The sequence below is a fragment of the Nocardioides imazamoxiresistens genome (assembly GCF_032378595.1).
Taxonomy (GTDB): Bacteria; Actinomycetota; Actinomycetes; order Propionibacteriales; family Nocardioidaceae; genus Nocardioides; species Nocardioides imazamoxiresistens.
The window spans coordinates 113395-169726 of record NZ_JAVYII010000002.1; the positions used below are offsets into that span (position 1 = coordinate 113395).

Annotated in this window: 56 protein-coding genes (2 of these 56 running past the window's edge); 32 read left to right on the forward strand and 24 right to left on the reverse strand. The window is 74.2% G+C overall.

Annotated elements, in window-relative coordinates:
• The 4 genes from RDV89_RS04595 to RDV89_RS04610 form a co-directional block, all read left to right on the forward strand.
• Positions 1–105, forward strand: the end of a protein-coding gene (locus RDV89_RS04595) for an Lrp/AsnC family transcriptional regulator (RefSeq protein WP_315731750.1). It extends 333 nt beyond the left edge of the window; 105 of the gene's 438 nt are visible here — the last part of the coding sequence; the start codon falls outside the window, past its left edge; it ends in the stop codon at positions 103–105.
• A gap of 409 nt (positions 106–514) precedes the next feature.
• A complete protein-coding gene (gene lnt / locus RDV89_RS04600) occupies positions 515–2137 on the forward strand; it encodes an apolipoprotein N-acyltransferase (protein ID WP_315731751.1) in 1623 nt (540 codons plus the stop codon).
• Complete coding sequence (locus RDV89_RS04605; protein ID WP_315731753.1) at positions 2134–2907, forward strand: polyprenol monophosphomannose synthase; 774 nt, start codon at positions 2134–2136, stop codon at positions 2905–2907. The genes lnt and RDV89_RS04605 overlap by 4 nt, the downstream gene beginning before the upstream one ends.
• Positions 2904–3440, forward strand: coding sequence for an FxsA family protein (locus RDV89_RS04610; protein WP_315731755.1), 537 nt, complete (start codon positions 2904–2906; stop codon positions 3438–3440). The genes RDV89_RS04605 and RDV89_RS04610 overlap by 4 nt, the downstream gene beginning before the upstream one ends.
• A gap of 19 nt (positions 3441–3459) precedes the next feature.
• Here RDV89_RS04610 and RDV89_RS04615 read toward each other — a convergent pair whose 3' ends face one another.
• From RDV89_RS04615 to RDV89_RS04645, 7 genes are all read right to left on the reverse strand, one after another.
• Positions 3460–3834, reverse strand: coding sequence for an RNA polymerase-binding protein RbpA (locus RDV89_RS04615; protein WP_315731756.1), 375 nt, complete (start codon positions 3832–3834; stop codon positions 3460–3462).
• A 62-nt stretch (positions 3835–3896) separates the two neighbouring features.
• Positions 3897–5291: an MFS transporter gene (locus RDV89_RS04620; protein WP_315732217.1), complete on the reverse strand. Its 1395-nt coding sequence runs from the start codon at positions 5289–5291 to the stop codon at positions 3897–3899.
• Positions 5292–5299: 8 nt separating this feature from the next.
• Positions 5300–6127 (reverse strand): glycerophosphodiester phosphodiesterase family protein, encoded by an 828-nt coding sequence (locus RDV89_RS04625; RefSeq protein ID WP_315731758.1) that lies wholly within the window; start codon positions 6125–6127, stop codon positions 5300–5302.
• Between the two features lie 26 nt (positions 6128–6153).
• Positions 6154–7710 (reverse strand): helix-turn-helix domain-containing protein, encoded by a 1557-nt coding sequence (locus RDV89_RS04630; protein WP_315731760.1) that lies wholly within the window; start codon positions 7708–7710, stop codon positions 6154–6156.
• Positions 7711–7822: 112 nt separating this feature from the next.
• Positions 7823–8488 carry a methionine ABC transporter permease gene (locus tag RDV89_RS04635; protein ID WP_315731762.1) on the reverse strand — a complete coding sequence of 222 codons (666 nt, stop codon included), beginning with the start codon at positions 8486–8488 and terminating at the stop codon, positions 7823–7825.
• Positions 8488–9516: a methionine ABC transporter ATP-binding protein gene (locus tag RDV89_RS04640; RefSeq protein WP_315731764.1), complete on the reverse strand. Its 1029-nt coding sequence runs from the start codon at positions 9514–9516 to the stop codon at positions 8488–8490. Before RDV89_RS04640 ends, RDV89_RS04635 begins: the two co-directional genes overlap by 1 nt.
• A 103-nt stretch (positions 9517–9619) precedes the next feature.
• On the reverse strand, positions 9620–10555 hold the full coding sequence (locus tag RDV89_RS04645; RefSeq protein WP_315731766.1) for a MetQ/NlpA family ABC transporter substrate-binding protein: 936 nt from the start codon (positions 10553–10555) through the stop codon (positions 9620–9622).
• Between the two features lie 190 nt (positions 10556–10745).
• On the opposite strand from RDV89_RS04645, the gene RDV89_RS04650 reads away from it, so the two are divergent.
• On the forward strand, positions 10746–11246 hold the full coding sequence (locus RDV89_RS04650) for a phosphoribosyltransferase (RefSeq protein ID WP_438823255.1): 501 nt from the start codon (positions 10746–10748) through the stop codon (positions 11244–11246).
• A 31-nt stretch (positions 11247–11277) separates the two neighbouring features.
• Here RDV89_RS04650 and RDV89_RS04655 read toward each other — a convergent pair whose 3' ends face one another.
• Complete coding sequence (locus RDV89_RS04655; RefSeq protein WP_315731771.1) at positions 11278–12294, reverse strand: hemolysin family protein; 1017 nt, start codon at positions 12292–12294, stop codon at positions 11278–11280.
• A complete protein-coding gene (locus RDV89_RS04660) occupies positions 12294–13724 on the reverse strand; it encodes a hemolysin family protein (RefSeq protein ID WP_315731773.1) in 1431 nt (476 codons plus the stop codon). The genes RDV89_RS04655 and RDV89_RS04660 overlap by 1 nt, the downstream gene beginning before the upstream one ends.
• A 235-nt stretch (positions 13725–13959) precedes the next feature.
• Between RDV89_RS04660 and RDV89_RS04665 the strand changes: the two genes are divergently transcribed.
• Entirely contained in the window at positions 13960–14535 is a 576-nt protein-coding gene (locus tag RDV89_RS04665) for a DinB family protein (RefSeq protein ID WP_315731775.1), read from the forward strand.
• Between the two features lie 4 nt (positions 14536–14539).
• Here RDV89_RS04665 and RDV89_RS04670 read toward each other — a convergent pair whose 3' ends face one another.
• On the reverse strand, positions 14540–14692 hold the full coding sequence (locus RDV89_RS04670) for a hypothetical protein (protein ID WP_315731777.1): 153 nt from the start codon (positions 14690–14692) through the stop codon (positions 14540–14542).
• A 156-nt stretch (positions 14693–14848) separates the two neighbouring features.
• On the opposite strand from RDV89_RS04670, the gene RDV89_RS04675 reads away from it, so the two are divergent.
• Positions 14849–15493, forward strand: a complete 645-nt coding sequence (locus tag RDV89_RS04675; RefSeq protein ID WP_315731779.1) for a hypothetical protein — start codon at positions 14849–14851, stop codon at positions 15491–15493.
• Positions 15494–15530: 37 nt separating this feature from the next.
• Here RDV89_RS04675 and yidC read toward each other — a convergent pair whose 3' ends face one another.
• Positions 15531–16331, reverse strand: a complete 801-nt coding sequence (gene yidC / locus RDV89_RS04680) for a membrane protein insertase YidC (protein ID WP_315731780.1) — start codon at positions 16329–16331, stop codon at positions 15531–15533.
• Positions 16332–16403: 72 nt separating this feature from the next.
• Positions 16404–16682, reverse strand: a complete 279-nt coding sequence (locus RDV89_RS04685; RefSeq protein WP_315731781.1) for a hypothetical protein — start codon at positions 16680–16682, stop codon at positions 16404–16406.
• 128 nt (positions 16683–16810) lie between these two features.
• Here RDV89_RS04685 and RDV89_RS04690 point away from each other — a divergent pair, with 128 nt between their 5' ends.
• The 3 genes from RDV89_RS04690 to RDV89_RS04700 all read left to right on the forward strand — a co-directional run bounded on the left by RDV89_RS04690 (position 16811) and on the right by RDV89_RS04700 (position 21490).
• Complete coding sequence (locus RDV89_RS04690; RefSeq protein WP_315731782.1) at positions 16811–19171, forward strand: ATP-binding cassette domain-containing protein; 2361 nt, start codon at positions 16811–16813, stop codon at positions 19169–19171.
• 122 nt (positions 19172–19293) lie between these two features.
• Positions 19294–20727, forward strand: a complete 1434-nt coding sequence (locus tag RDV89_RS04695; RefSeq protein ID WP_315731783.1) for an HNH endonuclease signature motif containing protein — start codon at positions 19294–19296, stop codon at positions 20725–20727.
• Positions 20720–21490 carry a 2-phosphosulfolactate phosphatase gene (locus tag RDV89_RS04700; RefSeq protein WP_315731784.1) on the forward strand — a complete coding sequence of 257 codons (771 nt, stop codon included), beginning with the start codon at positions 20720–20722 and terminating at the stop codon, positions 21488–21490. Before RDV89_RS04695 ends, RDV89_RS04700 begins: the two co-directional genes overlap by 8 nt.
• A gap of 65 nt (positions 21491–21555) precedes the next feature.
• On the opposite strand, the gene RDV89_RS04705 is transcribed toward RDV89_RS04700, so the two are convergent.
• The 5 genes from RDV89_RS04705 to kdpA are packed head-to-tail and all read right to left on the reverse strand — an operon-like array spanning position 21556 to position 28895.
• Positions 21556–21876: a hypothetical protein gene (locus RDV89_RS04705; protein ID WP_315731785.1), complete on the reverse strand. Its 321-nt coding sequence runs from the start codon at positions 21874–21876 to the stop codon at positions 21556–21558.
• The gene (locus tag RDV89_RS04710; protein ID WP_315731786.1) at positions 21873–24437 is read right to left on the reverse strand and encodes a sensor histidine kinase; all 2565 of its coding nucleotides are present in this window, start codon (positions 24435–24437) and stop codon (positions 21873–21875) included. The genes RDV89_RS04705 and RDV89_RS04710 overlap by 4 nt, the downstream gene beginning before the upstream one ends.
• 46 nt (positions 24438–24483) lie before the next feature.
• Positions 24484–25098 carry a K(+)-transporting ATPase subunit C gene (gene kdpC / locus RDV89_RS04715; protein WP_315731787.1) on the reverse strand — a complete coding sequence of 205 codons (615 nt, stop codon included), beginning with the start codon at positions 25096–25098 and terminating at the stop codon, positions 24484–24486.
• A gap of 30 nt (positions 25099–25128) precedes the next feature.
• Positions 25129–27186, reverse strand: a complete 2058-nt coding sequence (gene kdpB, locus RDV89_RS04720) for a potassium-transporting ATPase subunit KdpB (protein WP_315732218.1) — start codon at positions 27184–27186, stop codon at positions 25129–25131.
• A gap of 44 nt (positions 27187–27230) precedes the next feature.
• Entirely contained in the window at positions 27231–28895 is a 1665-nt protein-coding gene (gene kdpA / locus RDV89_RS04725; protein WP_315731788.1) for a potassium-transporting ATPase subunit KdpA, read from the reverse strand.
• 259 nt (positions 28896–29154) lie between these two features.
• Here kdpA and RDV89_RS04730 point away from each other — a divergent pair, with 259 nt between their 5' ends.
• Positions 29155–29757 carry a DUF6928 family protein gene (locus RDV89_RS04730; RefSeq protein WP_315731789.1) on the forward strand — a complete coding sequence of 201 codons (603 nt, stop codon included), beginning with the start codon at positions 29155–29157 and terminating at the stop codon, positions 29755–29757.
• Positions 29758–29785: 28 nt separating this feature from the next.
• Here the strand turns inward: RDV89_RS04730 and RDV89_RS04735 are convergent, their stop codons facing one another.
• On the reverse strand, positions 29786–30106 hold the full coding sequence (locus RDV89_RS04735; RefSeq protein ID WP_315731790.1) for a hypothetical protein: 321 nt from the start codon (positions 30104–30106) through the stop codon (positions 29786–29788).
• A gap of 495 nt (positions 30107–30601) precedes the next feature.
• Between RDV89_RS04735 and RDV89_RS04740 the strand changes: the two genes are divergently transcribed.
• Genes RDV89_RS04740 through RDV89_RS04750 form a run of 3 tightly spaced genes read left to right on the forward strand, consistent with a single transcriptional unit; the run spans position 30602 to position 32537 of the window.
• Positions 30602–31357 carry a sulfite exporter TauE/SafE family protein gene (locus tag RDV89_RS04740; protein WP_315731791.1) on the forward strand — a complete coding sequence of 252 codons (756 nt, stop codon included), beginning with the start codon at positions 30602–30604 and terminating at the stop codon, positions 31355–31357.
• Positions 31354–31986 carry a GyrI-like domain-containing protein gene (locus RDV89_RS04745; protein WP_315731792.1) on the forward strand — a complete coding sequence of 211 codons (633 nt, stop codon included), beginning with the start codon at positions 31354–31356 and terminating at the stop codon, positions 31984–31986. Before RDV89_RS04740 ends, RDV89_RS04745 begins: the two co-directional genes overlap by 4 nt.
• Positions 31983–32537 (forward strand): GNAT family N-acetyltransferase, encoded by a 555-nt coding sequence (locus RDV89_RS04750; protein WP_315731793.1) that lies wholly within the window; start codon positions 31983–31985, stop codon positions 32535–32537. Before RDV89_RS04745 ends, RDV89_RS04750 begins: the two co-directional genes overlap by 4 nt.
• Here the strand turns inward: RDV89_RS04750 and RDV89_RS04755 are convergent.
• Both RDV89_RS04755 and RDV89_RS04760 read right to left on the reverse strand, forming a co-directional pair.
• A complete protein-coding gene (locus tag RDV89_RS04755; protein ID WP_315731794.1) occupies positions 32513–33058 on the reverse strand; it encodes a tetratricopeptide repeat protein in 546 nt (181 codons plus the stop codon). The two genes, RDV89_RS04750 and RDV89_RS04755, sit on opposite strands and share 25 nt — an antisense overlap.
• 1 nt (position 33059) lies before the next feature.
• Positions 33060–33674 (reverse strand): class I SAM-dependent methyltransferase, encoded by a 615-nt coding sequence (locus RDV89_RS04760; RefSeq protein WP_315731795.1) that lies wholly within the window; start codon positions 33672–33674, stop codon positions 33060–33062.
• 44 nt (positions 33675–33718) lie between these two features.
• Here RDV89_RS04760 and RDV89_RS04765 point away from each other — a divergent pair, with 44 nt between their 5' ends.
• Positions 33719–35008: a competence/damage-inducible protein A gene (locus RDV89_RS04765; protein WP_315731796.1), complete on the forward strand. Its 1290-nt coding sequence runs from the start codon at positions 33719–33721 to the stop codon at positions 35006–35008.
• 9 nt (positions 35009–35017) lie between these two features.
• Here RDV89_RS04765 and RDV89_RS04770 read toward each other — a convergent pair whose 3' ends face one another.
• The 3 genes from RDV89_RS04770 to RDV89_RS04780 are packed head-to-tail and all read right to left on the reverse strand — an operon-like array spanning position 35018 to position 37379.
• On the reverse strand, positions 35018–35809 hold the full coding sequence (locus RDV89_RS04770; protein ID WP_315731797.1) for an ABC transporter permease: 792 nt from the start codon (positions 35807–35809) through the stop codon (positions 35018–35020).
• Entirely contained in the window at positions 35809–36780 is a 972-nt protein-coding gene (locus RDV89_RS04775; RefSeq protein WP_315731798.1) for an ABC transporter ATP-binding protein, read from the reverse strand. The genes RDV89_RS04770 and RDV89_RS04775 overlap by 1 nt, the downstream gene beginning before the upstream one ends.
• Before the next feature lie 8 nt (positions 36781–36788).
• Positions 36789–37379, reverse strand: a complete 591-nt coding sequence (locus RDV89_RS04780; RefSeq protein WP_315731799.1) for a TerD family protein — start codon at positions 37377–37379, stop codon at positions 36789–36791.
• A 232-nt stretch (positions 37380–37611) separates the two neighbouring features.
• On the opposite strand from RDV89_RS04780, the gene RDV89_RS04785 reads away from it, so the two are divergent.
• Positions 37612–38355, forward strand: a complete 744-nt coding sequence (locus RDV89_RS04785) for a VWA domain-containing protein (protein WP_315731800.1) — start codon at positions 37612–37614, stop codon at positions 38353–38355.
• Here the strand turns inward: RDV89_RS04785 and RDV89_RS04790 are convergent.
• Positions 38334–39554, reverse strand: a complete 1221-nt coding sequence (locus tag RDV89_RS04790; protein WP_315731801.1) for an MFS transporter — start codon at positions 39552–39554, stop codon at positions 38334–38336. The genes RDV89_RS04785 and RDV89_RS04790 overlap by 22 nt on opposite strands.
• Positions 39555–39585: 31 nt before the next feature.
• Here RDV89_RS04790 and RDV89_RS04795 point away from each other — a divergent pair, with 31 nt between their 5' ends.
• From RDV89_RS04795 to RDV89_RS04870, 16 genes are all read left to right on the forward strand, one after another.
• Positions 39586–40428 carry an aldo/keto reductase gene (locus RDV89_RS04795; protein ID WP_315731802.1) on the forward strand — a complete coding sequence of 281 codons (843 nt, stop codon included), beginning with the start codon at positions 39586–39588 and terminating at the stop codon, positions 40426–40428.
• Positions 40425–41300: a metallophosphoesterase gene (locus tag RDV89_RS04800; RefSeq protein ID WP_315731803.1), complete on the forward strand. Its 876-nt coding sequence runs from the start codon at positions 40425–40427 to the stop codon at positions 41298–41300. The genes RDV89_RS04795 and RDV89_RS04800 overlap by 4 nt, the downstream gene beginning before the upstream one ends.
• Before the next feature lie 10 nt (positions 41301–41310).
• Complete coding sequence (locus RDV89_RS04805; RefSeq protein WP_315731804.1) at positions 41311–42363, forward strand: alanine racemase; 1053 nt, start codon at positions 41311–41313, stop codon at positions 42361–42363.
• A 30-nt stretch (positions 42364–42393) separates the two neighbouring features.
• Positions 42394–43083 (forward strand): peptidylprolyl isomerase, encoded by a 690-nt coding sequence (locus RDV89_RS04810; RefSeq protein ID WP_315731805.1) that lies wholly within the window; start codon positions 42394–42396, stop codon positions 43081–43083.
• A gap of 93 nt (positions 43084–43176) precedes the next feature.
• On the forward strand, positions 43177–43464 hold the full coding sequence (locus tag RDV89_RS04815) for a Fe-S cluster assembly protein HesB (protein ID WP_315731806.1): 288 nt from the start codon (positions 43177–43179) through the stop codon (positions 43462–43464).
• Between the two features lie 85 nt (positions 43465–43549).
• A complete protein-coding gene (pepN, locus tag RDV89_RS04820) occupies positions 43550–45991 on the forward strand; it encodes an aminopeptidase N (protein WP_315731807.1) in 2442 nt (813 codons plus the stop codon).
• Between the two features lie 161 nt (positions 45992–46152).
• Positions 46153–46836, forward strand: coding sequence for a hypothetical protein (locus RDV89_RS04825; protein WP_315731808.1), 684 nt, complete (start codon positions 46153–46155; stop codon positions 46834–46836).
• A 90-nt stretch (positions 46837–46926) separates the two neighbouring features.
• Entirely contained in the window at positions 46927–48117 is a 1191-nt protein-coding gene (locus RDV89_RS04830; protein WP_315731809.1) for an exonuclease SbcCD subunit D, read from the forward strand.
• Complete coding sequence (locus tag RDV89_RS04835) at positions 48114–51158, forward strand: AAA family ATPase (RefSeq protein ID WP_315731810.1); 3045 nt, start codon at positions 48114–48116, stop codon at positions 51156–51158. The genes RDV89_RS04830 and RDV89_RS04835 overlap by 4 nt, the downstream gene beginning before the upstream one ends.
• A 24-nt stretch (positions 51159–51182) precedes the next feature.
• On the forward strand, positions 51183–52709 hold the full coding sequence (locus RDV89_RS04840) for a TldD/PmbA family protein (protein ID WP_315731811.1): 1527 nt from the start codon (positions 51183–51185) through the stop codon (positions 52707–52709).
• Positions 52706–54097, forward strand: a complete 1392-nt coding sequence (locus tag RDV89_RS04845) for a metallopeptidase TldD-related protein (RefSeq protein ID WP_315731812.1) — start codon at positions 52706–52708, stop codon at positions 54095–54097. The genes RDV89_RS04840 and RDV89_RS04845 overlap by 4 nt, the downstream gene beginning before the upstream one ends.
• Positions 54098–54140: 43 nt before the next feature.
• A complete protein-coding gene (locus RDV89_RS04850; RefSeq protein WP_315731813.1) occupies positions 54141–54479 on the forward strand; it encodes a YtxH domain-containing protein in 339 nt (112 codons plus the stop codon).
• Between the two features lie 151 nt (positions 54480–54630).
• Positions 54631–54921, forward strand: coding sequence for a hypothetical protein (locus tag RDV89_RS04855; RefSeq protein ID WP_315731814.1), 291 nt, complete (start codon positions 54631–54633; stop codon positions 54919–54921).
• Positions 54914–55336 carry a phage holin family protein gene (locus RDV89_RS04860; protein ID WP_315731815.1) on the forward strand — a complete coding sequence of 141 codons (423 nt, stop codon included), beginning with the start codon at positions 54914–54916 and terminating at the stop codon, positions 55334–55336. Before RDV89_RS04855 ends, RDV89_RS04860 begins: the two co-directional genes overlap by 8 nt.
• Positions 55323–55718 (forward strand): DUF3618 domain-containing protein, encoded by a 396-nt coding sequence (locus RDV89_RS04865; RefSeq protein WP_315731816.1) that lies wholly within the window; start codon positions 55323–55325, stop codon positions 55716–55718. Before RDV89_RS04860 ends, RDV89_RS04865 begins: the two co-directional genes overlap by 14 nt.
• On the forward strand, positions 55718–56332 hold the 5' portion of the coding sequence (locus RDV89_RS04870) for a YihY/virulence factor BrkB family protein (RefSeq protein ID WP_315731817.1). 429 nt of this gene lie beyond the right edge of the window; the window shows 615 of its 1044 coding nt (coding positions 1–615); the start codon lies at positions 55718–55720; its stop codon lies beyond the right edge, outside the window. The genes RDV89_RS04865 and RDV89_RS04870 overlap by 1 nt, the downstream gene beginning before the upstream one ends.

Consider the following 56332-nt stretch of genomic DNA (forward strand, 5'->3'; position numbering starts at 1 on the left):
TCGCAGCTCGAGGGCCTGCTGGCCCGGATCCGCAGCTCGGCGAACGTCTCGACGCGCACGACGATCGTGCTCAACACGTTCTACGAGAACCGCCCGGTCACCTGATCCGGACCACTACGCGACACCACCGGCGTGTCGCCGCGCGACACGCCGGGCGCCGAGAAATAACCGAACGACTTCGTCGGCGGGCGCCCGCGCGCTGACCTGCGCAGACGCCCTGTCAGCGCAGGTCAGCGCGACGTTGACACCATTGCGCGGACACCGCGAGTCTGTCCTCAGTTCACCTGCGCAGCACGCGCGTCGTGGGCCGAGAGCACGAGCGGCGTCGCCGACGGGTCGCGCACCACTTCCCGACCGGCGAGAGCACCTCACTCGACCCCGCACCGTGGTGGTGGAAGCGGAGGGGGCGCGCGGTCCGTAGACAACTTCGCCTGCCCGGCACCCGGTCGGGCCGGCGTCGGTCCGAAGGCCGTGCCCGCCCCCTCCGCCCTGCTCCTCGGCTACCGTTCGGTACGTGACCTCGCGACTCCCCCTCCGGCTGCTCGTCGCCGTCGTCGCGGGCCTGGTCCTGACGGCGATGTTCGAGCCCGTCGGGCTCGTCGTCGCCGGCCCCCTGGGCGTGGCGGGGTACGCGCTGGCCCTGCGCGGCGCCCGCGTGCGCACCGCGCTCCTCGTCAGCCTCGTCTTCGGGGCCGTCTTCTCGTTCGTGCAGCTGTGGTGGATGCAGGCGGTCGGCACCGGCGCCTGGATCGCGCTGTCGCTGATCGAGACCGCCTACTTCCTGCTCCTCGGCCCCGTCGTCGCCGTGCTGCACCGGTTGCGGGCCTGGCCCGTGCTGGTGGCGCCGGCCTGGGTGGCCTACGAGGAGCTGCGCGCGGGGTGGCCGTTCGGCGGCTTCCCCTGGGCGCGGCTGTCCTTCGGCGTCGTCGACACCCCCTTCGCGGCCCTGCTGCCGTGGATCGGAATGCCCGGCGTCTCGCTGGTGCTGGCCCTGCTCGCCACGACGTCGCTGTGGGCGGCGCTGCGTCTGCGCGACTGCGTCGGTCCCCTCGACCGGGCCGGCCTGCTCCGTCGGGCGAGGCTCCTGGCCGCCCCGGTCGCGATCCTCGTGGTCGTGGGCGTGGCGGCCGCGCTGACGGCCTACGCCGGCCCCACCGACGGCGAGCGCGTCCGGGTGGCCGCGGTGCAGGGCGACGTGGGGGGTGACGGGGACGACGTCGTGGCCGTGCACCGTCAGGTCACGCGCGACCATGCGACGACCACCGAGGAGCTCGCCGCGGACGTCGCCGCGGGCGACGCGGACGCACCGGCCTTCGCCGTGTGGCCGGAGAACTCGACCGCGGTCGACCCGTTCACCGACGGCGAGGCGTACGGCGAGATCACCCGCGCGGTGGCGGCGCTCGGCGTGCCGGTGCTGGTCGGGGGCATGGTCGACGCCGTCTCCGACGAGCAGGTGCTCAACCAGGGCATCGTGTGGGACCCGGTCTCCGGACCCGGCGACCGCTACGCCAAGCACCACCCGGTGCCGTTCGGGGAGTACATCCCCTTCCGCAACGACACGCTCACCGACATCGTCGAGCAGTTCGACCTGATCCCGCGCGACATGCTCGCCGGGGTGCGCCGCAGCCCCCTGGACATCGAGGGCGTGGCGGTCGCGAACGCCATCTGCTTCGACGTCGCCTACGACGACCTCTTCCACGACCAGGTCGCCGCCGGCGCCCAGCTGGTCACCGTCCAGACCAGCAACGCCATGTTCATCCGCACGCACCAGATCGACCAGCAGTTCGAGATCACCCGCCTGCGCGCCATCGCGACGGGGAAGTACGTCGTCGTCGCGGCGATCAACGGCCGCAGCGGCATCATCGCGCCGGACGGGTCCGTCGTGGCCGACATCGGCACCCGCGAACGGGGCGTGGTCGCGGCCGACGTGGTGCTCAACGACGACGTGCCGCTGGGCCTGCGCGTCGGGCCCTGGCTGGCCCGCGGCGCCTTCGCCGCCACGCTCCTCGCCGTTCTGCTCGCGTTGGTCACCTCGTCACGCCGGATCCCTACGGTCGGCCGCTCCGCCGCCGACCGTCCCGCAGGGACGGTCGAGGCGGACGACCCGACCACCGCGAGAGAGGCAGCACAGCGATGATCCACCCGGACCTGGGACGGGCCGTCGTGGTCGTGCCGACCTACAACGAGGCGCTCAACATCGCCGCCGTCGTCGGACGGGTCCGGGCCGCGCAGCCGGACCTCGACGTGCTCGTGGTCGACGACTCCTCGCCCGACGGCACCGGCCGCATCGCCGACCGGCTGGCCGCCGAGGACCCCGGGGTCACCGTGCTGCACCGCACCGCGAAGGAGGGGCTGGGCGCCGCCTACCTGCACGGCTTCGCCGTGGCCCTCGCCCGCGGCTACGACGTGATCGGGGAGATGGACGCCGACGGCTCGCACCAGCCCGAGCAGGTCGGCCGGCTCCTCGACGCGCTCGTCGAGGCGGACCTCGTGATCGGTGCGCGCTGGATCCGCGGCGGGTCGGTGCAGAACTGGTCCGTGCGTCGCGAGGCGCTCTCGCGGGCGGGCAACGCCTACGTGCGTGTGCTGCTGGGGATGGGCGTCCATGACGCCACGGCCGGGTTCCGGATGTTCCGACGCACCACCCTGGAGAAGATCGACCTCTCCGCGGTGGAGTCCACCGGCTACGTCTTCCAGACCGACCTCACCTGGCGCACGGTCCAGGCCGGGCTGCGCGTGCGGGAGGTGCCCATCGACTTCGTCGACCGCGAGTACGGTGACTCCAAGATGACGACCGACGTGGCCGTCGAGTCCCTGCGCCGGATCACCCGGTGGGGTCTGCGGGAGCGTCGCCGTCAGGTCCGCCGCACCTTCCGCACCCACCGAGAGCGACGACGCACACCGTGACCGACCAGCAGCTGCCCGGAACCGACCCCCACCGACCTGCACCGGGGGCGGTGCGAGCCTCGCGGCTCCGGGCGCTGCGGGTGACGCTGCCCCTGCTGGTCGGCGTCGTCGTCGAGGTCGCCGCGTTCCTCGCGCTGGCCGAGCTGGCCGGGGTCTTCGTCGCCCTGGTGGTCGTGATCGGGGCCAGCGTGCTCGGCATGGTCCTGCTGGCCCGGGAGGGCCGCCGCTCCGTGCGGGCCGCGGTGGAGACCGCCCGCGCCGGCCGGGCCCCGGAGGGCGAGGTGGCCGGCGGCGTGCTGGCGGTCCTCGGCTGCGTCCTGCTGGTCGTGCCCGGCGTGGTCAACAGCGTCGTGGGCCTGCTGCTGCTCGTGGCGCGTCCGGTGCTCGCCCGCCCGGCCTGGTGGCTGCTCACGCGACGGACCCGCCGGCACGGGGTGCCGACGGGTCCGTGGGACGTGCGCCCGGGTGCTGCGGACGGTCGGGACGACGTGGTCCGGGGCGAGGTCGTCGACGAGGGCGACGACCGGCGCTGAGGACCCCTCCCGGTCCGCCTCAGCGCTTGGAGCGGGAGGGCTTGTGCAGGTGCGCCGGGCCGATCTCGCCGCCGCGCAGCAGCTCGAGCCGCTCCGTCAGGATCTCCTCGAGCTCGGTCTCCGAGCGGCGCTCCAGGAGCATGTCCCAGTGCGTGCGGGCCGGCTTCTCGACCTTCTCCTCGGGCTGGATGCCCGCGGTGCTGAGGGCCTCGGCGCCGCAGCGCGGGCACTCCCACACCGCCGGGATGTCGGCCTCGACCGACATCGTGATCTCGAACTCGTGGGCCTGCGGGCAGCGGTAGCCGACCTGCTGACGCGCCGCGAACTCGATCCCGCGCTCGTCCTCGAAGCTCTGGCCTCCGAGTCGTGCTCCTCGCAGCGTGCGCTCTGCCATCGCGACACCTCCACCTCGTCGTCGTGCGTCGGACCGCGTGCGCGGTCGACAAGTCCTCAACGTTACTGGGCGGCGCTCGATTCCTGAAACGCGCGCTGCTCGCCCGGACGCGGCGCACGCACCGGCAGCAGCAGGAGCAGACCGGCGAGGAGCACGACCAGGATGCCGATGATGCCGGCGTACTGGACGTCCTCGGTGGGGCTGCCCGTCACCCCGGAGGCGATCGTCAGCGCGAGCGCCCAGGCCGCGGGCGCCAGGAAGCTCGCGGCGCGCCCGGTCGTCGCGTACAGCCCGAAGACCTGGCCCTCCATGCCCGGTCGGATCAGGCGGCTGAGCAGGGAGCGCGACGCCGACTGGGCGGGGCCGACGAAGATGCACAGGATCAGCCCGAAGACCCAGAAGACGCCCGAGCCGCCGTCGTGCAGCACGAAGAGCACCGACCCGGCGACGCACATGGCCGCCAGCGAGCCGACGATGACCCGCTTCGGGCCGATCTTGTCGTCGAGCAGGCCGAACCCGATGGTGGCGATGCCCGCGACCACGTTCGCGGCGATGCCGAAGATGATCACCCCGCCGCTGGAGAAGCCGAAGGACCCGGCGGCCAGCACGGCGCCGAAGGTGAAGACGCCGGCCAGGCCGTCGCGGAACACGGCCGAGGCGCCGAGGAAGTACACGGTGTTGCGGTCCGTGCGCCACAGGCCGGCGACCGTGGCGAACAGGTGCCGGTACGCCGCCAGCACCCCCTGGCGCGGGCCGCGCGCGGCGGCCTCGGGGCGCGGGCGGTCCCGGATGCTGAGCAGGACCGGCAGGGAGAACAGGAGCGTCCACACCGCGCACACGAGCATCGTGACGCGCACGTCGAGGCCGTTGTCGCCGGTGACGCCGAAGAGCCCGACGTCGGGGGAGATGAAGCCGAAGTACACGATCAGCAGCAGGACGATGCCGCCGAGGTAGCCGAGCCCCCAGCCGAGGCCGGAGATCCGACCGACGGTCGCGGGCGTGGAGATGTCGCCGAGCATCGCGTTGTAGTTGACCGAGGCCAGCTCGAAGAACACGTTGCCGACCGCGAGCAGCAGCAGGCCCAGCCACAGCAGGCCCGGGTCGGGCTCGACGAAGAACATCAGGGCGGAGGCCAGCACGACCACGCCGGTGTGCGCCCCGAGCCAGAACGTCCGACGTCCCGAGCTGTCGGCCCGCTGCCCGGTCACCGGCGCCAGCACGGCGATGGTCAGGCCGGCGGCCGCCAGCGCCCAGCCCAGCTTCGTGTCGACGCCCGAGCCGAACAGCGGCCCGTCGTCGCCGTCGGCCGTCAGGTAGACGGTGAAGACGAAGGTGGTGATGACCGCGTTGAAGGCGGCCGAGCCCCAGTCCCACAGGCCCCAGGCCAGGACGGTGCGCCGCCGCGCCGTGGCGCGGGCCCCCTCGGGGGCGGGATCCAGGGACTCCAGGGGGCCCATCGCGTCCGTCACCGTTCCTCCTCGACCGGGCGCCAGGCGCCGCGGGCCTCGAGCACCGACCGCAGCAGGTCGGTGCGGTCGGTCATCAGCCCGTCGACGCCGAGGTCGAGCAGACGTTCCATCTCCGCCGGGTCGTCGACGGTCCACACGTGCACGTGCTTGCCGACCGCGTGCGCGCGACGTACCAGGCGGGGCGTCACGATCGTGACGCCCCGGTGCACCGGCACCTGCAGGGCCGCCACGCGGCCGCCGGTGACCCGGTCGGCGAGGCGGGCGGGCAGCAGGAGGAAGGCCACGATCTCGGCGCGGTGGGCCGCGGTCGGCACGCGGCCGCCGGTGAGGCGGCGGAACCGCCGCAGCCGGCCGGCCGAGAAGGAGCCGACGAGCACCCGGTCCCACAGCCCGCGCTCCGCGACGAAGCGCGCGAGGGCCGCGGGGGAGCGGTCGCACTTGAGGTCGATGTTGAACCGGGCACGCGGCAGCGCGTCGACCAGCTCGGCGAGCGTCGGGACCTGCCCACGGCGACCGACCAGCAGGCCCTTGACCTCGGCCAGGCTCAGGCCGCCGACCGATCCCTCGACCTCGGTGACCCGCAACGTGCGGGCGTCGTGGAACGCCACCAGGTGGCCGTCGCTGGTGACCTGGACGTCGGTCTCCAGGTGCACGTAGCCCAGCGCGGCGGCGTGCTCGAACGCCTCGAGCGTGTTCTCCGCCCCGACGAGGTCGGGGTGCTCGGCGCCGCCGCGGTGGGCGAAGGCGAGGGGGACCCCGCCGTGGGTCTCGTCGCCGTCCAGGTACGCGAACCCGGTCGACGGCGCTGTCGTGCGGGCGGTCACGGGCGCCACCCTATGGCCGCTCCGGCTCAGATGTCCCGGAAGGTCTCGATGTTGGCGCCGAGCTGGTTGAGCCGCTCGGCCAGGTCCTCGTAGCCGCGGTGGATGACGTACGTCGAGCGCAGCACCGAGGTGCCCTTCGAGGCCAGCATGGCCAGCAGGATCACGACCGCGGGACGCAGTGCGGGCGGGCAGACGAGCTCCGCGCCCGAGAAGTGCGTCGGGCCCTCGACGAGCACGCGGTGCGGGTCGAGCAGCTTCACGTTGCCGCCCAGCTTGGTGAGCTCGGTCAGGTAGATCGCGCGGTTCTCGTAGACCCAGTCGTGGAGCATCGTCTGGCCGTGCGCGACCGCGCCGATGACGGCGAAGAACGGCAGGTTGTCGATGTTGAGGCCCGGGAACGGCATGGGGTGGACCTTGTCGCGCGGTGCCTGCAGCTCCGAGCGGTGGGTGGTGAGGTCCACCAGGCGGGTGTGGCCGTTGAGCGCGACGTACTCCTCCGAGCGGTCGTAGCGCAGCCCCATGCCCTCGAGCGTCGCAAGCTCCACCTCGAGGAACTCGATCGGCACGCGGCGGATCGTGATCTCGGACTCCGTGACGATCGCGGCCGCGAGCAGCGACATGGCCTCGATCGGGTCCTCGCTGGGCGCGTAGTCGACGTCGACGTCGATCTTCTCGCGGCCGGTCACGGTGAGCGTCGTGGTGCCGATGCCCTCGACGTCCACGCCGAGCTTCTGCAGGTAGAAGCACAGGTCCTGGACCATGTAGTTCGACGAGGCGTTGCGGATCACGGTCGTGCCCGGGTGCAGGGCGGCGGCCATCAGCGCGTTCTCGGTCACGGTGTCGCCGCGCTCGGTCAGCACGATCGGCTTGGCCGGACCCACGCCGCGGTCGACGGCGGCGTGGTACGCGCCGTCGGTGGCCTTCACCTCGAGACCGAAGTGGTGCAGCGCCGTCATGTGCGGCTCGACCGTGCGCTCGCCGAGGTTGCAGCCGCCGGCGTAGGGCAGCTCGAACTCCTCCAGGCGGTGCAGCAGCGGGCCGAGGAACATGATGATCGAGCGGGTGCGGCGGGCGGCCGTGGCGTCGATGTCGGTGAGGTCGAGGTGCTCCGGCGGGACGATCTCGAGGTCGTTGTCGTCGTTGAGCCAGCGGGTGCGCACGCCCAGGCTCTCCAGGACCTCGAGCAGGCGGTTGACCTCCTCGATGCGGGCGACCTTGCGCAGCGTCGTGCGGCCGCGGTTCAGGAGGCTGGCGCAGAGCAGGGCGACGCCGGCGTTCTTCGAGGTCTTGACGTCGATGCTGCCCGACAGCGTGGTCGGGCCGGTGACGCGCAGGTGCGTGGGACCGGAGCCGATGGCGACGATCTCGGAGTCGAGGGCCGCGCCGATGCGGGCGACCATCTCGAGGGAGAGGTTCTGGTGGCCGCGCTCGATGCGGTTGATCGCGCTCTGCGAGGTGGCGAGCAGGTCGGCCAGCTGAGACTGGGTGAGGCCGCGGTGGATGCGGGCGTCCCGGATGAGCTTGCCGATGCGGCCCTTGTAGTCGGCCTGACCGGCGAGGTCGGTGGTCGGGGTGACAGTCATGCCGACCAAGGTATCTCAGATATGAGATAGAGCAATTCCACCGCTCGGGGTGTCGCGGTGCGGACCCGGCGACCCCGGACGGCGCGGGGCCGGTCCGGGGTCGCGCGTGGCCTCAGCGACGCATGATGCGCCGCGCCAGCACGTTGCCGAGCAGCTGGCCGAGCTGGACGAGGGCGATGAGGATCAGCACGGTCGCCCACGTCACGATCGGGTCGTACTGCCGGAACCCGTAGCGGAGCGCGAAGCTGCCCAGTCCGCCGCCGCCGACGACGCCGGCGATCGCCGAGGCGTCCACGATCGCGACGAAGGCGAACGTGTAGCCCAGGATCAGCGGGCCGAGGCCCTCGGGGATGAGCACCGTCGCCACCACGCGGATGCGGCTCGCGCCCATCGCCCGGGCCGCCTCGATGACGCCGGGGTCCACGGAGAACAGGTTCTGCTCGACCACGCGGCTGATGAAGAAGCCGGCCGCGAGCGCGAGCGCGAAGGTCGCCGCCCGGATGCCGAACCCCGTGCCCACCACGATCCGCGCGAGCGGCTGGACCGCGCCGATGAAGATGATGAAGGGGATCGGCCGGAAGAAGTTGACCAGGAAGTTCAGCACCACGAACACCGGGCGGTTGGCGAAGATGCCGCCCGCACGGGTCGTGTAGAGCACCAGACCCAGGAAGGTGCCGAGCAGCACGCCGAAGAACAGGGCGATCGCCACCGTGGTGAACGTCTGGAGCGACGCCTCCCAGATGTCGGGGCCGAGCTCGGGGAGCCGGGTGTCGTCCATCAGTCCACCTCCGTCAGGTCGACCTTGGTGCGGAGCGCGGCGACGGCCGCCTCCACCTGGGCGGGGTCGCCCTCGAGGGCGAGGGTCAGGTTGCCGAACGTGCGGCCCTGCACGTCCTCGATGCCGCCGTGCACGAGCTCGAAGCGCACCTCGCGGGCGACCAGCTCGGCGAACAGCTCCGACTGGGGGACCGAGCCCTCGCGCAGCGCGATGGTGACGAAGCGTCCCCGGTGCCGCTCGCGCAGGTGCTCGAGGGTGCGGGGGGCGGGGCCCTGCTCGACGAGGGTCGAGACGAAGCGACGCGTCGCGTCCGCCTGCGGGTCCGAGAAGAGGTCGAAGACCGGGCCCTGCTCGACGATCCGGCCGTTCTCCATGACCGCCACCTTGTGGGCGATCGTGCGGATGACGTCCATCTCGTGGGTGATCAGCATGATCGTGATGCCCAGCTCGGTGTTGACGCGCTGCAGCAGCGCGAGCACCTCCTGCGTGGTCTCCGGGTCGAGCGCGCTGGTCGACTCGTCGGCCAGGAGCAGGGCGGGGTTCGTCGCCAGCGCCCGGGCGATGCCGACGCGCTGCTTCTGCCCGCCGGAGAGCTGGTCGGGGTAGTGCTTGGCCTTGTCGAGCAGGCCGACGAACGACAGCAGCTCGGCGATCCGCCCGTGCCGCTCCGCCTTGGGCACGCCGGCGACCTGCAGCGGGTAGAGGATGTTGTGGTAGACGGTGCTCGAGCTGAACAGGTTGAACTGCTGGAAGATCATCCCGATGTCGAGCCGCACCTTGCGCAGCTCGCGCTCGCCCAGCCCGGTGATCTCGCGGCCGTTGACCACGATGGTGCCCTCGGTGGCGGTCTCCAAGGCGTTGACGAGCCGGACCAGCGTCGACTTGCCGGCGCCCGAGTAGCCGACGATCCCGAAGATCTCGCCCTTCTCCACGTCGAGGTCGACGCCGTCGATGGCGACGACGGGCTTCTCGCCGCGCTTCGTGGGCTCGAACACCTTCCGCACGCCGCGGAACTCCACGAGTGCCATGCGCTGCTCCTTCTCCTGCCGGACGTTCCTCGGGGGCGTCGAGACCACGCGAGGGTGGGGCCGCCCGGAGGCGGTCCCACCCTGCGCGGTCTCGACGGGGGCGTCAGCCCTGGTTGGCCTTGGTGTCCTCGACCGTGTCGGCGAGCGAGGTCTCCAGGTCGGCCGCCGGGATCTTGACGAACTCGGCGGTCCCGCCCGCCGCCTCCTGCACGCCGTCGAGGACCTCCTGGGTGTCCTGGTAGATCTCGACCAGCTTGAGGTAGTCCTCGTTGTCCTTGTCCTCACCGCGAGCGGCGAAGATGTTGACGTAGGGCAGGGCGTTCGGGTCGGACGGGTCGTCCTCGGCGATCGTGTCGTCCGGCGTGAGACCGGCGGCCTCGATGAAGTCGTTGTTGATCACCGCGGCGGCGACGTCGTCGAGCGACGTGGCCGTCAGGTCGGCGGCGGCCTCGGTGACCTCGACGCGCGACGCGGCCTCGTCGACCTCGGTCAGGTCGGAGAAGATCGAGCCGCCGCCCTCGAGCTCGATGAGCCCGGCCGACTGCAGGATGAGGAGCGCGCGGGCGCGGTTGCTCGGGTCGTCCGGCACGACGACGGTGGCGCCGTCCGGGATGTCCTCGACGCTGTCGTACTGGGTCGAGTAGAGGCCCAGCGGGTAGATCGCGGTGGAGCCGATCGGGACGAGGTCCGAGTCGGTGTTGGCGACGTACTCCGCGAGGAACACGATGTGCTGGAACTGGTTGAGGTCGATCTCGCCCTCGTCCAGCGCGGGGTTGGGCAGCGAGTACTCGTCGTAGTTGACGATCTCGATCGACAGGCCCTCCTCCTCGGCGGCGTCGACGAAGACGTCCCAGTAGGGGTCGCTGTCGTCCACGACGCCGATGCGGATGGTGTTCTCCTCGGCGGCGCCGACGGCTCCGCCGTTGTCCCGGATGAACAGGAAGTAGGCGGCCACCAGCGCGGCGACGACGACGACCGCGAGGACGACCGTGATCACGCCCCGGCGGGACTTGGGAGCCTCGAGCAGCTCGTTCGACATCGTGGTCCTTTCGAGTTCGACGCACGGGGCGGGATCTCCACGTGCGGGCGGGGTGGTCGCGGGATGGGTGCGTCCGCCGCCGGGACGAGAACCTAAAACCCTGTAACCGCACCGACGCAATCGTCTTACATGCCGGTTACGTCACAGGGCCGGCCCGGTCGTGTGCTGGGGGCCCGCGCACCGACGTACGATGCGGCGCGTGAGCGAGCGCGAGACCCTGACCTGGCAGACGTACGGCACCGCGGTCCGAGAGCTGGCGCAGCAGGTCGCCGACGCCGACTTCGTGCCCGACGTGGTGCTGGGCATCGCGCGCGGGGGACTGATCCCGGCGGGCTCGATCGCCTACGCCCTGGACTGCAAGAACCTGTTCACGATGAACGTGGAGTTCTACACGGGCGTGGGCACGACGCTCGAGGTGCCGACCATGCTGCCGCCGTACCTGAACGCCTCGGAGCTGGACGACGCGCGCGTGCTCATCGTCGACGACGTCGCCGACTCGGGGAAGACCCTCGAGATGGTCACGGACTTCTGCCGCGACCACGTGGCGCAGGCGCGGACCGCCGTGATCTACGAGAAGCCGCGCACGGCCATCCGCGCCGACTTCGTGTGGAAGCGCACGGACCTGTGGATCAACTTCCCGTGGTCGACGCAGCCGCCGGTCACGGACCGGTCCGGCGTGCGGGACGCCTGAGGCCTGCGGCCCCGGGCGTCCCGCACCCGGCTCAGGCGGCGGCCTGCTCCGGGAAGAGCCCGCGGAGCATGTCGGCGAACGACACGACCCCCACGAGGCCCTCGCGGTCGCGCACGACCGCGAGCTGCGCGCTCGCGGCACGCATCTCGGCGAGCGCGGCCAGCACCGTGGTGTCCGGCGCCAGCTCGTGCACGTCGCGCACCATGCCCTCGACGTCGCCCACGCGGGTGGCGCGGTCGACGGTGAGGGTGTCGCGCACGTGCACCAGGCCCGTCGGCGCCTCGGGGGCGCCGATCAGGATGCGCAGGTGGCTCGTGCGGCGGCTGACCTCCTGCACGTCGGCGACCGTGGCGTCGAGCGGCACGGCGACCGGTCGTTGCGGCCGGACCAGGTCGCGCACCTGGACGGTGCCGAGGTCCAGCGCCCCCTCGATCTGCGCCGAGTAGGCCGCGTCGAGCGCCCCGACGTTGACCGAGTGCTGCACCAGCTGGCGCAGCGACTGGGGGTCCTGGCCGGAGGCCAGCTCGTCGACCGGGGTCACGCCGACGCGGCGCAGGCACCAGTTCGCCGCGTTGTTCAGCAGGTGCAGCGCCGGGCGCGTCACCCACATGAACCCGCGCATCGGCAGGGCCAGCAGGGTGGCGGACCGCTCGGGGTGCGCGATGGCCCACGACTTCGGGGCCATCTCGCCCACCACGAGGTGGAGGAACGTGACGACCACGAGGGCCAGCACGAACCCGACGACGTCCGCCAGCCACAGGGCGATGCCCCACGACTCGAACAGCGGGGTCAGCCAGTGGTGGACCGCCGGCTTGGTGATGGCGCCGAGGGCCAGCACGCACAGCGTGATGCCCAGCTGGGACCCGGCCAGCAGCACGGACAGCTCCGAGGCGCTGCGCAGGGCGGCGCGGCCGGAGCGGCTGCGGGCCGCGGCGTCCTCGAGACGGTGCTTCTTCGCGGCGATGAGCGCGAACTCGATCGCGACGAAGAACGCGCTGGCGGCGATGATGACGACGGTCGCGACGATGACGACCACGGGGTTCTCCATCACGCCTCCTTCGCGGCGGTCGCGGAGTCCTCGGCCTGCTCGGCCTCGTCCTCCTCGTGGGTGGCGGGCGCACGGAGCGCGACGTGCAGGACGCTCGGCACGTAGGACCCGACCTCCAGGACCTCGACGTCCAGGTGCCAGGGCTCCGGCTCGTCGGCCTTGGCCAGGTCGGCCAGGTCCACCGGCAGGGCGACGGTGAGCTGGTCGCCGACCTCCGGGAACGCACCGTGCTCGGCGATCACGAGCCCGGCGAGGGTCTCGAAGTCGCCGGACGGCAGGTCGCGCTCGACGACCCGCTCGACCTCGTCGACGGGCACGTCGCCGCGGAACTCCCAGCCGCCCCGCTCGGTGTCGACGCGGAACTCGGGCTCGGCCGGCTCGTCGTGCTCGTCGCGGATCTCGCCGACGATCTCCTCGACGAGGTCCTCGACGGTGACGATGCCGGTCAGGCCGCCGTACTCGTCGACGACGCAGGCCATCTGCTCCTTGCGCTCAGCGATCGCGCGCAGGGCGTCGGGCATCGGCATCAGCTCGGGCAGCACGATCGCCGGGCGGATGGCCGCGGTGACGGGCTCCTCCCAGCGGTTGGCGCCGTTGGCCTCCAGGTCGAGCAGGTCGACCAGGTGGACGATGCCGAGGATGTCGTCGTCGTCGCCCAGCACGGGGTAGCGGGAGTGGCCCGACTGCATGAGTCGGCGCACCTCGCCCAGCGTCGTGTCGGAGTCGACGGTGTCGACGCGGCTGCGCGGGACCATGGCGTGCTCCACGTCGTGCTGCGGGAAGTCCAGCACCCGGTCGAGGAGCACGGAGAGCTCGTCCGTGAGCTCGCCCGAGGCGCGCGACTCGGCCACGATATGCTCGAGGTCGCGCGCGGTGGCGGAGCTCTCGACGTCGTGGACGGGCTCGATCTTCAGCCACTTCAGCAGGGTGTTCGACGACTGGTCGAAGAACCAGATCAGCCAGCCGGTGATCGCCAGGTAGCCCAGGGTCGAGCGCGACAGCCAGCGGGCGACGGGCTCGGGGCGGGCGATCGCCAGGTTCTTCGGGAACAGCTCGCCGAAGAGCATCTGCACGAAGGTGGCGAACAGCAGGGCCAGCAGCGTGCCGATGGTGACGCCGACGGTGGTCGAGACGCCGACCGTGCCGAGGATGTCGCCGAAGGCGCTGCCGATGAGGGGTTCGGCCACGTAACCGACCAGGAGGCCGGTGACGGTGATGCCGAGCTGGGCGCCCGAGAGCATGAACGAGGTGCGCTCGGTGACGCGGAGGGTGCGCTTCGAGGCAGCGTCACCCGCTTCGGCCCCTGCGCGGAGGCGGGACCGGTCGACCGCCATGTAGGCGAACTCCTGGGCCACGAAGTATCCCGTGGCCGCGGTGATCAGCAGGACCACCAGCACGCCGAGGAGCAGCGACAACAAGGTCGTCAGCACGGCGTCACCACCCAGGAGCCGGTGGTGGGGAGGGGGGCTCCGGCGCACGGCCGGAGCGATGGTCTAAGTGGGTCGCAGGCGGGCCCAGTCACGTCCTGTTCCTTCTTCGAGTTCCCCGGTCGGAGCCGGGCTCCAGCGAGGTCAACGTGCGAGAGGTTCCGTTGGTTCCCGTGATGCCGATCTCGCGACGATCAGCGGACGGTACCTGACCGGAAGTCCTCCTAGCGTGGATCCCATGACCGATCAGACCTCATCTGCCACCGCCACCGACCTGTCCGGCTACGACCTCACCGGGGAGCGCGCCGACCTGCTCGAGAGCCTGCGCCAGCACCGGGCACTGTTCCTGCGCACCGTCGAGGGGCTCACCGACGACCAGGCGAGAATGACGCCGACCGTCAGCAGCCTCAGCCTCGGCGGGCTGGTGAAGCACGTCGCCGCCACGGAGGACGAGTGGGCGCGCTTCGTCACCCAGGGTCCCGACGCGGGCCTCGAGATGGACTGGGGGTCGGTGGACTGGTCCGACCCGCCGGCCGAGGTGCTGGCGTACCAGGCCCAGTTCGTCCTCGGCCCCGACGAGACCCTCGCGGGCGTCCTCGAGGAGTACGCGCGCGTCGCGGCCGCCACGGACGCGCTCGTCGCGTCCGAGGACCTCGACCGCCGCTGGCCGCTGCCCGCGGCCCCGTGGTTCGCGCCCGGGTCCACCCGGTCGGTGCGCCGCACGTTCCTGCACGTGGTCGCCGAGACCGCGCAGCACGCCGGTCACGCCGACATCATCCGCGAGAGCATCGACGGCGCGAGGACGATGGGCTGAGCGCTCAGCGGTCCTCGCGGTGCGGGTGCTCGCTGTCGCCGCGGGTCTCGGCCGAGTCGTGGTCGTGCCCCGCGGTGCGCGAGGCGGCGTCGCCGCCGGACTCCTCGGACTTCTCGTCGCGCGTCTCGTCGTCGCGGGGGGAGCGGGCGTCGTTCATGGTGGCCTCCGGGGGATGGGGGATGTCGGACCTGCCCGTCGAGTCTGCCGCCCGGCCGGTTGCCGCGCTCACAGCGGACCCACAGCCGCCGTGGAGCCTCCGCACGGGTTGACGGGCCACGCTGGGTGGCGTCGGACCGTTCCCCGGAGGTGCACCATGACCGCTCAGCCCACCCTCACGTCCCTGCTGACCCGCCGCACCGCGCGCGCCGGGCGTACCGGGCGTACCGCCACCCGCACGAGGGCGGGGGCGGCCGCCGCGGGGGCCGCGGTCGCGGTGCTGCTCGCGGCTGCCCTCGCGGTCGGTGTCCTCGGGCCGGACCGGGCGGTGCAGGCGGCGGCGTTCCTCGCGCTGCTGGGCCTGGCCTGCGCCGCCGCGGCGGCCGCCGCGGCGCTCACGGTCCTGCGGCGTCGTCTCGGCGAGCTGCGGCACCTGCCCGACCTCGGTCGCCGTTTCGTCACCCACCACGACCGGGCCCACGTCACGGCCGTGCGGGAGGAGGGCGACCACCTCGTCGTCGACGTCGCCAGCGAGCAGGTGCAGACGGTGGTGCTCGACGAGGCCGGCGCTCCCGACCACGTGGGCGAGGAGCACGTCGCCACCTCGCAGTGGCGGATGCCGACCGGCCGGTTGAGCCAGGACGAGCGCGGCCGCGTGCGCAGGCTGCTGGCCGCCGACCCCGAGGTCAACGTGGTGGCCGAGGGCGTCGTGGGCCTCGCCGGTCCCGTCGAGCAGTCCTGGCAGCTGCGTACCGCGAACGGCCTCGTGCTGCGGGCCAAGGGCCGCGGCGCCGGCCGCTGAGCACCGCTGCCGGCCTGCGGTCCTCCCGTCCTGACGGTCAGCCGGTCCGGGACGCGCGGGCGAGCGCGGCGGGGGAGCCGGGCGTCGGGAAGCGGCGCACGACGACCGCGGCCTGCCCGGCGGTCCACGTCGCGTTGACCAGCCAGTAGACGAGCAGCGCCACCGGCACGACGCTCGCGGCGACGAGCATGCCGAGGGCCGTCAGCGCCGGCATCAGCGCCTGCGCCCGCGCCACCGCCTCGGGCACGCCGTCGAGCACCTGGTTCGGCGCGACGAGGAAGCGCTGGGTCACGAACGACAGCACGGCGACGGTGCCGGCGAGTGCGGCGACCACGGCCACGTGGGTGGCGCCGCCGACGTACCCGCGCGCCACCAGCGGCACGCCGAGGAGCGTCGCGGAGGCGACCGAGGCGACCAGGTCGCTCCCCATCGCGCCGACCTGCTGGCCGCCGGCCACGTCGGAGAGCAGGTGGTACAGGCCGATCCAGACCGGCACCTGGACCAGCAGCGGCAGGCAGCCCAGCCGCGAGACGCCGTTCTCGCGCGCCACCTCGGCGCGCGCGGCGCGGTAGGCGGCGACGGCTTCGGGGCTGCGGGCGCCGCGGTGGCGCCGGGCGAGGTCCTGCAGCGCGGGCCGGGCGCGGGCGGAGGCGTGCGCCTGGCGGACGCCGTGCACCGCCAGCGGCAGGACCAGGAGGCGTACGCCGACCACGAGGGTGGTGATCGCGGCGACCCACAGGACGCCCGACGGCAGCGGGTCGAGGAGGGGTTCGAGGGTGTGGTGCGCGGTGGCGAGGGCCGCCGCGAGGGCATGGGTGACGGGGTCGAGGACGGACACGGGTGCTCCTGGGGCTCACGGGGTCGAGGGACGCGACGGCGAGCCTCGACCCTGCCGAGGCAGGGCGGAGGCTCAGGCGAGCCCGGGAGCGCGGGGTCGGCGCGGGTGGCCCGGGACGTCCGTGACCCGGCCACGTCGTCGGGCGGTCCGCCCACGCGACGACCGCGCGGCGGGGTCGCAGCGGCGGAGCGAGCCCGACAGCTGCGGAGCCGGCACGAGCGCGGCGAGGGCGAGCAGCAGGACCGCCGCTGCCAGCGCGGCCGGCTCGGCGCCCGCGGGGCCGACCGCGACCCACGCGGTGAGCAGCGCGGCCAGGACCGTGAGCACGCGCGCGCTCAGGAGCCTGGTCATGCCGCAGAGCGTACGCCCGCGCCTCCCGACCGTGGGACGATCCGGGCCGATGAGTTCCGACCGGCCCGCCGGTCGGAGCGTCCGGGACGCGCGCACGGGCGCGCGCCGCACGCACGCGAGGAGCGCAGATGACTGCAGGGCACGCCGCCGACGGCCACGACCTGATCCGGGTGCACGGCGCCCGCGAGAACAACCTCAAGGACGTCAGCGTCGACCTGCGGAAGCGGCGGCTCACGGTGTTCACCGGCGTGTCCGGCTCGGGCAAGAGCTCCCTGGTCTTCGGCACCATCGCGGCCGAGTCGCAGCGGATGATCAACGAGACCTACAGCGCGTTCGTGCAGGGCTTCATGCCCTCGCTGGCACGGCCCGAGGTCGACGAGCTCGAGGGGCTCACGACGGCGATCGTCGTGGACCAGGAGCGGCTCGGGGCCAACGCCCGCTCAACGGTCGGGACGGTGACGGACGCCAACGCGATGCTGCGCAGCCTCTTCAGCCGGATTGCCGAGCCGTCCATCGGCCCGCCCACGGCGTACTCCTTCAACATCCCCACCCGCAGGGCCAGCGGGGTGATGTCGACGGAGCGCTCCGGCGGCAAGGTCGAGAAGAACGTGGTGCGGGACGTGGTCTACCTCGGTGGCATGTGCGCCGAGTGCGAGGGACGGGGCACCGTGTCCGACCTCGACCTCACCCAGATCGTCGACGAGTCGAAGTCGCTGGTCGACGGCGCGATCCTGGTGCCCGGCTACACCGCCGACGGGTGGATGGTGGCGCCGTACAAGGCCGTGGTCCCCGGCGACGTGCCGGTGCGCGACCTCACCGACGAGCAGCGCCAGGAGCTCCTGCACGCGGAGCCGCGCAAGGTGAAGGTCGAGAACATCAACGTGACCTTCGAGGGCCTCATCCCGAAGATCCGCAAGTCCATGTTCAGCAAGGACCCCGACTCGCTGCAGCCGCACCTGAAGGCGTTCGTGACCCGGGCGGCCGTCTTCGGCCCCTGCCCGGTCTGCGAGGGCACGCGGCTCAACGAGTCGGCCCGCTCCTCGCGGATCCGCGGCAGGAACATCGCCGACCTGTGCGCGATGCAGATCACCGACCTGGCCGACTGGGTGCGCGAGCTGGACGAGCCGTCCGTGGCGCCGCTGCGCAAGGGGCTGCTGCACCTCTTCGACGCGTTCGTCGAGATCGGTCTCGGCTACCTGTCGCTGGACCGGCCGTCGGGGACGCTGTCCGGGGGAGAGGCCCAGCGGACCAAGATGATCCGACACCTCGGCTCCGCGCTGACCGACGTCACCTACGTCTTCGACGAGCCGACCATCGGCCTGCACCCGCACGACATCGCCCGCATGAACAACCTGCTGCTCGAGCTGCGCGACAAGGGCAACACGGTGCTGGTGGTCGAGCACAAGCCGGAGACCATCGCGATCGCCGACCGCGTGGTCGACCTGGGGCCGGGCGCGGGGTCCGGCGGCGGATCGATCTGCTTCGAGGGCACCGTCGAGGAGCTGCGCTCCGCCGACACGCTGACGGGCCGCCACCTGTCCTACCGCGCCGCGCTGAAGGACGAGGTACGCACCGCGTCCGGCGCGCTGGAGATCCGCGGCGCCGCGCGGCACAACCTCCGTGACGTGGACGTCGACGTCCCCCTCGGGGTGCTGTGCGTCGTCACCGGCGTGGCGGGGTCGGGCAAGAGCTCGCTCATCCACGGGTCGTTGGCCGACCGCGACGACGTGGTCGTCGTCGACCAGGGCGCCATCAAGGGCTCGCGACGCAGCAACCCCGCGACGTACACCGGCCTCCTGGAGCCGATCCGCAAGGCGTTCGCGAAGGCCAACGGCGTCAAGCCCGCGCTGTTCAGCGCCAACTCCGAGGGCGCCTGCCCCTCGTGCAACGGCGCCGGGCTGATCTTCACCGAGCTGGGGTTCATGGACACCGTCTCGACGCCGTGCGACGAGTGCGGCGGACGTCGCTACCAGGCGTCGGTGCTCGAGCTGCGCTTCGGGGGGCTCAACATCGCCGAGGTCCTCGACCTGCCGGTGGCCGAGGCCCGGGCGTTCTTCGCGGAGGGGGAGGCGCGTACGCCGGCCGCCGCGACCGTCCTGCAGCGCCTCGAGGACGTCGGTCTCGGGTACCTCAAGCTCGGCCAGCCGCTCAACACGCTCTCCGGCGGCGAGCGCCAGCGGATCAAGCTGGCGATGCACATGGGGGACAAGGGCGGCGTCTACATCCTCGACGAGCCGACCACCGGCCTGCACCTGGCCGACGTCGACAACCTCCTGCGCCTGCTCGACCAGCTGGTCGACGCCGGCAAGTCCGTGATCGTGATCGAGCACCACCAGGCCGTGATGGCCCACGCCGACTGGATCATCGACGTCGGCCCGGGCGCCGGCCACGACGGCGGCAGCATCGTGTTCGAGGGCACGCCCGCCGACCTCGTCGCGCAGCGCTCGACGCTGACGGGGGAGCACCTCGCCGAGTACGTCGGGGGGTGAGGGGGCCGGGGCGCTGTGGACGGGTGGCGGGGTGGCCGCGCCTCCGACGATCTAGGATCTAAACCTCATCTGACCTGGGAAAACGGTTGTTCTTCGAACATCTGAGCGAGTAGGATCGGCCCATGACCGCCGCCCTCGACCTCGTCGACCGGGCGCCCCTGCCCGCCGACGTCCTGGGGGAGGTGCGGGCCGCCCGGACGGCCGCCGACGCCGCCGAGGTGCGGATCCTCGAGCTGGCGCTGGAGTGGGCGTACGCGCACCCGGCCGCGCCCGGAGCGGCTCACCCGGGCGCGGCGCACCCGCTGACGGGGACGTCGGCCTACGTGGAGCCCGTCGGTCGTCTCGACGAGGACGACGTGGTGGCTGGCGGGTGGTTCGACCTGCCGCAGGTCGCCTGGGACGCGCCGGCCGCGTTCGCCGCGGCGAGCGGCACCACCACGGCGGCCGGGGCGCGGCTGATCCGCGACGTGCTGCAGCTCGCGCACCGGCTCCCGCGCACCTGGGCCGCCACCCGCGCCGGGCGCGTGCCGGCCTGGCGTGCGCGACGGGTCGCGGACGCGGTGGCGGGGCAGCCGGGCGACGTCGCGGCGTACGTCGACGAGCACGTGCACGAGAGCGCCGGCACCGTCGGCGCCCGCACGTTGGCACGCATGGTGGACGAGGCCATGCTGCGGCTGCACGCGGAGGACCGCGAGCTCGAGCAGCTGGCGGAGCTCGACCGGCGCCACGCCACGCTGCACGTCGAGACGCTCAACCACACCGGGCTGGTCGAGATGAGCCTGCGCGGCGACTACGTCGACCTGGCCGCGCTCGACGCGACCCTCGACGAGGTCGCCGACGCGCTGGCGGACCCGCGGCTCGCGGACCTCGTCGGGCTGGCGGGGTGCGCGACCGCCGAGCGCAAGGGCGTACGCCGGTCGCTGGCCGTCGGTGTGCTCGCCGACCCCGCAGCCGCGGAAGCGCTCCTGGCTGCGGCGCGATCCGGTGAGGCCGACGCGCGGTCGAGCGCCCGCCCCGGCAAGCGCGCCGTCGTGCATCTGTACCTGTCCGAGGCGGGGTTCCTCGGGCTCGATCCCGTCGCCCGGCTCGGTGGGGCAGCGGGCGGGTCGGGGCTCCCGGTGCTCGTCGAGCAGGTACGCGACTGGCTCGCGCGCCGCGACACGCACGTGACGGTGCGGCCCGTGATGGATGCGGCGTCGACGTGCTCTAGCGACCGGTACGAGATCCCCGACCGACTGCGTCAGCAGGTCCTGGCGCTGCACACGACCTGCATCTTCCCGTGGTGCGACACCGCGGCCGAGGCCTGCGACCTCGACCACCTCGACCCCTGGCGCGACGACGGCAGCGGCGGGGCCACCGCGAGCGACAACCTCGCGCCGCTGTGTCGACACCACCACCGGCTGAAGACCCTCGCGGGATGGCGGGTCAGACGGCTCTGCGCCGGCACGTACCTGTGGACCGACCCGCACGGGCGCACCTACCTGCGCCTGCCGGTGGGGACGTTCACGCTGGATCCCGAGTCCTCGGCGGCCGGTAGGTTGCGGCCGCGTGACTGATCTCTTCGGCCAGGGTGGGCACCAGGTGCGTCTCGACTGGGGGCCGACGGGCGCCGTCGTCGCTCGGGCCGACATCGCGGTGGTGGTCGACGTCCTGAGCTTCTCGACCTCGGTGACCGTGGCCGTCGAGCGGGGCATGCGCGTCTACCCGTACCGCTGGCGCGACGAGCGGGCAGGGGAGTACGCCGCGTCGCGCGACGCCGTCCTGGCCGTCGGGCGCCTGGAGGCCGCGAGATCCGGAGCGACCCCGGCTCCGTCGCTGTCGCCGGCCGGGCTCCTGCGCTGCGCACCCGCGCCGCGACTGGTCCTGCCGTCTCCGAACGGGTCGACGATCGCGGCGGCGCTCGCCGGGGCGGGCTCGCGGGTCGTCGTCGGATGCCTGCGCAACGCGCGTGCGGTGGCGCGCTGGCTCGTCCCGGAGCTCGACGCCGGGCACAGCGTGGTGGTCGTCGCCGCCGGGGAGCGTTGGACGGAGGACGACTCGCTGCGGCCGGCGCTCGAGGACCACCTGGGCGCCGGCGCTGTCGTCTCCGCGCTGGCGGCGACCGGCCACGGATCGGGGCTGAGCCCGGAGGCTCGGGCGGCGGCCGAGCTGTTCGACGTCGCCCGCACGACGCTGACGGAGCGTCTGCGTGACTGTGTCGGTGGTCGCGAGCTGTACGCCAAGGGCTTCGGCGCCGACGTGGACGTCGCCGCTGCGTTCGACGTCTGCGACGTCGTCCCGGTGCTCGAGGACGAGGCGTTCGCGGCGACGTCGCGCTGAGCCGCTCTCCTGACCACGTGCAGACGCAGCGCCGATAATGGACATTATGTCAAGTTGCGCCGGTGTCAGTCGAGAGGATCCCGGTCGAGCACCTCGACGTGGACGATGCGGCCGTCGACGAGATCGAGGACCAGCATCCCCGGCCACGGCGGGTCGAGCTCGACGTTCTCGTGGCCCGGCCCGTACGTCCCGTCCGGCTTCGGCGCCGTGTAGAAGCTCTGGCAGAAGTCGTCGCCGCATCCGCACGCGGCGACCACCCGCAGCGTCTCGACCTGGGCCGCGAGCAGCGCCGCGTCCTCGGCCAGCAGGGCCACGTGGAGCTGCCGCGCGAAGTTCGGCCACCGGTCCACCAGTCGCGGCGATGCGGCGTCGCCCGGCTCGGTCACGGCGCCCCGCCCGTGTCGCTGGACGACGATCTCCCGGCTGCTCCCCCGGCGCCCGCCGGCTCGGGCCGAGCCACGTCGGCCCGCGGCAGTGACAGCACCATCGTCAGCCCGCCGCCCGGGGTGTCCTCGGCGCCGAGCGTCGCGCCGACGGCCTCGCTGAGCCCCCGGGCGACGGCGAGACCCAGTCCCAGGCCGCCGTGCGAGGTGTCCCCCAGTCGCTGGAACGGTTCGAACATGCGTTCGCGTTCGGCGGGCGGGACGCCGGGCCCGCGGTCGACGACGAGGACGTCGACGCTGTCGGCGAGCGCGTGGACGAGCACCCGCACCGGGGCGCCGGCCGACACGCGTACCGCGTTGGCGACCAGGTTGGCGACCACCCGTTCCAGCAGGCCGGCGTCGGTGACGACCATCGGCGCGTCCTCGTCGAGCTCGAGGCGCACGGGGCCGTCGATCCCCGTGACGGCCAGCGGCAGCACCTCCTCCAGGGACCGCGGGGCCAGGCGCGGGCGCACGAGACCGGCCTGCACGCGCGAGAGGTCCAGCAGGTCGTCGATCAGCCGCTCGAGCCGGGCGGTGGCCGACTCCAGCGAACGGTCCAGGTCCGCGCGGTCGTCCGGGTCGAGGTCGGCGCCGTGCGCGAGCCCGTCGACCGAGGCGCGGATGGTGGCCAACGGGGTGCGCAGGTCGTGCGAGACGGCCCGCAGCAGCGCGGTCGCCGTCGCCTCGGCCGACTCGAGCGTCGCCGCCCGCTCCTCGCGCGCCCGGAGGCGTCGGTACTCGAGCACCAGCGAGGTCTGCGTGGCGAAGGCCTCGAGCACCCGCCGGTCGGTCGCCCGCAACGGCTCGCCGCACAGCGCGAGCGTGTGGTGCTCGTCGACCGCGACCCGGGTGTCCCCCGCGTCGGGCGTCGCCGCGCAGGGACCGCCCGCCGCGGCCACGACCGACCACCCCGTCGGGTCGCGACGCAGCAGCGAGACGGACACCTGGCCGAACGTCTCGCGCAGCCGCGCCACGATCGCCTCGGCCGTGTCCTGGCCGGTGAGCACGGAGCGCGACAGGGCGCTCATGGTGGCTGCCTCGGTACGCGCGCGGAGCGCGTCCGCCGCGCGGCGCGAGGCCCGGTCGACCACCGTCGCCACACCGACCGCCACGGTCACGTAGACCACCAGCGAGACGACGTTGGCGGGTTCGGCGACGGCGAGGCGGCCGGTCGGAGCGGTGAAGAACAGGTTGAGGGCGAGGAAGCTGAGCAGCGCCGCGGCCAGCGCGGGCAGCAGGCCGCCGACGAGGGCGACGACGACCGTGCCGGCCAGGAAGAGCATCTCGGCCAGCGGCAGCTGGTGGGTCTCGTCGAGGGCCTGCAGGACGAGCGTGCTCGCGACCGGGAGCAGCATCGCGGCCAGCCACCCGGCGACCTGCCGCGCGCGGCTCAGTGGCGAGAGAGCGGGTCGACGCCACGCCGTGCTGCGCGAGACCTCGTCGTGCGTGACGAGGTGGACGTCGATCGCGCCGGCCAGCGAGGCGATCCGGTCCCCCGTCGTGCCCGTGAACAGCTGGCGCAGCCGACCGTGACGCGACACGCCCACGACGATCATCGTGGCGTTGGCGGCGGTGGCGAAGTCGACGACGGCCTCCGAGACCTCCTCCCCCGACACCGAGTGGAACGTGCCGCCGAGCGAGGCCGCCAGCTGCTGCAGACGGGCGATCCGGGCGGGGGCGTCGACGCGCAGCCCGTCCGCGGCGATCACGTGCACCACCAGCAGCTCGGAGCCGGCGGCGCGCTGGGCGAGACGGGCCCCGCGGCGCAGCAGCGTCTCGCTCTCCACGCCACCCGTGACGGCGACGACGATGCGCTCCTTGGTCGGCCACGTGTGCTCGATGCGGTGCGCGCGCCGGTAGTCCCCGAGGGCGTCGTCCACCCGGTCGGCCAGCCACAGCAGCGCCAGCTCGCGCAGCGCCGTCAGGTTGCCCACCCGGAAGTACGACGTCAGCGACGCGTCGATGTTGTCGGCCCGGTAGATGTTGCCGTGCGCCATCCGGCGGCGCAGCGCCTCCGGCGACATGTCCACCAGCTCGATCTGGTCGGCCGTGCGCACCACCTCGTCGGGGACCGTCTCGCGCTGGCGCACGCCCGTGATCCGCTCGACCTCGTCGTTGAGCGACTCCAAGTGCTGGATGTTGACCGTCGTGACGACGTCGATGCCCGCCGCGCGGATCAGCTCGACGTCCTCCGCGCGCTTGCTCCGCGGGCTGCCGGGCACGTTCGTGTGCGCGAGCTCGTCGATGCACACCACGTCGGGCCGGCGGGCGATCACGGCGTCCGTGTCCAGCTCGGTGAAGACCGTGTCCCGGTACTCCACCTCGCGGCGCGGCACGACCTCGAGCCCCTCGAGCTGCTGCTCGGTGTGGGGTCGGCCGTGCGTCTCCACGTAACCGACCACGACGTCCGTGCCGCGTGCGCAGCGTCGGCGGGCCTCGCCGAGCATCGCGTACGTCTTGCCCACCCCGGGCGCGCCACCGAGGTACACCGTCAACCGGCCCCGGCGCTTCGGCTCTGCCATGCCCCCATCCTCTCCCCTGCGCCCGCTCCCCCGGACCGACCTCGACCTATGCGCCGGCAGCCTCCCGCACGGCGATGTTGAGCAGCAGGACGTCGACCCGCGGCTCGCCCAGGACGCCGAGCGACCGTCCCTGGGTGTGCTCGTCCACCAGGGCCCGCACCTCGTCCTGGGCGAGGTCGTTGGCCGCGGCCACGCGCGCCACCTGCAGGTCGGCGTAGGCCGGCGAGATGTGCGGGTCGAGCCCGGAGCCCGACGCCGTGACCGCGTCCGGCGGGACGGCGGCGACGTCGACGCCCTCCCGCTCGGCGACCTCGAGCCGGGCCGCCTCGATCGAGGCCAGCAGCTCGGGGCTCTCCGGCCCGAGGTTCGACCCGTAGGTGGACAGCGGGTCGTAGCCGTCCCCGGCCGCCGACGGCCGCGGCTGGAAGAGCGCGTCGTCCTCGACCAGCTGGCCGAGCAGCACCGAACCGACCGCCTCGTCCGGGTCGTTCGTGCGGGTGCCGTCCTCGCGCACGAGCGATCCGCCCGCGCTCCAGGGCGTGGCGACGGCGGCGACGCCGGTGATCAGCAGGGGGTACGCGAGCCCGAGCAGCAGCGTCGCCGCGAGCAGGACGCGGAGACCGGCGAGGCTGGTCCGGAACAGGTCGTAGAGGTCCTTCATGACGGATGGCTTCCTTCTGGGACGACCGGCTCAGAGACCGGGGACGAGGGAGACGAGCAGGTCGAGCAGCTTGATCCCGACGAACGGGGCGACGAAGCCGCCGAGGCCGTAGAGCAGCAGGTTGCGCCGCAGCAGCGCGTCGGCGGCCGCAGGTCGGTAGCGCACGCCGCGCAGGGCCAACGGGATCAGCGCGACGATCACCAGGGCGTTGAACACGACCGCCGAGACGATGGCGGACCCGGGGCTGGACAGCCGCATGACGTTGAGGCCGTCGAGCTGCGGGAACGCGACCACGAACATCGCGGGAAGGATCGCGAAGTACTTCGCGACGTCGTTGGCCACCGAGAACGTCGTCAGGGCACCGCGGGTGATGAGGAGCTGCTTGCCGATCTCCACGACCTCGATCAGCTTGGTGGGGTCGGAGTCGAGGTCGACCATGTTGCCGGCCTCCTTGGCCGCGGTCGTCCCCGTGTTCATGGCGACGCCGACGTCGGCCTGGGCGAGGGCCGGGGCGTCGTTGGTGCCGTCGCCGCACATCGCGACCATGCGGCCGCCGGCCTGCTCCCGGCGGATCAGCGCCATCTTGTCCTCGGGCGTGGCCTCCGCGAGGAAGTCGTCGACCCCGGCCTCCCGCGCGATCGCCGCGGCGGTGACGGCGTTGTCGCCGGTGATCATCACGGTGCGGATGCCCATGGCGCGCATCTCGCCGAACCGCTCGCGGATGCCCTCCTTGACGACGTCCTTGAGGTGCACCACGCCGAGCAGGCGCACCGGTCCCGCACCGATCTGCTCGGCGACGACCAGGGGCGTGCCGCCCGAGGCGCTGACCGTCTCGACGGCGTCGAGGACCGCCTGCGGCTGCGAGCCCCCGCTCTCCCGGGCCCAGGCGCACACCGCGGACGCCGCGCCCTTGCGTACCCGCCGGTCGCCGTCGTCCAGGCCGCTCATCCGCGTCGTGGCCGAGAACACGACCAGCGTGGCCCCGGCCGGGACCTCGCGCCCGGCGCCCAGCAGCTCGACGATCGAGCGGCCCTCGGGGGTCTCGTCGGCCAGCGACGACAGCAGCGCGGCCTCGACGAGCCGTTCGCGGGGTACGCCCGGCACCGTCAGGACCTCGTGGGCGCGGCGGTTGCCGTGGGTGATCGTCCCGGTCTTGTCGAGCAGCAGGACGTCGACGTCCCCGGCCGCCTCGACGGCGCGCCCCGACATGGCCAGCACGTTGCGTCGCACCAACCGGTCCATGCCGGCGATGCCGATCGCGGAGAGCAGCGCCCCGATGGTGGTCGGGATCAGGCACACGAGCAGCGCGGTGAGCACGAGCACCGACTGCCGGGCACCGCTGTGGTCGGCCACGAAGTAGAGCGACGTGCAGACCGCGACGAAGACGACGGTGAGCGAGCCCAGCAGCACGTTCAGCGCGATCTCGTTCGGCGTGCGCTGGCGCTGGGAGCCCTCGACCAGGGCGATCATCCGATCGACGAAGGACTGGCCCGGGTCGGAGGTGATCCGCACCGCGATGCGGTCGGAGAGCACCGTCGTGCCGCCCGTGACGGCGCAGCGGTCGCCGCCGGACTCGCGGATGACCGGGGCGGACTCCCCCGTCACGGCCGACTCGTCGACCGACGCCACACCCTCCACGACGTCTCCGTCGCCCGGGATGCGCTCGCCGGCCGCGACGACCACGACGTCACCGGCCCGCAGGTCCGTGCTGGCGACCTCGTCCGTCGCCAGGTCGAGCAGGCCGCGGCCGCCCCGCGACCCGCCCCCGCGGACGCGTCGGGCGGTCGTCTCGGTCTGGAGGGCACGCAGGCTGGCCGCCTGGGCCTTGCCACGGCCCTCCGCGACCGACTCGGCCAGCGCCCCGAAGAGGACGGTGAGCCACAGCCAGACGGTGACCGCGACGCCCAGGACGCTCGGGTCGAGCGCCGTGAGGACCGTGGTCGCCGCGGCGCCGAGCTCGACGACGAGCATCACGGGGGTGGCCAGGAGTGCGCGCGGGTCGAGCTTGCGCAGGGCGCCGGGCAGGGCCGCGCCGAGCTGGGCGGGGCCGAGGATGCTGCTCGGGGTCCGGTCGACGGCCGCGTTCACGGCACGGTTCACGGCAGGGTTCACGACAGGGTTCGGGGCAGGGTTCACGACAGGGACTCCACGATCGGGCCGAGGGTGAGGACGGGGACGTACGTCAGTCCGACGACGACCACCGCCACACCGGCGAGGAGGGTGACGAACAACGGGCGGTGCGTGGTGAGCGTCCCGGTGCTCGGCGGCAGCGGCTGCTGGGAGGCGAAGCGGCCGGCCAGCGCCAGCACGACCACCATCGGCACGAAGCGCCCGAGCAGCATGCACAGGCCCAGGAGGGTGTTCCAGAACGGCGTCCCGGACGTCAGGCCGCCGAACCCGGAGCCGTTGTTGTTGGACGCCGAGGTGACGGCGTACAACGCCTCCGACAGGCCGTGCGGGCCGGACTCCTGCAGGCCGGCCAGGCCCGCCGGGGCGGTGATCGCCACGGCGATGCCGGTCAGCAGGACCAGTGGCGTCGCGAGGACGTAGGCGGCGACCAGGACCATCTCGCGCTGGCCGACCTTCTTGCCGAGGTACTCCGGCGTCCGGCCGACCATCAGGCCCGACAGGAAGACCGTCAGGACGGCGAGCACCAACATCCCGTAGAGGCCGGAGCCCACGCCGCCGGGGGCGATCTCGCCCAGCATCATGAGGAACATCGCCACCCCACCGCCCGGTGCGGTGAGCGAGTCGTGCATCGCGTTGACCGCGCCGGTCGACGTCCCGGTGGTGACGGCGGCGAACAACGCCGAGCCGGCCGTGCCGAAGCGGGCCTCCTTGCCCTCGAGCGCTCCCCCGGCCAGTGCGGGCGCCGACCCGGGCCCGGCCATCTCGGCCCACGTCAGCAGTCCGACGCCGATCACGAGCAGCAGCGTCATCACGGACACGACGGCGACGCCCTGGCGGCGGTCCCCCACGACGTGCCCGAAGGCCCACGCCATCGCGAACGGCACGAGGAGCATCAGGAAGATCGCGAGCAGGTTCGTCAGCGGCGTCGGGTTCTCGAAGGGGTGCGCCGAGTTGACGTTGTAGAAGCCGCCGCCGTTCGTGCCGAGCTGCTTGATCGCCTCCTGGCTGGCCACCGGTCCGCCGGTCAGCATCTGCACCCCGCCGCTGAGCGTCGCCACCGCCCGCGGAGCCAGCAGGTTCTGCACGAGGCCGCCCAGCACCAGCAGGACCGCGGAGACGACGGCGAGCGGCAGCAGGACGCGCAGGACGCCGCGGACGAGGTCGGTCCAGAAGTTGCCGACGCGTCCACGGCCCCGGTCACGGGCCAGCCCGCGCGCGAACGCGGCGGCCACGGCCATGCCGACGGCCGCCGACACGAAGTTCTGCACGGTGAGACCGGTCATCTGCACCAGGTGGCCCAGGGCCGCCTCGCCGGAGTACCACTGCCAGTTGGTGTTCGTCACGAAGCTCACCGCGACGTTCCACGCCCCGTCGGCCGGCAGCGACCCGTTGCCCAGCGACAACGGCAGGTGCTGCTGCAGGCGCCCCAGCGCGTACAGGGCCAGGACGCCCACCAGCGAGAAGCCGAGCACGGAGACCGCGTAGGTCCGCCAGTGCTGGTCGGCGTCGGGGTCGACACGCAGCACCCGGTAGACGCCACGCTCCACGCGCGTGTGCTCCGGCGAGGTGTAGACCCGCGCCAGGTGGCGTCCCAGCAGCGGGACGGTGAGGATGAGGACGACGACCAGGACGGCGACCTGGCCGAGTGCGGGCCACGGCTCGCTCACCGCCCACCGCCGGAGGTCGCGTCGTCGTCCCCGCGCGCGGCGAGGAACCCTGTCAGAACGGTGAGCGCGGCGAACACGCCGAGCGTCAGCCCCAGGAGCACGAGATCGGTCACGGGACCGATTCCTAGTCCTGCCCCGCAGGCGCCGACGGCGTCCTTGACGACCTCCATACGCCCCGCCGCCGGACCCTGACGGTTCCTTGACGCCCGTGTGGGACCGCTCACGCCGCCGCGGACACGGCGCGGACTAAGGTCACGGCGTGGGCCTGAACCTCTCCCTGCTGGTGCTCTCGCGCGACGGCCGGCTCGACCTGACGCGACCCTCCGCCACGCCCGGGGAGGACGCCGAGCGGGTGGTGCGGCGGCTGTTCCCGCGCACCGCGTACCGCCGCACCCAGGCGCGGCCCCTGCTCGAGACCGCGTTCCCGCCGCGGGGCACGCCGGTCGTCGGGGTCTTCGCCGACGGCATCCTGGTCGCGACGCGGGACGCCCACCTCTACGACCCGGTGATCCTGCACCGCCGCTACCAGGGGCTCCGGGGGATCGACGTGGTCGAGGGGCTCGACGGGCTCGACGACCTGCGCCTGCTGACCTCCGCGTCGGTGAACGACATGGTCGCCTACGGACGCTGGCGCTCGGGAGAGCTGACGAGGTGCTTCTCGGTCAACGCGGTGGCAGGCGTGTGGCGCGACCAGGGCACGCCGGACGCCTTCGAGGGCGGCCTCCCCGTCACGCCCGACCGGTGGCTCGACCTGGCCAACGCCGCGCTGGCCTCGGTGCTGCGCCTCCAGGGCGACGCGGCCCCCGGGCTGCCCGGCGCCGTCGCCTGGGAGGACGTCGAGATGCAGGTGTTCACCCGCTGAGGGTGGCGGGTCAGGCCGGTCAGGCCGGTCAGGCCGTCGCGCCCAGGAAGCCGGCCACGACCGGGGCGACGGCTGCGGCGTCGAGCGCGTGGCCGGACGCGTCGACCACGCGCCGGGTGGCGCGCGGCAGCGCAGCCGCGACGGCTCGGGCGGCGGCGTCGAAGAAGTCGACCCCCAGCGCCGGCAGGTGCGGGTCCGGGGTCGACCGCGTCAGGAGCAGCACCTCCTGCCAGATCCCGGCGAGGCGACCGGTCGGAGGGGCTCCGCTCTCCCCCAGCACGGCCGCGTCGTGCGCGAGCGTCGGCGCGAGTGCGACCAGGGCCGGCCAGAACGGTGCACCCGACGCCACCTCGATCTCCTCGTCGCTCGCCCCGCCGAGGCGCGTGAACGCCGCACGGCGTCCGGCTCCCTCACGCAGTAGGGCACGTCGTAGACCACGAGGCGGTCCGTCACCACCCCCGCCGCGGCCGCCTCGAGCGCCGCCAAGTCCTCGACCTCGCGCCGCACCGCGTACGGGGCGGTGTCGTCGCTCGCACCCCGCCCGCGGCGGGCGTAGTTGAACACCGTGAAACGGTGCCCCAGCGCGTCCGCGAGCGGTGCGTTCTCCGCGGCGTCGTCGAGGCCGCCGCCGACCAGCACCACCGCCGGTCCGGAGCCCGTGCGCCGGTAGGCGATGCGTGTGCCGTCGGCCGAGGTCACCGTCGTCGTCTCGTCGTCCATGGCGGTGTCGACCTGCGACCCGACGAAACTGATCGCAGCCCCGCGTGCCCCCGGCCCGACAGGCGGCGTAGGTTCACGAGCGTCCGCGACGGCCGCGGCGCGTGCACCCGAGGAGCCGGGCCCGATGACCCTCGTCGAACAGCTGGTGGTCCTCGCCGCCGGTTTCGGCGCGGGCGTCCTGACCTCCACCGTCGGCGTCGCCTCGCTGCTCAGCTTCCCCATCCTCGTCGGGATCGGCCTGCCCCCGGTGGTCGCGAACGCGACCAACACCGTCGGCCTCACGCCCGCCGGTCTCAGCGGCTCCTGGGGGTACCGCTCCGAGCTGCGCGAGCAGCCGCGGGTGGCGTGGGTGGTGATCGTGACCTGCGCCCTCGGCTCGATCGGCGGCGCCGTCCTCCTGCTCGCGCTCGACCCGAGCGTGTTCGAGAGCGTCGTGCCCTGGCTGATCCTGTTCACGTGCCTGCTCGTGGGCGTCCAGCCGCAGCTGTCGAGGTGGTTGCGGCGGCGTGGGGCCGAGGCGGAGCCGCGCACCGACGCCGGACCGGCTACGACGCTGATGTCGGTGGTGGTCGGCGTCTACGGCGGCTACTTCGGGGCCGGCTCCGGAGTGATGATGGTGGCGGTACTCGGCTTCGGCCTCGACCTGGACCTGCGGGTGGTCAACGCGCTCAAGACCCTCGCGGTGGCCGCCGCCAACGTCGTGGCCAGCCTGATCTTCCTCGTGGTCGCCGACCTGGCGTGGACGGTGGTCGGCCTCCTCGCCCTCGGGTCGATCGTGGGCGGCTACGTCGGGTCGCGGATCGGTCGTCGCCTCCCGCCGACCCTGCTGCGCTGCCTCATCGTCGCCGCCGGCATCGCCGCCGCGGTGGTGCTGTCGTGAGCGCGCCCGAGCGGCTCGACGTGCGCCGGGACCTGGACCACTACCGCGCCCGGCGCGGGGAGTTCCGCGACCTGGTCGTCCCCGCCCAGCGCTACCTGATGGTCGACGGTGCCGGGGACCCGAACACCGCTCCCGCATACGCCGAGGCCCTCGCGGCGCTCTACCCCGTCGCGTACGCCGTGAAGTTCGTCAGCCGCGCGGCCGGCCACGACCACGTGGTGCCGCCGCTGGAGGCCCTGTGGTGGGCGCCGGACCTGGCGATGTTCACCACCGCGCGCGACAAGTCCGCGTGGTGCTGGACCGCGATGATCCTGGTCCCCGACCACGTGCCCGACGCCCTCGTCGAGACCGCCGTCGCCGCCGTCGCGGCGAAGCCCCGCCCGACGGCTCTCGACCGGTTGCGCCTCGATCGGCTCGACGAGGGCCGGTGCGTGCAGACCCTGCACGTCGGGCCCTACGACGACGAGGGTCCCGTGCTCGCCCGGCTGCACGACGAGGTGCTGCCCGCCGCGGGGCTGCAGCCCACGGGCCGGCACCACGAGATCTACCTCGGCGACCCGCGACGCACCGCACCCGAGCGGCTGCGCACCGTCCTGCGGCAGCCGGTCGCGTACCTTCGACCCTCGTGAGCGTCCCGACCACGTGGGCCACGCGCCCCGAGCGGCCCGGCGACCCCGCCGACGCCGCCGCGGTGCGCGCAGTGGTCACGGCGGCCTTCCCGAGCACCGCGGAGGCCGACCTGGTCGACGCCCTGCGCCTCGACGCCGACGCGTGGGTCGAGGGGCTCTCGCTCCTCGCGTGCTCGCCGCAGGGCGAGGTGGCGGGGTACGCCCTGCTGACGCGCTGCCGGGTCGGCGGCGAGCCGGCCCTGGCCCTCGCGCCCTGCGCGGTGCTCCCCGCCCACCAGGGCGCCGGCGCCGGCTCCGCTGCGACCCGCGCCGCGCTCACCGCTGCACAACGGCGCCTCGCGGACGCCCCGCGGCACGAGGACGCCGAGAACCTCGTCGTCGTGCTCGGGCACCCGCGCTACTACCCGCGGTTCGGGTTCACCCCCGCGTCGGGCCACGGCGTGCGCGCGCCGTTCGAGGTGCCCGACGACGCGTTCCTCGCGCTGGCGCTCGACCCCGGTCGTCCGACGCCGCGGGGCACGGTCGCCTACCCGTCGGCGTTCCGCGTCTGATCCTCGTCGGGTCGCCCTTGGCGCAGCCACGCGGCGACGCCACCCAGCCCGGGCGCCCAGCGGCCGAGGTCGGTGACGTCGGCGTGCTCGACCACCACCCCGAGCAGGTCGGCGACCGCCTCGTCCGGGCGTCCGGCGTCGAGCAGCGTCAGCGCGCGGAAGACCCGGACCGCCTCCGAGCCCGGGAACAGCCGGGCCGCCTCCACGAGCACCTCCAGCGACGCGTCGTGCTCCCCCAGCCACCGCAGGGTGCTCGCGTACTGGCACAGGCAGCGTCGCAGCGCGTCGCCCTCGAGGCCGCCGTCCAGCGCCTGCTCGTAGAGCCCGCGGGCCGTCTCCTCGTTCCCGGCGGTGTCGTGCGCGCCCGCGAGCTCGAGCAGGGCGACGGGGTGGTCGCCGAAGCGAGCGGCCAGCTCGGTGAAGTACGCGATCGTCGGCGCCATGTCCGCCCGATCGCGCTGCGCGTAGCCGCGCGCGACGGCCGCTAGCAGCGCCTCCTCGTCCTGCGGGTGCGCGCCCACGTCAGGCCGCCGCCCAGGTGGCGACCACGTAGCCCTCGCCGGTGAAGGCATCCCGGTCCCAGCTCGACCACCGACCGGTGCTGACCAGGCCCGCCTCGGAGAACGCGGTGTCGACGAGCCCGAGGTCCAGCACGGGGCAGTCGCCCGGCAGGTGGTCCGCGTCCAGGCCGAAGCCGGCCAGCACCCGGCCGCCGGGGGCCAGCTGGCGCACCAGGTGCCGGCCGACGGCCGGGAGGTCGCCGCGGTCGACGAGCGGCAGGACGTTGCCGGCCAGCAGCACCAGGTCGACCGGCTCCGTCACCGGCTCCGGCGCGGCCAGGTCGGCCACGTGCCACTCCAGGTGCGGCGCGTCGTCGCGCGCCACCGCGACCATCGACGCGTCCACGTCGCTGCCGACGACCTCGTAGCCCAGCTCCGCCAGGCGCACGGCGATCCGGCCGGTCCCGCAGCCCCCGTCGAGCACCCGCGCCGGCGGTGGCAGCAGCTGCGCGACCAGCGCGGCCTCGCCGTGCACGTCGACCCCGCGCGCCGCCAGGCGGCGGAACCGCTCGGCGTACGCCCGGGCGTAGTCCTCGCCGGCGTCCTCGGTCGCGATCCGTCGCCACAGGGTGCTCATGGGTCCGTCCTACCAGAGCGGGCCCCGCCCCTACGATCGTGGACATGAGCGCACGCGCGGGGATCGTCGTCACGGGCACGGAGGTGCTGACCGGCCGGGTGCGCGACGCCAACGGTCCCTGGCTCGCCGAGCAGCTGCGGATCCTCGGCGTCGACGTCGGCCAGGTGCTCGTGGTCGGCGACCGACCCGCCGACCTGCTCGACGCGCTCGCCTTCCTCTCCCGCGGCAACGACGTCGTGCTCACCACCGGAGGTCTGGGCCCGACCGCCGACGACCTCACGGCGGCGCTCGTCGCCCGCCACGCCGGCCGCGCGCTGCTGCTCGACGCCGCGCTCGCCGAGCGGATCGCCGCCCGCGTCGCCCGGATCGCGGCGGCCCGCGGGTGGGACACCTCCTCGCCCGACCTGGCCGCCGGCGTGCACAAGCAGGCCATGGTGCCCGAGGGCGCCCACGTGCTCGAGCCCACCGGCACGGCACCCGGGCTGGTCGTGCCCACCGGCGGGCCGCCGGTCGTCGTGCTGCCCGGACCGCCCTCGGAGCTGCAGGCGATGTGGCCCGCCGCCGTCGCCGACGACCTCGTCGACGCCGCGCTCGCGGGCCGCAGCGAGCTGCGGCAGGCCACCCTGCGCCTGTGGGGTCCACCCGAGGCCGAGCTCGCCGCGGTGCTGCGGTCCCACGGCGAGGAGCACGACCTCAGCGGCCTCGAGGTCAGCACCTGCCTGCGCGAGGGCCAGCTCGAGGTCGTCACCCGCCACTCCCCCGCGCGCCAGTCGGCCTACGACGCGCTGTCGGCCGCGCTGACCCACCACTTCGGTGACGCCGTCTACTCCACCGACGCGCGCGACGTCGACGACCTCGTCGCCGAGGCGCTCCTGGCCGCGGGTGCCACCGCGGCGACTGCCGAGTCGTGCACCGGCGGGCTCGTGGCGGCGCGCCTGACCGAGCGGGCGGGGTCCTCGGCGTACGTCCTCGGGGGCCTGGTGACCTACGCGAACGAGGCCAAGACGGCCCTCGCCGGGGTTCCCGCGGACCTGATCGCCTCGGTCGGCGCGGTCAGCGAGGAGGTCGCCGTCGCCATGGCCGAGGGGGCGCGGCGGGCGACGGGCGCGACGTACGGCCTCTCGACCACCGGGGTCGCGGGACCCGGCGGGGGGACGCCGGCCAAGCCGGTGGGCCGAGTGCACGTCGCGATCGCCTGGGACGGCGGTCACCGCCACGCGCGGCTGCAGCTGCCCGGCTCGCGCTCGCAGGTGCGCGAGCGCACCGTGGTCACCCTGCTGCACCTGCTGCGCGAGGTCCTCGACGGGCGCGCGCAGCAGGTGCAGCAGGGATGATGGACCGGCTCAGCCGAGGTCGCGCCGGAAGGTCGTGAACCGGCCGACGAGCGCGAAGACGACGACGTACGCCACCATCACGGCCGCCGCGGCCGGCTGCGGCAGCAGGTCGACGGATCCCCCGGTCGCGAAGAAGCTCGACCCGATCAGTCCGTCGGCCGCCGCGCCCGGCAGGAAGCGCGAGACCTGCTCGAGGCCGTCGACGGCGGTGAGCGCGACCCGGGCGATCGGCTCGACGAACTGCGTGAACACCAGGATCACGACGATCGCCGCGACCTGCTGGGTGAGCACGGCCCCGAAGGCGGCGCCGATCACGGTCCACAGGACGGTGACGACCACCGAGAGGACGATGACCTCCCAGACGTCGGCGGAGCCCAGGTACGCCCCGTCCCCGCGCGCCTCGAGGATCAACGCACCGGCGCCCACGATCCCGAGGACGCCGGCGAGCCCGTAGACCAGCCCGACCGGGATGCTGACCAGCAGCTTGGAGCCCAGCACCACCCCGCGGCGCGGCTCGGCGAGCAGCGTCTGAGCGATGGTGCGGTGGCGGAACTCGCCGGTCACGAGCAGCGTGCCGGCCAGCAGCGGGAACGCGTACCCGATCGCGTTGCCGAGGCCGTAGACCATGCGGGCGGCGTCCTCGCCCTCGGCCAGGCCGCCGGTGCCGGGGTCGCCCAGGGTCATGGCGAAGGCGAAGAACCCGCCGACCAGGGCCAGGTAGGCGAACATGACGAGGGCGAGGATCCACCACATGCGGGTGGTCAGGAGCTTCGTGAGCTCCGAGCGCAGCGCGGCACCCATCACGCCACCCCCGGCCCGTGGGTCGGTGCGGGCGGTCCGGGCGGTCCGGGCGGTCCGGGCGGTCCCGTCGGCAGCGACGTCAGGCGCAGGAAGACCTCCTCGAGGTCGACGTCGCGCGCCTCGAGCCGGTGCAGCGGCAGCCGAGCGGCGAAGGCGGCGTCGCCGACCACGGCCGCGTCGACGTCGTGCAGCAGCACGCCGCGCTCCTGCGGGGTGGCCCGCCAGCGGTGCTCGACGACGAGCCGCTCCAGCCCGGCGCCGTCCGGGGACGCCACGTAGGTGGCCGTCTCCGCCAGGTCGGCCAGACCCTCCAGCCCGGAGGCGTGCACGAGCCGCCCGCGGGCGACGATGACCACGTCGTCGACGGTGTGCTGCACCTCGCGCAGGGCGTGGCTGGAGACCAGCACGGTGCGGCCCTCCTGCGCGAAGCTGCGCAGCAGGCCGCGCAGCCACACGATGCCCTGCGGGTCGAGGCCGTTGGCGGGCTCGTCGAGCACGATGACGGGCGGGTCGCCGAGCAGCGCCGTGGCCAGCCCGAGCCGCTGGCGCATGCCCATCGAGTAGCCGCCGACCCGCTTCTTCTCCGCGCCGTCGAGGCCGACGAAGCGGATCAGCTCGCGGCAGCGGGCCGTGCCGACGCCGGCCGGGGCCGCGTAGGAGCGCAGGTGGTCGAGCCCGGTGCGCCCGGCGTGGAAGCCGGGTTCGATCGAGCTGCCGATGACGGTCGCCGGGCGCCGGTGCGCCTGGTAGGGCCGGTCGCCGATGTGCGCGGTGCCGGACGTCGGGGACGCCAGGCCGAGGAGCATCTTCAGGGTCGTGGTCTTGCCCGCTCCGTTGGGGCCGAGGAAGCCGGTCACGGCGCCGGGGCGCACGGAGAAGGAGAGCCCGTCGACGGCGGGGATGCCGCCGTAGTGCTTGGACAGGCCCTCGACGGTGATGGCGGGAGCGTGGGTGGTGGGACTGGTCTGCATCGCCGAGGTCACTTCGAGGCCGGCGTCCAGTTCATGCCCCACCCGTAGGCGGCGTCCAGCTCCTGCTGCCAGCCGGCGACGTAGCGCACCTCGCGCTGGATGCGCAGCGAGCCGCCCTCGTTGGTCAGCAGCGCGATCGCGCAGAAGCGCTTGTCGTCGGTCTCGTCGAGGCGCACCTCGATCGGCTGGGCGCCGACCGGGTGGAGCGTGACGACGCCGTCGGCGCTGGCCCAGCTGGGGGCGCCCTCGTAGATGTAGGCGAACACGAGGATGCGCCGGATCTGGTCGAGCCGGTCGAGGTTGACAGTGAGGTTCTCGCCTCCGACGGACTGGCCGCTGCGGTCGTCGGCGTCGAGCTGCACGTAGGGCGCGGCGTGCAGGTTGCCGTACGCGTTGCCCAGCGCCTGCACGACGCCCTTCGCTCCGTCGGTGGTCTCCCACAGGCACCCGAGGTCGAGGTCCACCGCCGAGGAGGTCGCACGCTTGAAGAAGCCCTTGGCCGGCGGCGGCTGGGTCCAGTTGAGGTTGATCCGCATCTGTCCACCGGCGCCGGCGCCCTTGGCGAGCGAGATGCTCGGCGCGGCCTTCGTCAGCGTCACCTTCGACAGGTTGATCCCTCCGCCTGGAGGCTGGTTGCCCGACATTCCCACTCCCTCTGCATGGTGCGTTCGTCGACGGGACCGGACGCGGTGCGCCCGGTCGTGCGGGCGCGGGAGCGTGCGCGCGCACGTTTCACCCCCACCCGGCCGGGCACCGTGCCCGGCGCGCCACCGGCCAAACCCGGCCGGCACGGGCAGTCGGACGAGATGCACGAGACGGACGGAGACACCGGTGGTCGACCTCACGAAGCGGGCTGGCACGGCGCAGGGAGCGATCATCTCCCTGCTGAAGCGGGAGGCCGACCGGGGCGTCGACCTCGGCGAGATCACGGCGCGGGTCGTGGTGGCGATCGACTACTCCGCCTCGATGCGGGCCCGCTACGAGAACGGCGAGGTGCAGGACCTCGTGGAGCGGGTGCTGGCGCTGAGCCTCGCCGGGCTGGACGACGACGGCGACATCCAGGTGCACTTCTTCCACAACGAGCCGTTCTCGTCCGAGGTCGTGGACTCGGGCTCGTACGCCGGCTTCGTCGACCGGTGGCGACAGCGTCGCGACATGGGCGGCACCAACTACGGCGGCGTGATCAAGGCGATCCTGGCGGAGGCGGGGCACGCGAAGTTGGGTCTCGGCAAGCGGCTCTTCGGCCGGGGTGGCCAGGAGCCCGCGGGCCCCGCGGCGATCCCGACGCTCGTGCTGTTCGTGACCGACGGCGAGCCGTGGGACAAGGACGAGACGAAGCGCCTGCTCGTCGACGCCAGCAGCAAGCCGGTGTTCTGGCAGTTCCTCGGTCTCGGCTACGCGCCGAAGTTCCTCGAGGACCTCGACACGATGTCCGGCCGCACGGTCGACAACGTCGGTCTGACGTCGATGGGCGACTCGAAGGCGACACCCGACGAGACGTGGTTCCCCACCGTGCTGGAGGAGTACGTGACGAGCTGGACCCCGGCAGCCCGTCAGGCGGGTCTGATCGTCTGACCGGAAGGGCCCGTCTGACCGACGCGCCCGGCGAGCACCGCGACGAGCGCGGTGCTCGCCAGCGCGACGACGACACCCAGCGTGGCGCCCCAGCCCAGGTCGTCGTAGACGTGGCCCGAGGCCCAGCCGAGGACGGCGGTCCCGGCCAGCCACGACAGCTGGTAGAGCGCCGTGGACTGCGCCCGGCCGGTCGTGGCCAGCTGCCCGGACAGGCTGCTGGTCACGGGGTGGGCCAGGAACACGCCGGTAGTGAAGACGACGAGCCCGACCACGAGCACGACCAGGTCCTCCACGAGCAGCAGCGGCACGGACGCGACGATCGCCGCGACCCCGGCGCCGATCACCGGCACGGCGCCCACCCGCCGCACGACCCCGCCGCCGACGCGGCTCGCGACCGTGCCGAACAGGTAGGCCAGGAACAGCAGGCTGACCAGCGCGACGGGCACGTCGAACGGCGGACCCGCGACCCGGAAGCCCAGGTAGTTGTAGACGGTGGTGAACGCGCCCATCAGGCAGAAGCCTGCGACGTAGGTCGCGGCCAGCGCGGGCGTGCGCAGGTGGCGAGCGACCTGGCGTACCGCCGAGACCTCGCGGGTCGTGCGCCGCCAGCCCTGTGCCGGCGGCACCACCCGCCAGAACAGCACCGTGAACCCGGCGCAGACCACGGCGACGGCCAGCAGCGCGACCCGCCACCCGACGAGCTCGGCCACGGGGCCGGCCACCAGCCGCCCCACGATGCCGCCGATGGTGTTGCCGGCGATGTAGGTGCCCGCCGCGACCGGCACCCAGGCCCGGTGGACCTCCTCGTTGAGGTACGCCATCGCCACGGCCGGCACGGCGCCCAGCGCGAGCCCGGTGGCGGCACGCAGCGCGACCACCGCCTCGAACGACGGCATCAGCGGCGCGGCCAGGGACAGCACGGTGGCCACGCCCAGGGACCAGGCCATCGCCCGGGTGCGCCCGATCCGGTCCGAGACCGACGCCCACACCAGCACCGAGACCGCGAGCCCGGTCGTCGTCGCCGAGACCGACAGCGCCGCGGTGGCGGGCGTGATGTCGAGGTCGGCGGCGAGCGCGGGCAGCACGGCCTGCGCGTCGAAGATCTGGGCGAAGGTCGCGAAGCCGGCGGCGAAGAGGGCGAGCACCAGCCGGCGGTACTCGGACGAGCCGCGGTCGTGACCGTCGAAGGCGCGCTGCACGGCGTGGATTCTCCCCCGTAGGTTGGTCGGCATGAGCATCGACGTCCCCCAGCGCACCCTCAACGACGGCACGACGATCCCGGCGATCGGCTTCGGCACCTACCCGCTGAAGGGCTCGGAGTGCGTCGACGGCGTGCTGTCCGCGCTGGAGGTCGGCTACCGGCTCGTCGACACCGCGGTGAACTACGGCAACGAGGAGGCCGTCGGCGAGGCGCTGCGCCGCAGCGGCCTGCCGCGCGAGGCGTACCAGGTGACCAGCAAGATCCCCGGCCGCCACCACGGCTACGACGACGCGGTGGCCAGCGTCGAGGGCAGCCTGGAGCGGCTCGGCCTCGACTTCCTCGACCTGCAGGTCATCCACTGGCCGAACCCGAGCCAGGACCGGTACGCCGAGGCGTGGCGCGCGCTGGTCGACCTGCGCGAGCGGGGGCTGGTGCGCTCCATCGGCGTCTCCAACTTCACCGAGGCGCACCTCGAGCGCATCGTCGACGAGACCGGGGTGGCGCCGAGCCTCAACCAGGTCGAGATGCACCCGTGGTTCCCGCAGACCGCGCTGCGCCAGGCCCACGAGCGCTGGGACGTGCGCACCGAGGCCTGGAGCCCGCTGGCCCGCGTCGGCGAGCTCGTCGCCGAGGACGCCGTGCAGGCGCCCGCGCGCCGCCTCGGGGTCGACCCCGCGGCCGTGGTGCTGCGCTGGCACGTGCAGCTCGGCTCGGTGCCGATCCCCAAGTCCGCCTCCCCGGAGCGCCAGCGCAGCAACCTCGACGTGTTCGGGTTCGAGCTCACCGAGGCCGAGGTCGCCGCCCTGACCGCGCTCGGACGCCCGGACGGACGCATCTTCGGCGCCGACCCCGAGACCCACGAGGAGATGTGACGCCGCCGCACGTCGAGCCGGGCTGCGCGGCGACGGGGCACCCCCACCTGCTCGCCGTCGGCGACCTGCACGTGCGCCACCCCGAGAACGCCGACGTCGTCGCGGGTCTCGCGCCCCGCCACCCCGACGACTGGCTGCTGGTCGCGGGCGACGTCGCCGAGACCACCGACGTGGTGCTCGCGACCCTGGCGTCGCTGGCCGACCGGTTCGCGCAGGTGGTGTGGACGCCGGGCAACCACGAGCTGTGGACCCATCCCCACGACCCGGACCAGCGCCGCGGGGTGGAGCGTTACGAGCACCTGGTCGAACGGTGCCGCGAGCTGGGCGTGCTGACCCCCGAGGACGAGTACGCCCGGTGGTCCGCGCCCGAGGGCGACCTGCTGGTCGCGCCGCTGTTCCTGCTCTACGACTACTCGTTCCGCGACCCGGGCACGAGCGCGGCGCAGGCGCTGTCGGCCGCCCGCTCGGCGCGGCAGTACCTGTCCGACCAGTTCCTGCTGCAGCCCGACCCGCACCCCGACCGCCCGGCCTGGTGCCACGACCGCGTCGCGACCACCGAGGCGCGGCTGGCCGCGCTGCGGGCCGCGGAGCCCACGGCGGGGCTCGTCACCGTCAGCCACTACCCGCTGGCGGAGGAGCCGACCCGCGCGGTCGCCTCGCACCACCTGCGGCTGTGGTGCGGCACCCGGCTCACGGCCGACTGGCACCGTCGCTTCGCGGTGGACGTGGCCGTCTACGGCCACCTGCACATCCCCCGCACGACCCGGGTCGACGGGGTGCGCTTCGAGGAGGTCTCGCTCGGCTACCCCCGCGAGCGGCAGCGCTGGGGCGTCACCACCTACGAGCCCCGCGTCGTCGCCTGCGGCCGCTAGCGTCGGGGCCGTGAGCCACCGCGACCCGCTGACCCCCTTCCTGTCCGTCGACGCGGCCCGCGTGCGGCGCAACGTGGAGCGCGTGCAGGCCGCCGCGGACGCGCGCGGCGTCGCGCTGCGCCCCCACGTCAAGACGCACAAGGTGCCGCAGCTCGCCCGCCTGCAGGTGGAGGCGGGCGAGGTGGGGATCACCGTCGCCACCCTCGGCGAGGCCGAGACCTTCGTGGCCGCCGGCCTCGACGACGTGCTCGTCGCCTACCCGGTCCTGCTCGACGAGGCCGGTCTGCGCCGGGCGGCGGCGCTGGCGGAGCGCGCCCGGCTGGTCGTCGGCGTCGACGCGGTCGAGGGCGTACGCCGTGCGGCACCGCTGGCGGGTCGCGTCGCGATCAGCATCGAGGTGGACTCGGGACACCACCGCACCGGCGTCGCCCCCGGCGAGGCGGGCGCGGTCGCCGCCGCGGCCGCGGACGCCGGGATCGAGGTCGCGGGCGTGTTCACCTTCCCCGGGCACAGCTACGCCCCGGGTGCGGGTCCCGACGCCGCGGCCGCCGAGCTCGCCGCCCTCGACGCGGCCGCCGACGCCGCCCGGGCGCGCGGCGTCGAGGTGCCGGTGCGCAGCGGCGGGTCGACGCCGAGCCTCGCCGCCAGCCTCGCCGCACCGCGCGTACCCGACGAGCTGCGTCCCGGCGTCTACCTGTTCGGCGACGCCCAGCAGTGGGAGCTCGGCCGCACCGGCCCCGACGACGTCGCGCTGACCTGCGTGGCCAGCGTCGTCAGCACGGTGGGCGGACGGGTCGTCCTCGACGCGGGCAGCAAGGCGCTCGGGGCCGACCGGGCCGCGTACGCCACCGGTTTCGGCCGGCTGCTGGACCACCCCGACGCCCGCATCGTGCAGCTCTCCGAGCACCACGCGGTGGTCGAGCTCGGCGACGCCCCGCTCCCCCGCGTCGGCGAACGGCTGCGGGTGGTGCCGAACCACGTGTGCGCGGCCGTCAACCTGGCCGACGAGCTGTGGATCGACGGCGAGCCCGTGCCGGTCGCGGCGCGCGGGCGCAACGCCTGAGCCGGGAGGCGTCGCCTACGATCGGGCGCCGTGACCTCTCGACCCCGCCGTCTCGGCGCTCTCGGCCTGCTCCTGACCGTCCCGCTCCTCGCGGCCTGCGGCTCCTCCGACGACGAGGGCGGTGACGACACCTCGAGCGGCGGCGGTGCCGACGGGGCGTGCACGTACGCGGAGGACTCGCTCGGCCAGGTGGCCGGGGACGTCGACCTCCCGGCCGCCGACCCGACGGTCGCGGGCGAGGTCGGTGTCTCGATGGCGCTCGCGGACGGCGCCACCATCGAGATGACCCTCGACGCCGACGCGGCGCCGTGCACGGTCAACTCGTTCGTCTCGCTCGCCGAGCAGGGCTACTACGACGACACGACCTGCCACCGCCTGACGGTGCCGCCGGCCTCGATCCAGGTCCTGCAGTGCGGCGACCCGACGGCCACGGGCGCCGGCGGCCCCGGCTACACGATCCCGGACGAGCTCGAGCAGACCAGCGACTACCCGGCGGGCACCGTGGCCATGGCCAAGCGTCAGGACCCCGACAGCGGCGGGTCGCAGTTCTTCCTCGTCTACGGCGACACGCTGCTGCCGCCGGAGTACACGGTGTTCGGGACGATGGACGAGGCGTCGGTGGCCGTGGTGCAGGCCATCGCCGACGGCGGCACCGACACCGGCGGCCCCGACGGCGCCCCGGCCACGCCCGCCGAGATCGCGACCGTCACGGTCGGCTGAGCGGCGCGATCCGGGCGAGCCCTTGTCTCGACCGGACGTGCCGGGTTGGGTGGACGTCGTCATGCAAACGCCATCGGAAGGACGGAACAGCCTGTGCTGACCCTCACCGAGAACGCCCGCACGATCGTCAAGGACATCGCCGACTCGCGTCCCGACGTGGCCGGCATCCGCATCGCCCGGGAGGACGCGGCCGCCACGGCCGAGCCGGCCTTCGCGCTGTCGATCGCCGACGCCCCCGAGGCGGGTGACCAGGTCGTCGAGTCCGACGGCGCGGTCGTCTACCTCGACACCGGGGCGGCCGCCGAGCTCGACGACAAGGTGCTCGACGCCGCCGTCGACGAGGGCGGCGAGCTCCAGTTCGCGCTCGGCCACCAGGGCTGAGCGCCCCGCACGACCCCGACCTCGGCCCCCGCCGCGACCTCGCGGCGGGGGCCGAGGCGCGTCCGGGTGTCCTAGGGTGAGCCGGGTGAGCAACCCGGGTGCGTACCAGTCCCTGCGTCAGGACGAGGCGGTGGAGCGCGCGGCGCTCCTCACCGTGACGGCGTACGAGGTCGAGCTCGACCTGGCCGCGTCGGAGGAGACGTTCGACTCGCGCACGACCATCCGGTTCCACAGCGTCGGCGGCGACACGTTCCTCGACGTCAAGCCGGTCGCGCTGCGCGCGGTCACGCTCGACGGCGCGGTCGTCGACGTCGCGACCCTGGCCGCCGGGCGCCTCCCGCTGCGGGTGGCGGAGGGCGACCACGAGCTCGTCGTCGACGCCGTGATGCCGTTCCGCACCGACGGCGAGGGCCTGCACCACCACACCGACCCGGCCGACGGACGCCGCTACGTCTACGGCATGAGCTTCATGGACGCGGCCCCCACCGTGTTCGCCTGCTTCGACCAGCCCGACCTCAAGGCGCCGTTCACGTTCACCGTCCGTGCGCCGCACGACTGGACGGTCACCGGCAACGCGCCCGGGCGCCAGGTGGAGCCCGGCCTGTGGCGCCTGGAGGAGTCGCAGCCGCTGTCGACCTACTTCGTCACCCTGGTCGCGGGGCCCTACCACCACCTCGCCGCCGAGCACGACGGCATCCGGCTCGGGCTCTCGGCGCGCCAGAGCATCGCGCGCCACCTCGACGCCGACGCCGAGGAGCTGTTCACGTTGACGCGCCAGTGCTTCGACGAGTTCCACCGGCTCTTCGGCATCCGCTACCCGTTCGGCGACTACCACCAGGCGTTCGTGCCCGAGTTCAACGCGGGCGCGATGGAGAACCCCGGCTGCGTCACCTTCCGCGACCCGCTCGTCTTCACCAGCCGGGTGACCCGCGGCGCCCGCATCCAACGCGCCACCACGCTGGCCCACGAGATGGCCCACCAGTGGTTCGGCAACATCGTCACGCCGCGCTGGTGGGACGACCTGTGGCTCAACGAGTCGTTCGCGGAGTACATGGGCAACCGCGTCACCGCCGACGTCACGCAGTACGGCGACGCCTGGGTGCACAACGCCCACCGGCGCCGCCAGTGGGGCCTCGTCGCCGACCAGCGGCCCTCGACCCACCCCGTCGCCGGCAACGGCGCGGTGGACGCGGCGAGCGCCCTGCAGGACTTCGACGGCATCTCCTACGCCAAGGGCTCCAGCGTGCTCAAGCAGCTGGCCGCCAGCGTCGGCGACGACGTCTTCCTCGCCGGCGTCGTCGACCACCTGACGCGCCACCGGTTCGGCAACGCGACGATGCACGACCTGTTCGGGTCGTGGGAGCGCGCCGGGGCCGGCGACCTGTCCGGCTTCGTCGACGGCTGGCTGCGCACCCCCGGCGTCGACGAGCTGCGGCTCGACCGCGAGGCGGGCGCGCTGCTGCGCGTGCCGCCCGCCGACCACCCCGCGCAGCGGCGGCACACCGTGCGCGTCGCTTCGGCGACGTCCGACGGGGACTGGGACACCCGCAGCGTCGCCATCGAGGCGGGCTCCACGCCGTACGCCGTCGAGCCGGGCGCCGCAGTGGTCGTCGACGCCCACGAGGACTCGTGGTCGCTCTCGTCCCCCGACCCGACGGGCGTCGAGGCGCTCGTGCGGCTGCTGCCACGCACCGACGACGCGATGCTGCGCGCCGGGATCTGGAACGCGGTCCGCAGCGGCCTGCACACCGGTCGAGTCTCCCCCGCGGACGACGTGCGGCTGGTCGAGGCGGGCCTGCCCTCGGAGCGCAACGACGACGGGGTCGCCGTCGTGGGCGCCTGGGCGCTCGGCCGGCTGCGCGCGGTGGTGGAGGACCCGACCGACCTCGACACTCGCGTCGCCGGGGCGGCCCGCGCCCTGCTGGCCGGCGCCGAGACGGGCAGCACGCTGCAGCTGGCGGCGTACGCCGTCTACGTCGAGGCGCTCGACGACGAGGCCGAGCTGCGCGCGCACCTGGGCGGCCGGGGCGTGCCCGCCGGCATCACGGTCGACGAGGCCGTGCGCTGGCGGATCCTGGTGCGGCTCGCGGTGCTCGGCCACCTCGAGGCCGCAGAGCTCGACGCGGAGCTCGCCGCGGCTCCCTCCGCCGTCGCCCGCGTCGAGCACGCCCGGGCGCGTGCCTCCCTGCCGAGCGCCGAGGCGAAGGCGTGGGCCTGGAGCCACTTCACGGGGGCGAGCACGGCGTCGAACTACGAGGTCGAGGCGATCGGGCTCGGCCTGTGGCGCCGGGGGCAGGAGGAGGTCACCGGGCCGTACGTCGAGCGCTACCTCACCGAGCTGCCCGGTATCGCCGAGGTCTTCTCCGGCTGGCTGCTGGCCGACGTCACCGAGGCGTACTTCCCCCTGACGGCTCGCTCCCCCGAGGTGCTCGAGCGCGCCCGCGCGCTCGCCGGCGACGACCGCCTGCCGCCCCCGGTGCGTCGTCGGGTCGGCGACCTGGCCGACGAACTGGCGCGACGACTCTGACCGGCGCACCCGAGGCCGGCGGCCCGCTCCTGGAGGGCCCCGACGGGTACGGGCCCGCGCCCGCTCCCGGCCCGCACCTGCGCGACGCCTGGGAGCGGGCCGCGACGCCGCTCGAACGCCTGCGCGCCGGTCTCGCGCTGTGCCAGACCGGCGACCTGTCGGTGGCGCCCGACCTCGCCTCGGACCTGTACGCGGGCACCAGCGGCACCGGTCTCCTGGCCGTGCAGCACCAGCACCTCGTGATGTGCCTGCTCACCGCGGAGCAGGCCGCGGGCCCGGACTGGCGTGCGTGGTGCACCTCCGGGGCGGACGGGGACCTGCTCTGGTTCCTCGCCGCGGGAGGGAGCCACACGCTGACGGCACCGATGCTGGAGTGGTACCTGGCGACCGCCGACGCGTGGCGCGACGACGCCCCGTTCGACTGGTACGAGCACGTGCTCGACAGCGCGACCGCGCTCTCGGGCGTGCCCATCGAGGCGTGGGACGAGGACGTCGACCCGGACGCGTGGGCCGCCGAGGTCCGCGCGGCCGTGGCGGCCGCGGGCACGGCGTACGTCTTCGACGGCCGGCCGCTGGCCCCCGACCACCTGGCGGGCCTCGCGGTGGACGCCGCCGCCCGGCGGGTCGCGCAGGGGCGACCGGGCCGCCCCGCGTACCTGGAGCAGCTCGGCACCTGGACCGGCCTGCTGCCGCCGTCGTGGCCCGAGGGCACGGCGCCCACCCGGGAGCACCTGGGCGCCGTCGAGCGGTACGCCGAGCAGGTCGCCGCCCTGCCCTGGCGAGCGGGCAGCAAGTACTTCCACGGCCACGACGTCGACGGCGGACCGGGGCTGCACGGCGTGTGAGGCGGGTGTGACGCGGGTGTGAGGAGCGCCCGGACCCCGCCGGCGGCGTGGGTCCGCGCAACTGTCGGAGCCCCCGCCTAGGTTCGTCCCGTGCGCATCCTCCACACCTCCGACTGGCACCTGGGCCGCTCGTTCCACCGGGCCGACCTGCTGGGCCACCAGGCGGAGTTCGTGGACCACCTGCTCGAGGTGGTCGAGAGCGAGCAGGTGGACCTGGTCGTGGTGGCGGGCGACGTGTACGACCGTGCGCTGCCGCCGGTCGACGCGGTGCACCTCGCCGACGAGGCGCTCGCCCGGCTGGCGGCGTCCCGGGCCCAGGTCGTCATCTCCAGCGGCAACCACGACTCCGCCCGGCGTCTCGGGTTCGGCGCCCGGGTGATGGACGGGGCGGGCGTGCACGTGCGCACGGACCTGCGCGGGGTCGGCACCCCGGTCGTGCTCGACGACCCCGACGGCCCCGTCGCGGTGCACGCGCTGCCCTACCTCGACCCGGACGCGGTGCGGGAGCCCTGGGGCCTCCCGGCGCGCTCGCACGAGGCCGCCCTCGGTGAGGCCATGACCCGCGTCCGCGCCGACCTCGCCGGACGGCGGGGCACGCGGTCGGTCGTGCTGGCGCACGCCTTCGTGGCGGGCGGGCAGCCCAGCGAGTCCGAGCGCGACATCTCGGTCGGCGGTGTGCAACGGGTGCCCACCTCGGTCTTCGACGGCATCGACTACGTGGCCCTGGGCCACCTGCACGGGCCGCACGTGCTCGACGAGCGGATGCGGTACTCGGGCTCGCCGCTGGCGTACTCGTTCTCCGAGGCCGCGCAGGCCAAGGGCTCGTGGCTGGTGGACCTCGCGGCCGACGGCGCGGTGACGTCGACCTTCGTGCCGGCGCCGGTCCCCCGGGCCCTCGCCCGCCTGCGCGGCACCCTCGAGGAGCTGCTCGACGACCCGGCGCTCGCGGACCACGAGGACGCGTGGGTGCAGGCCACCCTCACCGATGCCGTGCGGCCCCGCGGGGCGATGGACCGGCTGCGCCGCCGCTTCCCGCACGCGCTCGTGCTGGGCTTCGAGACCGGGGAGCGCCCCGCCGGCCTGCCTCCCCGACCGACCGCGGGCCGGGGGGCGCACGACGTCACCCTCGACTTCGTCTCCTTCGTGCGGGGCTCCGCGGCCGACGCCGAGGAGGCCGCGCTGCTGGCCTCCGCATGCGAGGCGTGCACGGGCGACCGGGACGCCGACCCGACCGACACGTCCGACGTGACCGCCGGCGACCTCGCGGGGGCGGCCGGATGAGGCTGCACCACCTCGAGATCACCGCGTTCGGGCCGTTCGCCACGACCGTCGAGGTCGACCTGGACGAGCTGGCCGACGGCGGCCTCTTCCTCCTGTGCGGTCCGACCGGGGCGGGCAAGTCCAGCGTGCTCGACGCGATCTGCTTCGCGCTCTACGGCGCCGTGCCCGGTGACCGCAATGCCGCGCGGCACCTGCGCAGCGACCAGGCGGCGCCGGACGTCGCCCCGCGCGTGGTGCTCGAGACGACCCTGTCGGGACGACGGTTCCGGTTCACTCGCAGCCCGGCCTGGGAACGGCCGAAGAAGCGTGGGGAGGGCCTGACGTCGCAGCAGGCGAGCGTCCTGGTGCAGGAGCGCGTCGAGGGCGAGTGGATGCACGTCACCGGTCGCATCGACGACGCCGGCCACCTGGTCGGGCGCCTCGTGGGGCTGACGCTGGCGCAGTTCTGCCAGGTCGTGCTCCTGCCCCAGGGCGAGTTCCAGCGCTTCCTGCGCGCGGGCGCCGAGGACCGCCAGCGGCTGCTGCAGAGCATCTTCCGCACCGGCCGCTTCGGTGACGTCGAGCGCTGGCTAGCCGAGCACCGGCGCGCGCTGCGCCACGAGTCGCTCGAGCTGCAGCGTTCCGTCGCCGACGAGGTCGCGCGGTTGAGCGAGGTCGCGGGCGTCGCCGCCCCCGGCGACGTGCGCTTCGACGACCCGGCGGGTGCGCCCGGCACCGAGGCGCTGCTCGGCTGGGCCGCCGGTGTGACGGCGACGGCGCGCGACGAGGCCGGTGCGGCGTCGGAGGAGCTGGAGCCCGCCCTGGCGGCGGCGGAGGCGGTCGCGACCGACCTGCGTGCGGCCGAGGACCTCGCTGCGGCGCGCGAGCGCCACGACGCGCTGGCGACCCGCAGCGCGGCTCTGCTGGCACGCGAGCCCGAGGTCGCCGAGGTGCGGCAGCGGGTCGACGCCGCGCGTCGCGCGGCCCCGGTGCGGGGGCTCGTCGCGGTGGTCGAGCGAGCCCGCACGACCCGCGAGCAGGCCGAGGACCACCTGTCCGCGGCGCTGCGCCGACTGGGTCCGCTCGCGGCGGAGGCGGCAGGGACCCTCGTGCTCACCCTCGACGACGAGGTCGACCCCGACGTGGCCGCAGCCCTCGACCCCGCGGCGATCCGGGTCGCGCTGGCCGACGTCCGCGCGCGCCGCGAGCGGTCCGCGGACGCGGTCGAGCGCCAGCGCGAGCTCGCCGGGATCGAGGCGGCGGCGGCGGCGCGGGCCGCCGAGCGCGCCGAGCTGGCCGACCGCTCGCGCGCCCTGGACGAGGCCGCCGCGCGGCTGCCGGAGCAGGTGGCGGGCCTGCGCGCGGCCCTGCGCGCCGGCAGCGCCGCGACCGCCGCGCGCGACGCGGCGCGGCACCGCCGGGAGGCCGCGCTCGTCGGCTCGGCCGCGGCCGAGCGCGAGGAGTCGCTGCGTCGGACCCTCGAGTGCGCGGAGCGGGACCTGGTCACGGCCCGGGCCGCGTCCCAGGACCTGCGGCAGGTCTGGCTCGACCTCCGCGAGCAGCGCCTGGAGGGTATGGCCGCCGAGATCGCCCTCGACCTCGCGGTCGGTGGCGCCTGCCCGGTGTGCGGGTCGTGCGACCACCCCCACCCGGCCCCGCCGGGCGACGACGTGCCCGACGCGGCGGCGGAGCGCGCCGCTCTGCGCCGCGTCGACGACGCGGAGGCCCTCCTGCAGGCCCACAGCGACGCGGTGCGCGCTGCGGCGGAGAACCTGGCCCGCGCCCGCGAGGCCGCCCAGGGCCGGGACGTCGCGGCGTGGCGGGCCGAGGTGGCGGAGCTCGACACCCTGCTGGCCGGCCTGACCGAGCAGGTCGACGGGCTCGGCGCCCAGGAGGTCGAGCTCGACCTCCTCGAGCAGCGCCAGCGTGCTCTCGCGGAAGAGCGCGGCGAGATCGCGGAGCGCTCCGCCGCGCTGGGGGCGACCGACGACCAGGACACCGTGCGACGTGCGGAGCTCGTCCGCCTCCTCGCCCGGGCGCGCGCTGCCGAGGGGCTCGAGCCGACCGCGGCGCTGGCGGCCCTGGACGAGGCGGGCGCCGCGTGGGAGGCGGCCCTCGCGGCGCGCCTCGGCCTGGACCGAGCGGTCGAGCACGAGCGCGAGAGCGACGCCGCGGCCCTCGCCGAGGCCGCGGCCCACGGCTTCGCCGACCTCGACGCCGTCGTCGACGCCGCGGTGCCCCACGACGAGCTGGGCCGCCTGGAGGCCCGGCTGCAGCGCCACGACCAGGAGGTGGTCAGCACCCGCGAGCAGCTGGCCGACCCCGCGGTCCTCGCGGCCGCCGCCTCGGCCCCCGTGGACCTCGCCCGCGTCCGTGAGGTCGCGCGCGACGCGCAGGCGGCGGCCACCGAGCTGCGCACGCGCCACGACCGGGTCCACCGGCGCCTGCGACGGCTGGAGTCGCTGGATGCCGCGTTGGGCGCCGCCCTCGAGGCCTGGGAGCCGGTGCGCGCCCGTTTCGAGGTGGCCGACCGGGTCGCCACCCTCGCGTCGGGGCGTTCGGCGGACAACCGGCTGCGCCTCGGCCTGGCGGCGTACGTCGTCTCGTGGCGCCTCGGACAGGTCGTCGCGGCGGCCAACGTGAGGCTGTCCCCCACGACGGCGGGCAGGTACTCCCTCGAGCAGGAGGCCGGCGCGTTGCGGCTGCTCGTGCGCGACGAGTGGAGCGGGGAGCAGCGCGACCCGGCGACGTTGTCCGGCGGGGAGACGTTCCTCGTCTCGCTCGCGCTCGCCCTGGGCCTGGCCGACGTGGTCGCGGCCGAGTCGGCCGCGGACGGCGAGGGCAGCGACCTCGAGACCCTGTTCGTCGACGAGGGGTTCGGCTCGCTGGACGCCGAGACCCTCGACGACGTGATGGGCACCCTCGACGAGCTGCGCGAGGGCGGTCGCGTGGTCGGGGTCGTCAGCCACGTCAGCGAGCTGCGCACCCGCATCCCCACCCAGCTGCAGGTCACGCCGTCGCGGGCGGGCTCGCGGCTGCGCGTCGCGCACGCGGACGGTTGACCCGGGTGGGTTAGGTTCGTCGCCATGAGTGGTGTCGATCCCAGCTTCCTCGCCCTCCCCTACCGACGGCTCGCCGACGTCGCCCTCGCCCGGGCGGCCGAGCTCGGCGCCGAGCACGCCGACTTCCGGTTCGAACGGGTCCGCTACCAGGACCTGAACGTCCGCGACGGCGGCCTGCTCGGCACGCGGGACACCGCGGACGTCGGGTTCGCCGTACGGGTGGTCCACGCCGGTGCCTGGGGCTTCGCCTCCGGTGTCGTGCTCACCGACGAGGAGGCCCGCGACGTCGCGGAGCGCGCGGTGGAGGTCGCGCGCGTGGCGGCCACGATGACCCGTGAGCCGGTGGTCCTGGCCCCCGAGCCGACCTACGACGACGTCACCTGGGTCTCCGCCTACGCGCAGGACCCCCTCGCGGTGCCCGTGGACGAGAAGGTCGACGTCCTCGTCGGCTTCACGGAGCGGCTGCGGGCCCACGACGCGGTCCAGCACGCGACCGCCACGCTCCAACAGGTGCTGGAGAACAAGTTCTACGCCGACCTCTCCGGCACGCGCACCACCCAGCAGCGCGTGCGGGTGCAGCCGGTGGTCACGGCCATGGGCGCGGACGCCGCCACCGGCACGTTCGACTCGATGCGCTCCATCGCGCCGCCGGTCGGTCGTGGGTGGGAGTACCTGACCGGGACGGCCGCCCAGGGCGCCTGGGACTGGGACGCCGAGCTGGCCGAGCTGCCCGACCTGCTCGCCGAGAAGCTGCGCGCGCCCAGCGTCGAGGCGGGCGACTACGACCTGGTGATCCACCCCTCCAACCTGTGGCTGACCATCCACGAGTCGATCGGCCACGCCACCGAGCTCGACCGGGCGCTGGGCTACGAGGCCAACTACGCCGGCACCAGCTTCGCGACCTACGACCAGCTCGGCACCCTGCAGTACGGCTCCGAGGTCATGAACGTCACCGGCGACCGGACGGAGGAGCACGGCCTCGCGACCGTCGGCTACGACGACGAGGGCGTCGCCACCCAGCGCTGGGACATCGTGCGGGACGGGCGGCTCGTCGGCTACCAGCTCGACCGGGTGATGGGCCACCAGAAGCCGGACCTCAACGGCGGTCGTTCCAACGGCTGCGCGTACGCCGACTCCCCCGGCCACATCCCGATCCAGCGGATGGCCAACGTCTCGCTGCAGCCCGCGCCCGACGGCCCGAGCACCGACGAGCTGATCGGCCGCGTCGAGCGCGGCATCTACGTCGTCGGCGACGGCTCCTGGTCCATCGACATGCAGCGCAAGAACTTCCAGTTCACCGGCCAGCGGTTCTACGCCATCACCGACGGACGCCTCGACGGGCAGCTGCGCGACGTGGCCTACCAGGCGACGACGACCGACTTCTGGGGCTCCATGGAGGCCGTCGGCGGCCCGGAGACCTACGTCCTCGGTGGCGCGTTCAACTGCGGCAAGGCGCAGCCCGGGCAGACGGCCTCGGTCAGCCACGGCTGCCCGACCGCGCTGTTCCGCGGCGTACGCATCCTCAACACCACGCAGGAGGCCGGCAAGTGACCACGACCCCCACCCCGCAGGACCTCGTCGAGCGCGCCCTCGAGGCCTCGCGCTCCGACGACGCGGTGGTCCTCGTGCGCACCACGTCCAGCGCCAACCTGCGCTGGGCCAACAACACCCTGACCACCAACGGCGAGATGCGCGGCGTCGAGGTCACCGTCGTGGCCTTCGACCGGCGCGCGGACGGCGTCGCCGTCGGCTCGATCACGAGCGCTGCGGCCTCGCTGGAGCAGGTACGCGCGGTGGTCGAGCAGGCCGACGCGGCCGCGGCCGCCGCGGCGCCCGCCGGGGACGTCTCCGAGCTCGTCGGCGGCGGCGTGGCCGACGACTGGTCCGACCCGCCGGCCGCCACCTCGATCGGCGTCTACGGCGACGTCGCGCCGGCGCTCGGCGGTGCCTTCGACAGCGCAACCAGCGGCGGGCGGATCCTCTACGGGTTCGTCGACCACGAAGTGGCGACGGTCTACCTCGGGTCCAGCACCGGCCTGCGGCTGCGTCACGTCCAGCCGACCGGCCATTGGGCGTGCACCGCCAAGCCGACCGACCTCTCGCAGAGCGCGTGGGTGGGCGGCGCCACCCGCGACTTCACCGACGTCGACCCGACCGCCTTCGACGCCGAGCTGGCGCAGCGGCTGTCCTGGGGCGAGCGGCGCATCGACCTGCCGGCCGGGCGCTACGACACGATCCTGCCGCCCACCTCGGTCGCCGACCTCGCCATCTACCTGCTGTGGATCTCGGGCGGCCTCGACGCCCACGACGGGCAGTCCGTGTGGAGCCGGGCCGGCGGCGGCACGCGCGTGGGCGAGCGGGTCGTGGACGAGCGGGTGCGGCTGCGGTCCGACCCGGCCCACCCCGGGCTGGAGGCGGCGCCGTTCGTGCACGTCGCGACCTCCGGCGAGGTGACGTCGGTCTTCGACAACGGCCTGCCCGTCACGGCCACCGACTGGGTGCGCGACGGCGTGCTGACCTCGCTGTTGCAGAGCCGGCACTCGGCCCGGGTCACCGGTCTGCCGCCCACCCCCGTGCCCGACAACCTGGTCCTCGACGTCACGGGCGGTGCGGGCAGCACGCAGGACCTGGTCGCGGCCACCGACGACGGTCTGCTGGTGACCTCGCTGTGGTACATCAGGATGGTCGACCCCCAAAGCGCCCTGCTGACCGGCCTGACCCGCGACGGGGTCTACGTCGTCGAGAACGGCGAGGTCGTGGGCCTCGCGAACAACTTCCGGTTCAACGAGAGCCCGGTCGAGGTGCTCGGCCGGTTCAGCCACGCCGGCGCGACGGTGCCGAGCTTCAGCCGCGAGTGGGGCGACTACTTCTCCCGCACGGCCACCCCGGCCCTGCGGGTGCCGGACTTCAACATGTCCAGCGTCAGCGAGGCGAGATGAGCACGGGTCGGGGTACCGGCCCGGTGACGGAAGGGAGACGAGGATGAAGAAGCTGACACTGCTGGTCGGGATCGGCATCGGGTACGTCCTGGGAGCGCGCGCCGGCCGGCAGCGCTACGAGGACCTCAAGGCGCAGGCCCAGCGGGCCTGGCAGAACCCGGCGGTCCAGGAGCGCGCCACGCAGGTCCAGGAGAAGGCGAACGAGGTCGCGCACACGGTCACCGAGACCGTGGGCGAGAAGGTCTCCGACGCCGTCGACGAGGTGCGCGAGCGCGTGCAGGGCGGTGGCGACGACCACGACGACGCCCCCCGCACCCCCGGCGGTGCGCACGTCGCCGACGTGCCGGACCACGGGCCGCACGGAGCCACCGACCGCCTCTGAGCGCCTCTGAGCGCCCCGCACCACCAGCGCGAGCCCCGCGTCCGTCCGACGGACGCGGGGCTCGCGCCCGTCGGTGGGTACCGGCGGCCGTGCTCGCGAGGCGAGCGCGGGCGGACGTCGTCCGTCCTCGGCACCCCGGAGGGAGAAGCAGATGCGCAAGCTCACACTGCTGGTCGGTATCGGGATCGGCTACGTCCTCGGCACCCGTGCCGGCACCCAGCGCTACGAGCAGCTGAAGGCCCAGGCGCAGCGCGCCTGGCAGAACCCCACCGTGCAGGAGAAGGCCGCCCAGGCGCAGGACGCCGTGCGCGAGGCGGCCCCCAAGGTGGGCGAGAAGGCCGGCGAGGTGGCCCAGGCCGTCGCGGCCAAGGTCCGCAGCGACGACGAGTCGGGCGGCTCCCACGCCGCGTCCTCCCAGCCGGGGGCGTCGTCCGGTGCCTGACGAGACCACTGCCCCCGTGCGGGGCGACGAGTCGACCGGCGAGCTGATCTCGCGACTCTCGGCCCAGTCCTCCGAGCTCCTCCGGGGCGAGATCCGGTTGGCGCAGGCGGAGATCACGCAGAAGGTGAAGTACGCCGGCTTCGGCGCCGGCGCGCTCGGCGCAGCCGGCCTCGTCGCCCTCTACGGCGGCGGCGCCCTGGTCGCGACCGTCGTCATCGCGCTCGCGATCGTGGTGCCGGCCTGGCTGGCGGCCCTCATCGTGACCGTGACCCTGTTCGCCCTCGCCGGCCTGCTGGCCGTCGTCGGGCGGCGCCAGCTCGCCCACGCCACCCCGCCCGTGCCCCAGCGGGCGGTGGACGGCGTCAAGGAGGACGTCCGCACCGTGAAGGAGGCGCGCCACCATGACCACGCCTGAGCAGGACCACACCGGCCGCGACGACCAGCACGACCAGCCGGGCGTCGAGGAGCTGACCGCGCAGGTCGAGCAGGCCCGGGCCGACCTCGCCGAGACCGTCGAGGCGCTGGCCGCCAAGGCCGACGTCTCCGGGCGCGCCAAGGCCAAGGTCTCGGACCTCGCCGGGCAGGCCCGCGAGGCCGCCGACCACACCCGCGAGGCGGCCGTCGAGGCCGCCGCCGACGTGCGTACCCACGCGAGCGAGGCAGCGGGGCAGGCGCGCGCCGCGCTCACCGACGACGACGGGCGGCCCACCCGCGCCGCCCTGGGCGGCGTCGGCGGCCTGGTCGCGGTCGGGGTGCTGGTCGCCGTCGTCGTGGTCGTCGTGCGTCGGCGCCGCTGATGGTGGCGCACGACAGCGCGGCCCCGGAGCGGTCGGCACCCGATCCGGACGACCCCCGCAAGCCCGACTCGGTCGGCGACATCGACGCGCCGTCGTGGCGCTACGTCGCCCGTCGCACGGTGCGGGAGTTCTCCAAGGACCAGTGCACCGACCTCGCGGCGGCGCTGACCTACTACGCCGTCCTCGCGCTGTTCCCCGGCCTGCTCGTCCTCCTCTCGTTGGTCGGGCTGGTGGGCCAGGGGCCGGCGACGGTCGACACGCTGGTGCAGGTCCTGCGCGACGTCGGCGCGGGATCGGCGGTCGACACGCTGGAGCCGACGCTGCGCGAGCTCGCCTCGTCCAGCACCGCGGGCGTGGCGTTCGTCGTCGGTCTGGCGACGGCGCTGTGGTCGGCGTCGGGCTACGTGAACTCGTTCGGACGCGCGATGAACCGGATCTACGAGATCCGCGAGGGGCGACCGGTGTGGAAGCTGCGCCCGGTGATGCTGCTGCTCACGGCGGTCGCGGTGGTGCTCGTGGCGGCGGTCGCGCTCGCCCTGGTGCTGACCGGGCCGGCGGCCTCCGCCGTCGGCGACGCGGTCGGTCTGGGACCCGCGGCCGTGACGGCGTGGAAC

What these genes read in the sequence shown, in the direction of transcription:
- RDV89_RS04650 (WP_438823255.1), top strand. Translation starts at nt 10,746, where the DNA reads ATGCGGCGCGTGAGCGAGCGCGAGACCCTGACCTGGCAGACGTACGGC.
- RDV89_RS04865 (WP_315731816.1), top strand. Translation starts at nt 55,323, where the DNA reads ATGACCACGCCTGAGCAGGACCACACCGGCCGCGACGACCAGCACGAC.
- RDV89_RS04850 (WP_315731813.1), top strand. Translation starts at nt 54,141, where the DNA reads ATGAAGAAGCTGACACTGCTGGTCGGGATCGGCATCGGGTACGTCCTG.
- kdpC (WP_315731787.1), bottom strand. Translation starts at nt 25,098, where the DNA reads ATGAAGGACCTCTACGACCTGTTCCGGACCAGCCTCGCCGGTCTCCGC.
- RDV89_RS04770 (WP_315731797.1), bottom strand. Translation starts at nt 35,809, where the DNA reads ATGGGTGCCGCGCTGCGCTCGGAGCTCACGAAGCTCCTGACCACCCGC.
- RDV89_RS04760 (WP_315731795.1), bottom strand. Translation starts at nt 33,674, where the DNA reads ATGAGCACCCTGTGGCGACGGATCGCGACCGAGGACGCCGGCGAGGAC.
- RDV89_RS04630 (WP_315731760.1), bottom strand. Translation starts at nt 7,710, where the DNA reads ATGACTGTCACCCCGACCACCGACCTCGCCGGTCAGGCCGACTACAAG.
- RDV89_RS04645 (WP_315731766.1), bottom strand. Translation starts at nt 10,555, where the DNA reads ATGTCGAACGAGCTGCTCGAGGCTCCCAAGTCCCGCCGGGGCGTGATC.
- RDV89_RS04855 (WP_315731814.1), top strand. Translation starts at nt 54,631, where the DNA reads ATGCGCAAGCTCACACTGCTGGTCGGTATCGGGATCGGCTACGTCCTC.
- RDV89_RS04795 (WP_315731802.1), top strand. Translation starts at nt 39,586, where the DNA reads ATGAGCATCGACGTCCCCCAGCGCACCCTCAACGACGGCACGACGATC.
- RDV89_RS04605 (WP_315731753.1), top strand. Translation starts at nt 2,134, where the DNA reads ATGATCCACCCGGACCTGGGACGGGCCGTCGTGGTCGTGCCGACCTAC.
- RDV89_RS04685 (WP_315731781.1), bottom strand. Translation starts at nt 16,682, where the DNA reads ATGACCAGGCTCCTGAGCGCGCGCGTGCTCACGGTCCTGGCCGCGCTG.
- RDV89_RS04690 (WP_315731782.1), top strand. Translation starts at nt 16,811, where the DNA reads ATGACTGCAGGGCACGCCGCCGACGGCCACGACCTGATCCGGGTGCAC.
- RDV89_RS04835 (WP_315731810.1), top strand. Translation starts at nt 48,114, where the DNA reads ATGAGGCTGCACCACCTCGAGATCACCGCGTTCGGGCCGTTCGCCACG.
- RDV89_RS04710 (WP_315731786.1), bottom strand. Translation starts at nt 24,437, where the DNA reads ATGGCAGAGCCGAAGCGCCGGGGCCGGTTGACGGTGTACCTCGGTGGC.
- RDV89_RS04840 (WP_315731811.1), top strand. Translation starts at nt 51,183, where the DNA reads ATGAGTGGTGTCGATCCCAGCTTCCTCGCCCTCCCCTACCGACGGCTC.
- RDV89_RS04655 (WP_315731771.1), bottom strand. Translation starts at nt 12,294, where the DNA reads ATGGAGAACCCCGTGGTCGTCATCGTCGCGACCGTCGTCATCATCGCC.
- RDV89_RS04615 (WP_315731756.1), bottom strand. Translation starts at nt 3,834, where the DNA reads ATGGCAGAGCGCACGCTGCGAGGAGCACGACTCGGAGGCCAGAGCTTC.
- RDV89_RS04620 (WP_315732217.1), bottom strand. Translation starts at nt 5,291, where the DNA reads ATGGGCCCCCTGGAGTCCCTGGATCCCGCCCCCGAGGGGGCCCGCGCC.
- RDV89_RS04665 (WP_315731775.1), top strand. Translation starts at nt 13,960, where the DNA reads ATGACCGATCAGACCTCATCTGCCACCGCCACCGACCTGTCCGGCTAC.
- RDV89_RS04670 (WP_315731777.1), bottom strand. Translation starts at nt 14,692, where the DNA reads ATGAACGACGCCCGCTCCCCCCGCGACGACGAGACGCGCGACGAGAAG.
- RDV89_RS04695 (WP_315731783.1), top strand. Translation starts at nt 19,294, where the DNA reads ATGACCGCCGCCCTCGACCTCGTCGACCGGGCGCCCCTGCCCGCCGAC.
- RDV89_RS04635 (WP_315731762.1), bottom strand. Translation starts at nt 8,488, where the DNA reads ATGGACGACACCCGGCTCCCCGAGCTCGGCCCCGACATCTGGGAGGCG.
- RDV89_RS04740 (WP_315731791.1), top strand. Translation starts at nt 30,602, where the DNA reads ATGACCCTCGTCGAACAGCTGGTGGTCCTCGCCGCCGGTTTCGGCGCG.
- RDV89_RS04775 (WP_315731798.1), bottom strand. Translation starts at nt 36,780, where the DNA reads ATGCAGACCAGTCCCACCACCCACGCTCCCGCCATCACCGTCGAGGGC.
- RDV89_RS04765 (WP_315731796.1), top strand. Translation starts at nt 33,719, where the DNA reads ATGAGCGCACGCGCGGGGATCGTCGTCACGGGCACGGAGGTGCTGACC.
- RDV89_RS04675 (WP_315731779.1), top strand. Translation starts at nt 14,849, where the DNA reads ATGACCGCTCAGCCCACCCTCACGTCCCTGCTGACCCGCCGCACCGCG.
- RDV89_RS04640 (WP_315731764.1), bottom strand. Translation starts at nt 9,516, where the DNA reads ATGGCACTCGTGGAGTTCCGCGGCGTGCGGAAGGTGTTCGAGCCCACG.